At 63.3% G+C, this 54,544-nt stretch carries 58 protein-coding genes (2 of these 58 cut by a window edge); 19 read left to right on the top strand and 39 right to left on the bottom strand.

Translation table 11 applies throughout. The features are described 5' to 3' along the window. The 24 genes from KI611_RS21965 to KI611_RS21850 all read right to left on the bottom strand — a co-directional run. Positions 1-99: the 5' portion of a beta-ketoacyl-[acyl-carrier-protein] synthase family protein gene (locus KI611_RS21965; protein WP_226417780.1), read on the bottom strand. Its footprint begins 1,095 nt before the window's first position; only the first 99 of its 1,194 coding nucleotides appear in the window; it begins with the start codon at positions 97-99; its stop codon lies off the left edge, out of view. A 54-nt stretch (positions 100-153) separates the two neighbouring features. Then, complete coding sequence (locus KI611_RS21960) at positions 154-1,356, bottom strand: DUF1615 domain-containing protein (RefSeq protein ID WP_226417779.1); 1,203 nt, start codon at positions 1,354-1,356, stop codon at positions 154-156. 4 nt (positions 1,357-1,360) lie between these two features. Beyond that, positions 1,361-2,083 (bottom strand): class I SAM-dependent methyltransferase, encoded by a 723-nt coding sequence (locus tag KI611_RS21955; protein WP_226417778.1) that lies wholly within the window; start codon positions 2,081-2,083, stop codon positions 1,361-1,363. Beyond that, positions 2,080-2,880, bottom strand: a complete 801-nt coding sequence (locus KI611_RS21950; protein WP_226417777.1) for a polysaccharide deacetylase family protein — start codon at positions 2,878-2,880, stop codon at positions 2,080-2,082. Before KI611_RS21950 ends, KI611_RS21955 begins: the two co-directional genes overlap by 4 nt. A gap of 4 nt (positions 2,881-2,884) precedes the next feature. Next, complete coding sequence (locus KI611_RS21945) at positions 2,885-3,532, bottom strand: hypothetical protein (RefSeq protein ID WP_226417776.1); 648 nt, start codon at positions 3,530-3,532, stop codon at positions 2,885-2,887. Continuing rightward, complete coding sequence (locus KI611_RS21940) at positions 3,529-5,853, bottom strand: MMPL family transporter (RefSeq protein ID WP_226417775.1); 2,325 nt, start codon at positions 5,851-5,853, stop codon at positions 3,529-3,531. The genes KI611_RS21945 and KI611_RS21940 overlap by 4 nt, the downstream gene beginning before the upstream one ends. Next, positions 5,850-6,419 (bottom strand): outer membrane lipoprotein carrier protein LolA, encoded by a 570-nt coding sequence (locus tag KI611_RS21935; protein ID WP_226417774.1) that lies wholly within the window; start codon positions 6,417-6,419, stop codon positions 5,850-5,852. The genes KI611_RS21940 and KI611_RS21935 overlap by 4 nt, the downstream gene beginning before the upstream one ends. Then, positions 6,416-7,327, bottom strand: coding sequence for an acyl-CoA synthetase (locus KI611_RS21930; protein ID WP_226417773.1), 912 nt, complete (start codon positions 7,325-7,327; stop codon positions 6,416-6,418). The genes KI611_RS21935 and KI611_RS21930 overlap by 4 nt, the downstream gene beginning before the upstream one ends. Beyond that, a complete protein-coding gene (locus KI611_RS21925) occupies positions 7,324-7,629 on the bottom strand; it encodes a hypothetical protein (RefSeq protein ID WP_226417772.1) in 306 nt (101 codons plus the stop codon). The genes KI611_RS21930 and KI611_RS21925 overlap by 4 nt, the downstream gene beginning before the upstream one ends. Beyond that, complete coding sequence (locus KI611_RS21920) at positions 7,616-8,959, bottom strand: AMP-binding protein (protein ID WP_226417771.1); 1,344 nt, start codon at positions 8,957-8,959, stop codon at positions 7,616-7,618. Before KI611_RS21920 ends, KI611_RS21925 begins: the two co-directional genes overlap by 14 nt. After that, positions 8,956-9,627, bottom strand: a complete 672-nt coding sequence (locus KI611_RS21915) for a hypothetical protein (protein ID WP_226417770.1) — start codon at positions 9,625-9,627, stop codon at positions 8,956-8,958. The genes KI611_RS21920 and KI611_RS21915 overlap by 4 nt, the downstream gene beginning before the upstream one ends. Continuing rightward, on the bottom strand, positions 9,624-9,908 hold the full coding sequence (locus KI611_RS21910; protein WP_226417769.1) for a phosphopantetheine-binding protein: 285 nt from the start codon (positions 9,906-9,908) through the stop codon (positions 9,624-9,626). Before KI611_RS21910 ends, KI611_RS21915 begins: the two co-directional genes overlap by 4 nt. An 18-nt stretch (positions 9,909-9,926) precedes the next feature. Next, on the bottom strand, positions 9,927-11,174 hold the full coding sequence (locus KI611_RS21905) for a beta-ketoacyl-[acyl-carrier-protein] synthase family protein (RefSeq protein ID WP_226417768.1): 1,248 nt from the start codon (positions 11,172-11,174) through the stop codon (positions 9,927-9,929). A 3-nt stretch (positions 11,175-11,177) separates the two neighbouring features. Then, positions 11,178-11,414: an acyl carrier protein gene (locus KI611_RS21900; protein WP_226417767.1), complete on the bottom strand. Its 237-nt coding sequence runs from the start codon at positions 11,412-11,414 to the stop codon at positions 11,178-11,180. Positions 11,415-11,521: 107 nt separating this feature from the next. Continuing rightward, positions 11,522-13,276, bottom strand: a complete 1,755-nt coding sequence (gene dsbD / locus KI611_RS21895; protein WP_413463993.1) for a protein-disulfide reductase DsbD — start codon at positions 13,274-13,276, stop codon at positions 11,522-11,524. Further along, positions 13,273-13,590, bottom strand: a complete 318-nt coding sequence (gene cutA, locus KI611_RS21890) for a divalent-cation tolerance protein CutA (protein ID WP_226417766.1) — start codon at positions 13,588-13,590, stop codon at positions 13,273-13,275. The genes dsbD and cutA overlap by 4 nt, the downstream gene beginning before the upstream one ends. A 9-nt stretch (positions 13,591-13,599) precedes the next feature. Continuing rightward, positions 13,600-14,358: an ABC transporter permease gene (locus tag KI611_RS21885; protein ID WP_226417765.1), complete on the bottom strand. Its 759-nt coding sequence runs from the start codon at positions 14,356-14,358 to the stop codon at positions 13,600-13,602. Next, positions 14,358-15,275 carry an ATP-binding cassette domain-containing protein gene (locus KI611_RS21880; protein WP_226417764.1) on the bottom strand — a complete coding sequence of 306 codons (918 nt, stop codon included), beginning with the start codon at positions 15,273-15,275 and terminating at the stop codon, positions 14,358-14,360. The genes KI611_RS21885 and KI611_RS21880 overlap by 1 nt, the downstream gene beginning before the upstream one ends. Continuing rightward, a complete protein-coding gene (locus KI611_RS21875) occupies positions 15,263-15,901 on the bottom strand; it encodes an alpha/beta hydrolase (protein ID WP_226417763.1) in 639 nt (212 codons plus the stop codon). Before KI611_RS21875 ends, KI611_RS21880 begins: the two co-directional genes overlap by 13 nt. Beyond that, positions 15,898-16,206 (bottom strand): (2Fe-2S) ferredoxin domain-containing protein, encoded by a 309-nt coding sequence (locus KI611_RS21870; RefSeq protein ID WP_226417762.1) that lies wholly within the window; start codon positions 16,204-16,206, stop codon positions 15,898-15,900. The genes KI611_RS21875 and KI611_RS21870 overlap by 4 nt, the downstream gene beginning before the upstream one ends. A 54-nt stretch (positions 16,207-16,260) precedes the next feature. Continuing rightward, complete coding sequence (locus tag KI611_RS21865) at positions 16,261-17,313, bottom strand: VanZ family protein (RefSeq protein ID WP_226417761.1); 1,053 nt, start codon at positions 17,311-17,313, stop codon at positions 16,261-16,263. Positions 17,314-17,328: 15 nt separating this feature from the next. Beyond that, positions 17,329-18,825, bottom strand: a complete 1,497-nt coding sequence (locus KI611_RS21860) for a sodium:solute symporter family protein (protein WP_226417760.1) — start codon at positions 18,823-18,825, stop codon at positions 17,329-17,331. Positions 18,826-18,885: 60 nt separating this feature from the next. Further along, positions 18,886-19,548: an RluA family pseudouridine synthase gene (locus tag KI611_RS21855; protein WP_226417759.1), complete on the bottom strand. Its 663-nt coding sequence runs from the start codon at positions 19,546-19,548 to the stop codon at positions 18,886-18,888. Beyond that, the gene (locus KI611_RS21850; protein WP_226417758.1) at positions 19,536-19,772 is read right to left on the bottom strand and encodes a hypothetical protein; all 237 of its coding nucleotides are present in this window, start codon (positions 19,770-19,772) and stop codon (positions 19,536-19,538) included. The genes KI611_RS21855 and KI611_RS21850 overlap by 13 nt, the downstream gene beginning before the upstream one ends. A 212-nt stretch (positions 19,773-19,984) precedes the next feature. Here KI611_RS21850 and recA point away from each other — a divergent pair, with 212 nt between their 5' ends. From recA to hprK, 7 genes are read left to right on the top strand one after another with little or no spacing between them, the layout of a single operon-like run. Next, entirely contained in the window at positions 19,985-21,013 is a 1,029-nt protein-coding gene (recA, locus tag KI611_RS21845) for a recombinase RecA (RefSeq protein WP_226417757.1), read from the top strand. Continuing rightward, positions 21,006-21,437: a recombination regulator RecX gene (gene recX / locus KI611_RS21840; RefSeq protein ID WP_226417756.1), complete on the top strand. Its 432-nt coding sequence runs from the start codon at positions 21,006-21,008 to the stop codon at positions 21,435-21,437. Before recA ends, recX begins: the two co-directional genes overlap by 8 nt. Beyond that, complete coding sequence (gene lptB, locus KI611_RS21835; RefSeq protein WP_226417755.1) at positions 21,434-22,168, top strand: LPS export ABC transporter ATP-binding protein; 735 nt, start codon at positions 21,434-21,436, stop codon at positions 22,166-22,168. Before recX ends, lptB begins: the two co-directional genes overlap by 4 nt. Positions 22,169-22,195: 27 nt before the next feature. Continuing rightward, positions 22,196-23,665 (top strand): RNA polymerase factor sigma-54, encoded by a 1,470-nt coding sequence (locus KI611_RS21830; RefSeq protein ID WP_226417754.1) that lies wholly within the window; start codon positions 22,196-22,198, stop codon positions 23,663-23,665. 14 nt (positions 23,666-23,679) lie between these two features. Then, positions 23,680-24,003 (top strand): ribosome hibernation-promoting factor, HPF/YfiA family, encoded by a 324-nt coding sequence (gene hpf, locus KI611_RS21825; RefSeq protein WP_226417753.1) that lies wholly within the window; start codon positions 23,680-23,682, stop codon positions 24,001-24,003. Between the two features lie 54 nt (positions 24,004-24,057). Then, complete coding sequence (gene ptsN / locus KI611_RS21820) at positions 24,058-24,504, top strand: PTS IIA-like nitrogen regulatory protein PtsN (protein ID WP_226417752.1); 447 nt, start codon at positions 24,058-24,060, stop codon at positions 24,502-24,504. A 9-nt stretch (positions 24,505-24,513) separates the two neighbouring features. Then, a complete protein-coding gene (gene hprK / locus KI611_RS21815; RefSeq protein ID WP_226417751.1) occupies positions 24,514-25,449 on the top strand; it encodes an HPr(Ser) kinase/phosphatase in 936 nt (311 codons plus the stop codon). 112 nt (positions 25,450-25,561) lie between these two features. Here hprK and KI611_RS21810 read toward each other — a convergent pair whose 3' ends face one another. The 3 genes from KI611_RS21810 to KI611_RS21800 all read right to left on the bottom strand — a co-directional run bounded on the left by KI611_RS21810 (position 25,562) and on the right by KI611_RS21800 (position 28,757). Beyond that, on the bottom strand, positions 25,562-26,464 hold the full coding sequence (locus tag KI611_RS21810; RefSeq protein WP_226417750.1) for an adenylate/guanylate cyclase domain-containing protein: 903 nt from the start codon (positions 26,462-26,464) through the stop codon (positions 25,562-25,564). A gap of 64 nt (positions 26,465-26,528) precedes the next feature. Beyond that, the gene (gene ttcA / locus KI611_RS21805) at positions 26,529-27,392 is read right to left on the bottom strand and encodes a tRNA 2-thiocytidine(32) synthetase TtcA (RefSeq protein ID WP_226417749.1); all 864 of its coding nucleotides are present in this window, start codon (positions 27,390-27,392) and stop codon (positions 26,529-26,531) included. Between the two features lie 222 nt (positions 27,393-27,614). Continuing rightward, on the bottom strand, positions 27,615-28,757 hold the full coding sequence (locus KI611_RS21800) for an FIST signal transduction protein (RefSeq protein WP_226417748.1): 1,143 nt from the start codon (positions 28,755-28,757) through the stop codon (positions 27,615-27,617). Between the two features lie 96 nt (positions 28,758-28,853). On the opposite strand from KI611_RS21800, the gene KI611_RS21795 reads away from it, so the two are divergent. Next, complete coding sequence (locus KI611_RS21795; protein WP_226417747.1) at positions 28,854-30,014, top strand: class I SAM-dependent methyltransferase; 1,161 nt, start codon at positions 28,854-28,856, stop codon at positions 30,012-30,014. 1 nt (position 30,015) lies between these two features. On the opposite strand, the gene KI611_RS21790 is transcribed toward KI611_RS21795, so the two are convergent. Next, positions 30,016-30,975 (bottom strand): hypothetical protein, encoded by a 960-nt coding sequence (locus KI611_RS21790; protein WP_226417746.1) that lies wholly within the window; start codon positions 30,973-30,975, stop codon positions 30,016-30,018. A 63-nt stretch (positions 30,976-31,038) separates the two neighbouring features. Between KI611_RS21790 and KI611_RS21785 the strand changes: the two genes are divergently transcribed. Then, entirely contained in the window at positions 31,039-31,230 is a 192-nt protein-coding gene (locus KI611_RS21785) for a YjfB family protein (RefSeq protein WP_226417745.1), read from the top strand. On the opposite strand, the gene KI611_RS21780 is transcribed toward KI611_RS21785, so the two are convergent. After that, the gene (locus KI611_RS21780; protein WP_226417744.1) at positions 31,220-32,026 is read right to left on the bottom strand and encodes an alpha/beta hydrolase; all 807 of its coding nucleotides are present in this window, start codon (positions 32,024-32,026) and stop codon (positions 31,220-31,222) included. The genes KI611_RS21785 and KI611_RS21780 overlap by 11 nt on opposite strands. A gap of 58 nt (positions 32,027-32,084) precedes the next feature. Between KI611_RS21780 and KI611_RS21775 the strand changes: the two genes are divergently transcribed. Beyond that, positions 32,085-32,282 carry a DUF2905 domain-containing protein gene (locus KI611_RS21775; RefSeq protein ID WP_226417743.1) on the top strand — a complete coding sequence of 66 codons (198 nt, stop codon included), beginning with the start codon at positions 32,085-32,087 and terminating at the stop codon, positions 32,280-32,282. Here the strand turns inward: KI611_RS21775 and KI611_RS21770 are convergent. The 4 genes from KI611_RS21770 to KI611_RS21755 all read right to left on the bottom strand — a co-directional run bounded on the left by KI611_RS21770 (position 32,262) and on the right by KI611_RS21755 (position 38,556). Then, positions 32,262-33,485, bottom strand: coding sequence for a multifunctional CCA addition/repair protein (locus KI611_RS21770; protein ID WP_226417742.1), 1,224 nt, complete (start codon positions 33,483-33,485; stop codon positions 32,262-32,264). The genes KI611_RS21775 and KI611_RS21770 overlap by 21 nt on opposite strands. Positions 33,486-33,500: 15 nt before the next feature. Beyond that, positions 33,501-34,463 carry a complex I NDUFA9 subunit family protein gene (locus KI611_RS21765; RefSeq protein ID WP_226417741.1) on the bottom strand — a complete coding sequence of 321 codons (963 nt, stop codon included), beginning with the start codon at positions 34,461-34,463 and terminating at the stop codon, positions 33,501-33,503. 76 nt (positions 34,464-34,539) lie between these two features. Further along, entirely contained in the window at positions 34,540-36,612 is a 2,073-nt protein-coding gene (locus KI611_RS21760; RefSeq protein WP_226417740.1) for a DUF1631 family protein, read from the bottom strand. A 12-nt stretch (positions 36,613-36,624) separates the two neighbouring features. Next, positions 36,625-38,556: a lytic transglycosylase domain-containing protein gene (locus tag KI611_RS21755; RefSeq protein WP_226417739.1), complete on the bottom strand. Its 1,932-nt coding sequence runs from the start codon at positions 38,554-38,556 to the stop codon at positions 36,625-36,627. A 14-nt stretch (positions 38,557-38,570) separates the two neighbouring features. Between KI611_RS21755 and KI611_RS21750 the strand changes: the two genes are divergently transcribed. Beyond that, positions 38,571-39,152 (top strand): 5-formyltetrahydrofolate cyclo-ligase, encoded by a 582-nt coding sequence (locus tag KI611_RS21750; RefSeq protein WP_226417738.1) that lies wholly within the window; start codon positions 38,571-38,573, stop codon positions 39,150-39,152. Between the two features lie 20 nt (positions 39,153-39,172). Here the strand turns inward: KI611_RS21750 and KI611_RS21745 are convergent, their stop codons facing one another. From KI611_RS21745 to KI611_RS21725, 5 genes are read right to left on the bottom strand one after another with little or no spacing between them, the layout of a single operon-like run. Beyond that, positions 39,173-39,466, bottom strand: coding sequence for a hypothetical protein (locus KI611_RS21745; protein WP_226417737.1), 294 nt, complete (start codon positions 39,464-39,466; stop codon positions 39,173-39,175). Then, positions 39,463-40,593 (bottom strand): MalY/PatB family protein, encoded by a 1,131-nt coding sequence (locus KI611_RS21740; protein WP_226417736.1) that lies wholly within the window; start codon positions 40,591-40,593, stop codon positions 39,463-39,465. Before KI611_RS21740 ends, KI611_RS21745 begins: the two co-directional genes overlap by 4 nt. Beyond that, complete coding sequence (cysK, locus tag KI611_RS21735) at positions 40,590-41,522, bottom strand: cysteine synthase A (RefSeq protein ID WP_226417735.1); 933 nt, start codon at positions 41,520-41,522, stop codon at positions 40,590-40,592. Before cysK ends, KI611_RS21740 begins: the two co-directional genes overlap by 4 nt. After that, positions 41,519-42,334, bottom strand: coding sequence for an EAL domain-containing protein (locus KI611_RS21730; protein ID WP_226417734.1), 816 nt, complete (start codon positions 42,332-42,334; stop codon positions 41,519-41,521). The genes cysK and KI611_RS21730 overlap by 4 nt, the downstream gene beginning before the upstream one ends. A gap of 9 nt (positions 42,335-42,343) precedes the next feature. Continuing rightward, positions 42,344-43,339 (bottom strand): sulfate ABC transporter substrate-binding protein, encoded by a 996-nt coding sequence (locus tag KI611_RS21725; RefSeq protein ID WP_226417733.1) that lies wholly within the window; start codon positions 43,337-43,339, stop codon positions 42,344-42,346. 327 nt (positions 43,340-43,666) lie between these two features. Here KI611_RS21725 and KI611_RS21720 point away from each other — a divergent pair, with 327 nt between their 5' ends. Both KI611_RS21720 and KI611_RS21715 read left to right on the top strand, forming a co-directional pair. Continuing rightward, the gene (locus KI611_RS21720; RefSeq protein ID WP_226417732.1) at positions 43,667-44,344 is read left to right on the top strand and encodes a tetratricopeptide repeat protein; all 678 of its coding nucleotides are present in this window, start codon (positions 43,667-43,669) and stop codon (positions 44,342-44,344) included. 57 nt (positions 44,345-44,401) lie between these two features. Further along, positions 44,402-45,376 carry a hypothetical protein gene (locus KI611_RS21715; RefSeq protein WP_226417731.1) on the top strand — a complete coding sequence of 325 codons (975 nt, stop codon included), beginning with the start codon at positions 44,402-44,404 and terminating at the stop codon, positions 45,374-45,376. A 92-nt stretch (positions 45,377-45,468) separates the two neighbouring features. Here KI611_RS21715 and ilvA read toward each other — a convergent pair whose 3' ends face one another. Continuing rightward, positions 45,469-47,001 carry a threonine ammonia-lyase, biosynthetic gene (gene ilvA / locus KI611_RS21710; RefSeq protein WP_226417730.1) on the bottom strand — a complete coding sequence of 511 codons (1,533 nt, stop codon included), beginning with the start codon at positions 46,999-47,001 and terminating at the stop codon, positions 45,469-45,471. 259 nt (positions 47,002-47,260) lie between these two features. On the opposite strand from ilvA, the gene KI611_RS21705 reads away from it, so the two are divergent. The 6 genes from KI611_RS21705 to KI611_RS21680 all read left to right on the top strand — a co-directional run. Further along, positions 47,261-51,136, top strand: coding sequence for a DUF3683 domain-containing protein (locus KI611_RS21705; protein ID WP_226417729.1), 3,876 nt, complete (start codon positions 47,261-47,263; stop codon positions 51,134-51,136). A 106-nt stretch (positions 51,137-51,242) separates the two neighbouring features. Beyond that, positions 51,243-51,677 (top strand): HIT family protein, encoded by a 435-nt coding sequence (locus KI611_RS21700; protein WP_226417728.1) that lies wholly within the window; start codon positions 51,243-51,245, stop codon positions 51,675-51,677. Between the two features lie 13 nt (positions 51,678-51,690). Next, positions 51,691-53,295 carry a hypothetical protein gene (locus KI611_RS21695; RefSeq protein ID WP_226417727.1) on the top strand — a complete coding sequence of 535 codons (1,605 nt, stop codon included), beginning with the start codon at positions 51,691-51,693 and terminating at the stop codon, positions 53,293-53,295. Between the two features lie 62 nt (positions 53,296-53,357). After that, positions 53,358-53,777: a gamma-butyrobetaine hydroxylase-like domain-containing protein gene (locus KI611_RS21690; RefSeq protein ID WP_226417726.1), complete on the top strand. Its 420-nt coding sequence runs from the start codon at positions 53,358-53,360 to the stop codon at positions 53,775-53,777. A 4-nt stretch (positions 53,778-53,781) separates the two neighbouring features. Next, positions 53,782-54,519: a bifunctional demethylmenaquinone methyltransferase/2-methoxy-6-polyprenyl-1,4-benzoquinol methylase UbiE gene (gene ubiE / locus KI611_RS21685; protein WP_226417725.1), complete on the top strand. Its 738-nt coding sequence runs from the start codon at positions 53,782-53,784 to the stop codon at positions 54,517-54,519. A gap of 11 nt (positions 54,520-54,530) precedes the next feature. Further along, on the top strand, positions 54,531-54,544 hold the beginning of the coding sequence (locus KI611_RS21680; RefSeq protein ID WP_226417724.1) for an SCP2 domain-containing protein. It continues 559 nt past the right edge of the window; 14 of the gene's 573 nt are visible here — the first part of the coding sequence; it begins with the start codon at positions 54,531-54,533; its stop codon lies beyond the right edge, outside the window.

Below are 54,544 nucleotides of genomic sequence, written 5' to 3'. Positions count from 1 at the left end.
CAGGCCGCTACGGCCTTCGCGCAGGCCGACCAGCGTCGCATCAAGTCCGTGGCCGAGGCAGGTTGTAGCGGTATAAGCGGAAAGGAGCAGCGGGGACACGGTAGGCCTTGAATTCGTCAGGCCGGTATTTTAACCGGACGTCGTGGCCCGGCGTCAGGTGGCGCTGTCGGCCCGCGCCAAACAGGCGCGATAGCGTCCGTCGACGCGGCGGGCGAACCATTCGGTGGTCAGCTTGCGGGTGATTTTCGGGCTTTGCAGGTCGATCTGCGGCATCACCTGACGCGGCGCCGGGCTCGCCATTGCCTGGTCGGCGAGGGAGAAAAGCCGCTTGTACAACGGACTCTGGCCGAATTCCGCCGATTTTTCGAGCAGCAGGTCGCGGCGGATTTCGCCCGGGGTCAGGCGCAGCTTGCCGCTCAGGCTGCGCGCCGCGAGTTCGACGCCGCTCGGCGTGGCGAGGGCTTGTCCCTTGGCGTAGCGCAACAGGTCGCCATCGAGTTCGAGTGGCTTGCCGCTGAGCCGGCCGAGGGCGCTTTGGAAGGCGGCATTGCGGCTGCTGTAGCGGCCGGCGTTGAAATCGGCAAAACGATAGAGCACATTGTTATAGGGCGCCGGGTAGTCGAGCAGGATGGCGCTGCCGAAATACAGGCCGCCGCGCCGGCTGAACACTTCGTCGCGGATGCTGCCGGCCGGTCGGTACGGATAAGGCCTGTCGCGCGCCTGCTGTTCGGCGAATTCGACGCTGACCTGCATCGGGCCGCCGGTGCGCACCGGGTTGTAGCCGGACAGCAGTTGCCGGCCCGCTGGCAGCTCGGTAATCAGGTCCTGGAACAGCGCGTTGAGCTGCTTCTCGGTTTTCAGGGCGTCGATGCGCTGACTGTAGCTGCGGCGGTCCGGCGAGGTTTTCAGCATGGCTGCCGCGATCAGCAGCTTGGGAATGCCGAATTTGCGACCGCGCTGCTCCAGCTCCTTCCAGACGATGGCCGGCAGGCCGGGCACCACGGGGTCGGCCTGGAAGCTCGATTCCTGCTCGATGACGGCGATCGCCGCGCAGTAGATTTCCGGGGCGTGCGGGAAATCGAGCTTGCTGAATACCAAATACAGATCGCCGGCCCAGACCTCGCGGTCCTTGACCGTCGGGCCGATCAGCCGGGCGACCATGGCCCGCACCTCGCGTTCGCCGAGCGGCGGCGGTTTGAGCGGGACGGTGGCGGCCGGCCGGCTCAGGTCGGGTGGCAGGCGGACGGGTTCGTCCGGCACCCCGACCGGCACCGGTAGCGGTCCGCCGGTCGTGCCGCAAGCTCCGAGCAGCAGCACCGGCAGCCAGCGCAGCCATCCGGAAAGGCGGCTCAGCATGCGCTCAGGCAGGTACCCGGCAGATCAACATGACGTTGGCGAAGGGCTTGCCGTCGCTCATCGGCAGCGTTTCGACCTGGAAACCGTGCTGGCTCAGCAGCGCGACCCAGTCGGCCAGCTTGCGCTCGTAGAGCGTCGGTAGCCGATGGCCGCGGACGAAGGTGACGGTGCGATCGACCCAGTTGCAGATGTGGTAGCGCAGGCCGGCGCCGGCATCGCCGACCCGGGTAAGGAACAGGCCGCCGGCCGGCAAGGCGGCGCGGATGCGGCGGATGACGTCCTGCTGTCGGGCATGGTCGATGTAGTGCAAGGCGTCGAGGATGGTGACGACATCGGCCTGGCCGAAATCGACCTCGCACATGTCGCCCAGACGGATATCGACCACCGGGTGCTGCGGGCCGAAGGCGCGCGCGGCGCGATCGACGTCCTTCTGCATCAGTTCGAAACCGCGCAGGCTGAGCGGTTTCGGTGCCGCCGCCCAGTCGCTCGGCCAGTTGCCGTTTTCGTACAGCCGGCGGGCGGCGAGTAGCCAGCCGAACAGGCTGCCCTGGCCGCAGCCGAGGTCGAGAAAATGCCCTTGGCTCGGGAAAATGCCGCGCTTCAGCAGTTCGCGGAAAATGCAGTCGGAGGACAGCTTGCCGCGTGAATAGTGGTAGGCGAAATGGCCGCCGCCGCGGAACGGGCGGCTGGCATCGTCGAGCAGGGTTTTAAGGAAGCGGGAAGTCATGTCAGGGCGGTCGGGAGCGTCACGGGGGTTAAACGGGCCAGGTCGATGGCGGCGAGCAAACGGGGCAGCACGGTGAGGATCACCGCCTGCCCGTCGGCCGTGCGGGCGGCGTTGCCATCGTGCAGCAGCAGGATGTCGCCGGGGCCGAGATTATCGGTCAGGCGGGCGAAAACCTGCTGCGGGTTGCCATTGCGGGTGTCGTAGGAACGCCGCGTCCACGAAGCGAGACGCAGGTCCAGGCCGGCCAGCACCGGCTCGAGAAAGGGATTGCGCAGGCCGGCCGTCGGCCGGAAGAAACGCGGTGCCTGGCCGGTGATGTCGGCCAACGTCGCCTGGCCGGCGCTGATGTCGGCGCGCATGCGGCGGGGGCCGAAGGTGGCGAAAAGCGACGAGTGGGCGTCGCTATGGTTTTCGACACTGTGGCCGCGCGCCACGATTTCCCGGCAGATTGCCGGATATTGCCGGGCCCGCCGGCCGATGCAGAAGAAGCTGGCGGTGGCGCCGGCGGCGTCGAGCTGGTCGAGGACGCGCGGCGTGATCTCGGGGTCAGGGCCGTCGTCGATGGTCAGCGCCATTTCACGGCGTTGCGCCGAGGCGGCCGGCAGACGATTCAGATTCGGGCCGAGCAGGTCGCTCCGCGGCAGCAGGCCGGCCCCGCTGAGGATCAGCTGGTTGAGCGCGACGGCGCCGAGCGCCCACGGCCAGGCGGTCGGCGCGGCGAGCAGGCCGAGCCCGGCCGCGACATGGGTGGCGAGCGAAAGCTTGATGGTCGGTGACGGTTTCCAGGGGCGTGGCATGGGCTCAGGAGGAAAGATGTCCGCTGTCGAGGAAATGTTCCCACAAAAGCTGCCAGACCGGCCACTCATGGCCGCCGGGAATGGCATGGCGGGCGCTCGGCGGAAAACAGTCGGCGATCTGCCGCATGCCGGCGGCGAAACGATCCTCGCTGCCGTAGCCGACAAAAACCGGCAAATCGGCCGGCGGCTTTTGCAGCCAGCGCCAGACGCGGAATTCGGGATCGGCCAGTTGGTCGGGCGTCGCCTGCCAGCTGGCCAGCCCGCCGGCCCGGGCGATGGCGTTGGTGGTCAGCCGGCTGCCCGGATAGGGGGCAAGCAGGCACAAACCGTCGACGCTGCCCGGGGTGTCGGCATTGTGGCCGAGGGCGAGCAGGCCGCCGAGCGAAATGCCGCCCAGCCAGATCTTGGCATAGCCCTGCCGGCGGGCCGGTGCGAGGATTTCCGCCTGCAGCGCCGGCAAGGCCGTGCCGGCCGAAATGGCTTCCAGATCGAGGTCTACCGCCAGCAGGTCATAAGGCAGCTGGCGGGTGCTCAGGGCGGTGAAAAAACCGGCCGCCGCGAAATCTTCCGGCTGCATGTAGGCGCCGGGCAGCAGCACCATCAGGTTGGCTGCCCCGGTGTTTTGGCCGAGAGTGCGCAAGGCTTGGCTCATGCCGCCGTTTCACGTGGAACGAAAATGGCCGAGAACAGCAGCGCCAGGATGGCCCCCGGTCCGACCGTCATCCCGACGGCCTGCAGGATCGGCACCTCGGATAGGGCCAGCGTGCCGAAACCGATCGCCGTGGTCAGGTTGGCGATCAGCATCGAGGCCAGCGTTTCCGGGTCAAGCGGGCGATGTCTTTCGGTCCGGTCGAAGAACAGCGCGTAGTTGGAACCGACGGCAACGATCAGCAGCATGCCGATCAGGTGCAGCAGGTGCAGGCGTTCGCCGAGCAGATGCAGGCCGGCGATGACGATCACCACGGCGAGGACCAGCGGCAGCAGCAGCGCCGCCAGCCGGCGCGGCGAGCGCAGGGTCAGGGCGAGCAGCACGGTGATGGCGAGGACGCCGCCCAGGGCGAGCAGCATGGCTTCGTGCAGGTAATCGTTGTAGAGCTTGTCGAATTCGCCCTTCATGTCGATGAACAGCGCCCCGGAACCGGCCAGCGCCGCCCGCAACTGTGCGCTGTCGATGGCCTGCGGCCCGGTGCGCAGCGGCAGCAGGCCGCTCCAGCCGGCCGGGTGATTGAGCAGCAGCGCATCGACCGCCAAGGCCAGGCTGGTGCCGGCCAGCGCGTCGCGATTGATGGTCGGCGCCTGGCGGGCATTGTCGACATCGGCGATGAAAGCTTCCAGCTTGTTGGCGGCGAGCGGCGAGTCGACCAGTGCTGCCTGCAGCTTGCGGCGTAAATCGTCGGCCGCCGGCAGGCTGGCCCGCCGCTGCTCCTGTGTTGCCTGGCTGGGCAGAAAACGGGCCGGGCTGTCGTAGCCGGCGATCAGGCCCTGGGCAACCAGCCGGTCGAGGTGCGCCCCGGTCTTTTCGGCCGCCTGCAGTGCGGCTTCGCGGGTGGCGCCATGGATAACCACCAGATAGCGCGAATCGGGCGTGCTGATGTCGGCGCGCAGGGCCATGTCGACCGCCTGGTCGGCCGGACTGACCGGGCTGAGGGCCGACAATTCGGGGTTCCACAGTTGGTCGCGCTGGGTGATCAGCACGGCGGTCGCGCCGATGGCCAGTACCAGCACCGGCCAGCGCAGCACATGCAGAGCCTGGCTGGCGGCGGCCAGGCGCCGGCCGAGCGGCGCCAGGTCGCGCATGCCGATCTGCTCGCCGGTCAGCGGCGGCAACACGAACCGGGTGACGGCGGCGGCGGCGATCACTCCGGACAGCGCATACAGGCCGAGTTGGGCGAGGCCGGGAAAACCGGAGAAGAGCAAGGCGCCGAATCCGCACACCGAGGTCAGCACGCCGAGGCGGACGGTCGGCCAGAAACGGGCGCGCCAGGCGGCCAGCCCATTGCGTCCGGACTGGACGAAATAATAGATGCCGTAATCGACCGACTCGCCGATCAGCGCCGCACCGAAACCGACGGTGATGCCATAGACCGTGCCGAACAGCAGGCTGACCGCGACGACGCCGGCCAGCGTGCCGGAAACGACGGGCAGCAGGCCGAGTCCGAGCAGGCGGAAGGAACGATAGGTGAACAGCAGCACGGCGACGATGGCGAAGGTGCTGATCAGCGACAGCCGCGCCACTTCGTCCTTGATCGTCGCCCGCGAATTGACGGCGAACAGCCCGGGGCCGGAAAGCTGCAGTTTGGCCTCGGCCAGGCCGACGGCCTGGGCGCTGGCGGCGAACTGCTGGCGGATGGTGTTGAGCGCCGTCTCCTGGCCGTCGGTATCGGAGCCGAGGGCGGCAGTCTGGACCAGCAACATGGCCCGCTCGCCGTCGCGCGAAGCCCAGACGCCGTCGCGGCTGTTCGGCTGGGCGCCGGCATTGAGGCCGGCCAGCTGTTCGACCAGTTCGCCGGTCGGATCGCGGGTCAGCAGCGGCTTGAGCAGCATGCCGGCCGGCGAGGCGAGAAGGTCGATGCTGTTGCCGACGGCGCGGCGCAGGCCCTCTTCCGTGAAACGCTCCGGGCTGACCGCCGGGCTGAGCAGGTAGCGGTGCCGGAACAGGAAGTCGCGATCGGCCGCTTCGCTGCCGGCCTCGCCGTTCTGCACCGAAACGAAAGCCGGCAGCTTAGCCAGTCGGCCGCGTAGTTCGCGTGACAGCGCGGCGCGTTGCGCCGACTCGCCACCGCCGATCGAGACCATCAGCAGCCGGGCGACGGCGCCCTCCTTCAGTTGGTCGACCAGCACCTGCTGCTCGGCGCTCGGATGGGCCGGCAGGAAGAAGGACATGTCGGCGGAAAAGCGGCTGTTCCAGACGATGGCTGCCCCGGCCAGCATGGCCAGCAGCCAGAGCAGGAAGGTGCGGCCGGCCCGGCTCATTTGACCTCGAGCGGTTCGATGCTCAGCACCGAGCGGTCGCCATCGGCCTGCAGGTATTCGATGCTGCGGATCTGGTTCTTGCTGCCGCTGACGACAATGCGCAGGACTAGCGCGGCGATCTTCTGCTCGCTGGGCAGCATGGTGAGTACCCACTTATCCGGGGTGCCCGCCAGATGCAGCAGGTAGTTCTTTTCCAGCGCGGCGCGGTTGCCGGTCAGCGTGCCGCGGATACTGTCGATGAAAGCCAGCGCTTCGGGCTGGTTGCTCAGGTTGATGGTCAGTTTCTGCTTTTCCCGCTCGATGCTCAGCAGCTCCTTGTCGAGCAGCAGCAGTTCGGGCTTGGGCGTCAGGGTGCGTTTTTCCAGCCGGTCGGGGGCGGTGTAGCTCATTTCGCCGGTGGACACGACCGGCTTGTCGAGCAGCGAGATGTACTTCTTCTCGACGAATTTGGCCTTGCCCCCCTTGTGCCGGGCGAGGTCGGTCATCAGCTGGCCGACATCGAAGGCGGCAGAGGCCGGTAGGGCAAGGGCGGCCAGCAGCAGGCCGGCAAACAGGCGGTTGATCATTTTTTCTGCCAGAAATCGAAGAAGTTGAACCAATTGTAGGGGGCCAGCCGGCAAAAATGACTCAGTCGCTCGGCGTACGCTTGCTGGGCGGCGCGCATCGCCGCCTGGCGGGCTTCGCGCGGCGTGTCCGAGAAATCGGCCAGGGCCTCGAAATGGATCTGGTAGCGGTTGCCGCCGAGGTAGAGGCCGGTCATGAAGAAGACCGGGCGGCGCAGCATCGCCGCGATGCGGAAGGGGCCGACCGGAAACGGCGCCATTTCCCCAAGGAAATCGCAATCGACCGTGCTGTCGTCACCCAGACCGCGGTCGGCCAGCATGCCGACCAGATAGCCTTCGTCGAGCCAGTCGCGGGCCTGCAGCATCGAATCCATGCGGCCGAGCGGAATGATGTCCTCGCTGGCGGCTGGGTTGATCGCGGCCAGCGTGGCGTTGATCTTGCGGGCGTTTTCTTCGTACATCAGCATGGCGACCTTCAGCCCCGCCCTGCCCCGGCCGACGGCGCGCAGCACTTCGAAACTGCCGAGGTGGGCGCCGATCAGCAGGGCGCCGGGCTGCTTTTCCAGCGCGGCATGCAGCGCCTCGGCGCCGATCACCTCGATGTCGAACAGGTCGAAGCGGTCGTTCAGCAGGTAGATGCGGTCATGAACCGTACTGGCGAAGCTGAGGACATGGCGGAAACCGTCCGACCACTCGGCCCAGCGGCCGAGCGCCCGGTGCAGGTAGGCGCGGCTGAAATTCCGGGCCTTGGGCGCGCACAGCACGTAGTAGGCGGCGATGCCGTAGAGGACGAGCCGGCCGATGCGGCGGCCGAAGGTCAGCGAGATCCAGACCATCAGCCGGAGAATGGCCAGATTGCTTTTTTCCTTCTCCTGCCGCCATTCGGCCCCGCCGGGCTGGTCAGCGGTCATGGCGCGGGTGGAGTCAGGCTGCCGGCGGCGACATCGCGTGTTGCCGCCCGCACCGTGAAGGCAATGGCGCCGCTCGCCTTGCGCTCAAGCGTGAAGGTCAGCACCTCACTCGGGCCGACCGGGCTGAAAAATTTGGCGTTGCCGATCTGCCAATTGTCGACCGGCCGGCCGAGCAGTTGCTCGGCAAAGAGGATAGCGCGGTCGACCAGCACGACGCCCGGCACGATCGGCCGGCCGGGAAAATGGCCGGCAAAGGCGGGATGATCGGCCGGCACGCACCAGTCGAAATCAGTGCCGGGCATCGCTGACTTTGGCGGCGTAAAGCGCCTGCAACTGGTTGCGCGGCAGCTTGCCGGTGGTGTTGCGCGGCAGCACATCGACGAAAACCAGCGGCCGGGGCAGAAAGATCGGTTCGACCCGCTCGCGTAGTGCGCTTAGTACCTGCCGGCTGTTCAGTTCCGGCGCGACGACAAAGGCGCACAGGCGGGTGATGCCGTCCGGCGTGGCCTCGTCGGGCAGGAAGAAGGCGCCATCGACGACACCGGGAATCGCCGCGATCTGGTGGTTGAGGTAAGCCAGCGAGGTCCGTTTGCCGGCAATGTTGACGACATCAGCATGCCGGCCGTGGAGCAGGAAATGCTCGGGGTCGATCAGCTCGATGATGTCCGACAGCGGTACCCTGCCCTCGACGTGGCCGCCGAAGGCGGTGGTCAGGTCGTTTTCCTGAGCCAGCCGGACGTCGGCCAGCAAGGTCCAGGCGGGGCCGTCGGTGGTTTGCCGGCTGGCGATCTGGCCGCTCTCCGTCGAGCCGTAGATCTCGAACAGCGGTGCCGCGAAGCGACGCTCGGCCGCCTCGGCCAGTTCCGGCGAAAGCGGCGCGGTGGCCGAGAGCAGCAGATCGACCGCCGGGAGTTCCAGCCCGGCGTTGAGCAGCGCCGCCAGATGAAACGGGGTGGTGACCAGCAGGCGCGGCGCCGGCACGGCTTCGAGGGCGGCCACGATGTCCTGCGGGTAGAACGGCTTGCCCGACCAGAACGGCGCGTTGCCATGCAGGGCGATCAGCGCGGTCGATTCGAAGCCGTAGCTGTGCTGGGCCGGTACGGTGCCGACCACCGAATGCCGTTGGTCAAGCAGGCCGAGGCGCTCGGCGCCGGCCCGGCCGTTTTTGACCAGCCGGCCCCAGTGCTTGTAATGCGACATCGGCCGGCCGGTCGACCCGGAGGTGAACAGGCAGGCGGCGATGCGCTCGGTCGGGATGGCCGGGATTTCCGTCACGCTGGCCGGGTCGGCGCCGGTCAGCGCGGGGAAATCGAGGCGCGGCAGGTCGAGACTGTCGAACTCGCTGTCGCACAGGCAGAATACGTCGGGACAGTCGGTCTGGATCTGGCGCAGCGTTTCGGCCGATTGCGACGAAGGCTGCAGGCTGATCTTCTCGCTGATCAGGCCGGCCGCCAGGCCGACGGTGAAGTGGTAGCGGTCCAGGCAGACATTGAGCAGGTGCCGGCCGGCCGGCAGTTGCCTGGCCAGCGCGTAGACGTCGGCCAGGAAGTCGCGGACCCTGAGCGGCCCGCTCGGGCGCCAGGCAAAAATGTCGTCGAGGCTGGTGTGCCCGAGCAGCGGCACCGAGCTCATGGGTGGTTGGCCAGCGTGTCGGTGCGATGCTGCATCGCGGCGCGGTAGCCGCGAATGGTATCGGCGATGGTGGAGCGGTCGTCCGGCGGCAGGATGCGCTGGCGACAGAGGTGTTCGACGATGAACATCAAGGCGACCATCGGCACGGTCAGCAGATTGGCGAAAATCGACCAGGCAGCCATCTGGCCGAGCCAGAACAGGCCGCTTGAGACGAGCGCGGTGCTCAGGAAGAAGATCGTCCAGGCGATGGTGACTTGCCGGGTGTAGCGGGCCTGGGCGCCGGAAATGGCGCCGCAATGGGCCATCCGGGCGAACTGCGTGACGAGGGATTCGCCGCCGCCGAACAGGCTGCGCCCGAACAGCGTGGCGAGCGCCAGATTGGTCCCGAGATGCTGGATGTAGTAGAGCAGCGGGACGTTCTGGCGGAGCGCCGGCCAGGCCCAGGCGAGCAGCGCGAGGACGGCAAAGCAGCCGAGGGCGATCCACAGCGGGTTGCTGGCCCGCCACAGGAGCATGACGCCGATCGCGACGATCGGCGCGGTGGCTAGGGCGGCGGAGAAATCGCGATTGGCATCGCCGGCGCTGCCGAGGTGGGCGAGCACCGCCCAGGTGATGACGAGGATGATCAGGGCAAGACCGCGCAGGATGATGGCCGGGGTCAGTTTCATTTCGTCCGCTGGCTGGCGATGTGGCTGGCCAGCGTGCGCAGCGAGGTGAAGATGCGCACGTTATCCTGGTTGTCGGAACGCAGCTGGAAGCCGTAACGCTTGGAAATGACCAGGGCAATTTCCAGCACGTCGATCGAGTCGAGGCCCAGGCCTTCGCCGAACAGTGGCGCATCGGCTTCGATTTCGCCGGCTGCCACCTCGAGATTGAGCGCCGTAACGATCAGCTCGGCAACTTCCGGCAGTAGCGCTTCGACGGTTTCCGGGGAGATTTCTTGGGGCATGGCAGGACTTCCGTGGGATTAGGCTGGGGCGCGGAACGCGAGTACCGCGTTGCTGCCGCCAAAGGCAAAGGAGTTCGACAAGGCGGCCCGCAACGGCTGGTCGCGTCGGACGCTGCGCACGTGGTCGACACCGACGCAGGCCGGGTCGAGCGTGGCGAGATGGGCGGTCGGCGGAATGGCCTGGTCGCGCAGGGCGAGTACCGTGACGATGGCCTCGATGGCGCCGGCCGCACCGAGCTGGTGGCCGTGCATCGATTTGGTGGCGCTGATCGGCAGGCGGCTGGCCCGCTCGCCGAATACCGCCCGGAGCGCCGCCACTTCGACCGGATCGCCCTCGGCGGTGGCCGTGCCGTGGGCGTTGACGTAATCGATGTCGGCGGGCGTCAGGCCGCCGTCGGCCAGCGCGGCGTTGAGCGCCCGGACCTGGCCGGCCGCTTCCGGACGGACCAGGTGGCTGTGGTCGCAACTCGTGCCGTAGCCGACCAGTTCGCCGTGGATGCGGGCGCCGCGAGCGACGGCATGGGCCCAGTCTTCAAGGACCAGGGCCGCCCCGCCCTCGGCCAGGACCAGGCCGGTGCGGTCGGCGCTGAACGGCCGACAGGCTTGCGGCGAGGTCTGTTCATCACCGCTGGCCATGACGCGCAACGCTTCCCAGGCCCGGGCGACGCCGTAGGCCTGCGGCGCATCGGAACCACCGGTCAGCATCACCGGCGCTTCGCCGCTGCGCACGCGGCGGAAGGCTTCGCCGATGGCGATGGCCGACGAGGCACAGGCCACGGTGTGGCTCATGCTGACGCCGCCAAGGCCGAGCTGGATTGAAATGTGGGCGTTGGCCGCGTTGTTCATGCCGAGAATGACGGAAAGCGGCGAAACCCGCTCGCGGCCGTTTTGCCACAACTCGCGGTAGCCTTTTTCGTAGGCCAGCGTGCCGCCCAGTGCCGTACCCCAGGCAACGCCCCAGTTGTCGCGGTTTTCCGGAAACTGGCCGCGCGTCAGGCCGGCATCTTCCCAGGCGCTGAAGGCGGCGGCGGTACCGAGCTGGGCGAAGCGGTCCATCGTCCCGGCCAGTGCCCGACCGAGCGTCGTCTCGGCACTGAAGCCGGGACAGCTGACGAAGGGAATGCGCAACGGCCGGGGAACGTCGTCGGTGTGGAGAAAACGGACCGCCGACTCACCGGCCAGCAGGCGCGCGAAAAAATCCGGCAGATCGCCGCCGTAGGGGCTGACGAGCCCCAGCCCGGTAATGGCCACCCGACGCTGGTTCATGCTTCAGCTTTGTTCGCTGCGCAGCCGGTCCATCAGCGCAGCCATTTCGCCGACAGTCTCGGGGCTTTTCAGGTCTTTGGAGAGGGTGATGCCGAAACGGTCTTCAAATTCGAACATCAATTCGAGCATCATCAGCGAATCGACGCCGAGTGTAGCGAGCGGGGCTTCGGGAGTGACCTTGTCGGGCGTCGTGCCGAGCCGGTCCTGGAGAAAATCGCGTATCAGGCTAAGGGATTCCATGGTCGGCGCATTTTAGCGCAAGGCCTTCTTTTTACAAAAGTTAGCGGCGCTTTTCGTGATTCGCCAAAGATCGGCGCGGCCGGCCGGCCGGGTTGGCTAGCGAACGGTTACAGCCGCTCCAGCGACTGCAGGAACGCCGCGGCGTTCTGGAAGCCGACGACCCGGACTGCCTTGATTTCCTTGCCCTGTTTGTCGAAAAACAGGATACCCGGCGGGCCGTAGAGATTGAACCGGGCGAGCAGCGCCTTGTCCTCGGCGGTGTTGCCGGTGACGTCGGCCTTGAGCAGCTTGAAGCCAGCCAGCTTGGCTTGCACCGCTGCCTCGGAGAAGGTGAACCGCTCCATTTCCTTGCACGACACGCACCAGTCGGCATAGAAATCGAGCATTACCGGTTGCCCGGCGGCCATGACTTTGCTTTCCAGTTCGGCCAGCGAGGCGACTGGTTCGAACGGCAGTTTCTTGATCTCCGCCGCCTGGGCCTGGCCGCGCAGTCCGGCCAGCGGCTGCAGCGGGTCGCGGCTGCCGGCCAGGGCGCCGAGCAGCAAGGCGGCGCCGGTCAGCAGCATGACGATGCCGATGCCTTTCCAGAAGCGATGCCAGCCCTTGGCGTGCGGCGGCAGCGGGTCGAGCGCATGCAGGTAGATGGCCGGGATGATCAGCAGCGCCGCCCAGGCCAGCATTTCGACAACGGCCGGGATGACCGGCGCGATCAGCCAGATGGCGGTGGCCAGCAGCAGCACGCCGAAGGCTTTCTTGACGGCCTCCATCCACGGCCCGGTTTTCGGCAGCAGCGAACCGCCGGCGACGCCGACCGCGATCAGCGGCGCGCCCATGCCCAGGGCCATGACGAACAGCGCGGTGCCGCCGAGTACGGCATCGCCGGTCTGGCCGATGTAGAGCAAGGCGCCGGCGAGCGGTGCGGCGACGCAGGGACCGACGATCAAGGCCGACAGGGCGCCCATCAGGAAGACGCCGATACCGCGCCCGCCCTGCAGGTGGCCCGCTTCGTCCGACAATTTGCTTTGCAGCGAACTGGGCAGTTGCAATTCGTAGAAGCCGAACATCGAGAACGACAAGACCACGAAAACCAGCGCAAAGCTGCTCAGTACCCAGGCATTCTGCAGCGCGGCGGAAAGCAGCGTGCCGGTCAGGCCGGCAGCGACGCCGGCTGCGGCGTAGGTCACCGCCATCCCGAGGACGTAGGTGAGCGACAGGGCCAAGCCCCGGCCGTGCGATATCTTGTGCCCTTGTCCGGCGATGATGCCCGAGAGGATGGGGATCATCGGGAAGACACAGGGGGTCAGCGACAAGCCGAGGCCGGCCAGGAAAAAGAAGGCGAGAATGGCCCAGAAGCCGGCATTCTTCAGCGTATTGGCGATCGTGCCGCTTTCGTTGCCGTCGGTTGCCGCGGCGCCGCCAGCTGCCGACGGTGTGCTGGCCGGATCGGGCAGTTCGAGGCTGACCGCCTGGGTTTTCGGCGGATAGCAGACGCCGGCATCGGCACAGCCTTGCGAGGTGACGTTCAGCTTGAGCGCCAAGGCGCCCGAGGCATTGCGTGCGACTGGTACGCGAATGGCTACCGTCTTGTAATAGACCTCGACCTTGCCGAAGTTCTCGTCGTCCTTTTCCTTGCCCTTGGGAATCTGCAGTTCGCCCAGTGTCGCGGCTTCGCCTTCGACGGCGACCCGGAAGGCATGCCGGTACAGGTAATAGCCTTTGGCGATCGCGTAGGTGACTTCGACGGTTTGCCCATCGAGGGCGCGCGCCGACGGCTTGAAGGCGACAGCCGGATCGAGAAATTCGTCGGCATGGGCTAGCGAGAACAGCAAGGAAAAGAGGAGGAATAGGCTGCGCATGGTCATTGGACGGTTTCTGCCGCCACCCAGTTCAAGTACGCCGGCAAGCCGTGGCTGACCGGTAGCGCGATGATTTCCGGAATGGCGTGCGGGTGCAGTTCGCGGATGGCTGTTTCCAGCGCGGCATAGCGCTCGGCGCTGGTCTTGATGAACAGCGGAATTTCGGTGGCCGATTCGACGACGCCCTGCCAGCGGTAAAGCGACTGAACGCGTGGCAGGATATTGACGCAGGCGGCCAGTTTGGCCTCGACCAGGGCCAGCGCGATGGCGTTGGCGGTTTCTTCGTCGGGACAATTGGTAATGACGAGCAGGGTTTCCATCAGCGAACTCTATTTGAGGAGCCGGCGGCGGGTCAGCCGTAGCGCAATGGTGAAGGCTACGACGGTGGTGCCGAGCAAGGCCATGATATGGATCAGGGCGTCGGTCGGGATCTGGCCGGCGAGCAGTGGACGGACCAGGGCAACGCCCTGGGCGAGCGGCAGCCAGGCGCCGATCATGGCCAGCCAGCCGGGCAGTTGATCGGTCGGGAAAAAGACGCCGGAAATCAGCGTCATCGGCGTGATGAACAGCGTGAAGTAATACATGAAGAAATCGTAGGACGGGGCCAGCGCATTCCAGATCAGGCCGAGCGCGGCAAAGGCCAGGCCGGTCAGGACGATGGCCGGCAGCGCCCAGAGCAGCATCGGGCCGTGGGTCAGGCCGAGGGCGGTGATGACGACGAGAATGGCGGCGCCGGAAAACAGCGACTTGGTCGCCGCCCAGAACAGTTCGCCAGCGACCACATCGGTCAGACCGAGCGGTGTGTTGAGGATGGCGTCCCAGGTTTTCTGGACGTGCATCCGGGAAAAGGACGAATACAGGGCCTCGAAGGTCGCGGCATTCATCGTCGAGGCACAAACGGTGCCGCCGGCCAGGAAGGCGACATAGGACTGGCCGTCGATGTTCGGCAGCATGGCGCCCAGACCATAACCGAGGCCGAGCATGTAGATCAGCGGATCGGCCAGATTGCCGAGGATGGAGGGGATGGCCAGCTTTTTCCAGACCAGGAAATTGCGCCGCCAGATGGGGAGCCAGTTGAACAGTTGCATCAGTCCCGGAGCTCCCGGCCGGTCAGTTTGATAAATACGTCTTCGAGATTGGAGGCGCGATGGACGTAACGCAAACCGCTGGCCAGGGCCAGCCGGGCGAGCAGCTCGTGCGGCGCACGGCAGTAGAAGAAGGCCGTTTCGCCGCTGCTCTCGACCCGCTCGGCCAGTTGGCGGTGGGCTTCGACAAAGCCCGGCAGGTCGCCGCCGGCCTCGTCGTAGACCTCGATGACCTGCGGTTCGATCTGCTCGGCAATCAGCTGGCGCGGGCTGCCTTCGGCGATCTTGCGACCGTGGTCGATGACGATCAGCGAGTCGCACAGGCGTTCCGCCTCGTCCATGAAATGGGTGGTCAGGATCAGCGTCTTGCCGGCCGACTTCAGTTGTTTCAAGCGATCCCAGATCAGGTGACGGGCCTGTGGATCGAGGCCGGTCGTCGGTTCGTCGAGGAAAATGATGTCGGGGTTGTTGACCAGGGCGCGGGCCAGGGTCAGCCGGCGCTTCATGCCGCCGGACAGCGTCGAGATGCGGGCGTCGGCCTTGCTGCCGAGGCTGGCGAAGTCGAGCAGTTGCGGGATGCGGGCCTTGATCTCGGGTTCGGGAATGCCAAAGTAGCGGCCGAAGACGAGCAGGTTTTCGCTCGCCGAGAAGTCCGGGTCGAGGTTGTCGAACTGCGGCACGACGCCAACCCGTGCCCTCGCCCGCTGGGCATCCTGGGGAATGGCGCAGTTGTTGAGGGTGATTTCGCCGCTGTCCGGAGCGGTCAAGCCGAGGCAGAGGCGCAAGGTTGTCGTCTTGCCGGCGCCGTTCGGGCCGAGCAGGCCGAAGCAGGTACCCGGTTCGACGGCGAAGGACAGCCCGTCGACCACCGCGGTGCCGGCATAGGTCTTGCGAAGGTTGACGACGCCTAGTGTCGCCATGCGCGGGTGATGATGTCGCGGATCAGGTGCAGGCGACGATGGAAAAAGTGGTCGGCGCCGGGCACGATGACGACGGGCAGGTCGAGCGGTTGCGCCCAGTCAAAGACATTGGCCGGCGGTACGGTTTCGTCGGCCGAGCCGTGAATGACAATGGTGTCGTGCGGCACGGCTTCGGTGTCGTACTGACGGGTGCCTTCGACGAAGCCGGCGGCGGTGCCGACCAGCACCAGGCGCTGGGCCGGGTGCCCGGCTTCGGCCAGCCGTTTGGCCACGCGCGTCTGGCAGTAGGCGCCGAAGGAAAAGCCGGCCAGCGCCACCGGCAGGTCGCCGCAGCGGCACTTGGCATCCTGCAGAACGGCCAGTAGGTCGTCGGTCTCGCCGCGGCCTTCGTCATGGACGCCTTCAGTGCCGCCGACGCCGCGGAAATTCGGCCGAAAAGCGGCATAGCCGAGACTGACGAAAGTGCGGGCCAGCGTGTAGGCCACCTTGTTGGTATTGGCGCCGCCACCGATCGGGTGCGGATGGGCGATCAGCGCGATGCCGCGCGGCGCATCCGGCCGTTCCATGATGACGTCGATCTTGCCGGCCGGGCCATCGATCAGGATCTTTTCTTCCAGCGCTCTCATATTTTCAGGCGTTCGACGATGCGATCGTTAAGCAGGTGTTCGTTGATGATTTCCTCGACATCTTCCTTGTCGAAGTAGGAATACCAGACTTCTTCGGGGTACACGACCATCACCGGCCCTTGATCGCAACGGCCGAGGCAGCCGGCCTTGTTGATGCGAATCTGGCCGGCACCATTCTTTTTCAGGGCGCCAATGCGGTCCTTGGCAAAGGCGAACATTTCGGTTCCGCCGACGGCATTGCAGCATTGCTCGTTGGCTTCGCGCTGGTTACAGCAGAAAAAGACGTGGTGTTTGAAATAGCTCATCCGGTTTCTCCATGGGGGAAGAACATTATAGGCGGTCCCGTTTCACGTGGAACGCTACGGTTTACGGCTGGTCAGCAGCAAGAATGGCAAGGTCAGGAAAGGCCATAGCGTGGCGACCAGTCGGGTCAGACCGTTGAAATTGAGAAAGTGTCCCTGCCGCCAGGTGGCCAGCGCCGCCGTCGAATACGGGTTGGGCGGCGCCAGGTTGACCAGCACGGCGCCGGCCATCAGCGCCAGCGCCGCCAGCATCAGGCGCGGAGTAGCCGGCAGGGCCAGGGCGACGGCCAAACCGAGTCCGCCGATCAGCAAGCCGTTCTGGGCGCCCGGCGTCAGCCAGGCCAGCGCCTCGCCCGGACTGATCAGAACGGCGGCGGCCAGCGTGCGTACGATCAGCCCGAGGAGCAGGAAGAGCGGCACGATCAGGTAGGCAACCGTCCACCGGATGCAGAGCAGGCGCAGGATCAGGCCGACGGCAAGGGCGTTGAGGGCGGTGATGCTGGTTTCGATGACGACGAAACTGTCGGCTGCAAACGGCATGGCGCCGGTAAAGCCGAGCCACTGGCGCAGATCGCCGGCGCCGAAGAGCAAGGTTTCCGGCGACAGCGGGACGAGCAGCCAGAGGCCGAGCAGGGTCAGGCCGAGTTCGGCGTGCCGCACCGGTGCGATCAGTTGCTGTTCAAGCGCGGCGATGCGGGCAAAAATTCGCGGCCCGACCCATTGCACCCAGATCGCGCCGAGTAGGCCGCCCAGAGTGTTGCAAACCAGATCGACATTGGACGGCACGCGCGAGGGGAGCCAGGTTTGTACCGTTTCCAGCCCGAAGCTGACGCCGCCGGCCAGCAGCACGGCGAGGATCGGTGCCGTAAAGCGACCCGGCAGACCGCGCAGCGCCAGGGTCAGGAAGAAGCCGAGCGGCAGGTATACGGCGACGTTGGCCGCCAGATCGAAGCCGGTCCAGTAGCGCGGCCAGCCGCCGTCGAGGAAGGCGATCGGCGAAACCCCGGTATCGCGCCAGCCGCTGAACGGGTGGAGGCTGCCGTAGACGACCAGCCCGCACCAGGCGAGGGCCAGGTAACGGGCAAGAAGAATGGGGCCGCGCGTGTTCATGAGCCCGATTGTATGTCAGTGCAAATGCGCGTGATCGGCCGCGTGGTGGGTTTCTGCCGCTGCCCGGTGATGCAGCGCCTGATGGAAATCGGCATGCGGCGTCGGGCTGCCGACCCATTGCGGCAGCAGCGAGCCGCCGATCATGCCGATGACGCTGACGCCCAGTCCGATCAATTGCGGCGGCACCAGACTGGCGTCGCCGACCAGCAACTCGATCACCAGCCACGCGCTGACGCCGCCGATGATCGCCGCCAGGGCGCCCTGGGTGGTGCCGCGCGACCAATAGGCACCGAAGAAGAGTGGCACGAAAGCGCCGGCCAGCGTGATCTTGTAGGCGCTTTCCACCATCTTGAAGATCGAGGCCTGGCTGGACAGCGCAAAGCCGAGCACCAGGCAGGCGAAACAGACCATGGTGATGCGCATCATGCGGAGCAGGCCACGATCGTTGATCGCCGGGTAGATGTTGCGCAGGATGTTTTCTGAAAACGATACTGACGGGGCGAGCAGCGTTGCCGACGAACAGGCCATGATCGCCGCCAGCACGGCGCCAAAGAAGATGGCCTGGGCAAAGATCGGGGTGTGCTGCAGGACCAGCGTCGGCAGGACGAGCTGGGAATCGTTCTGGATCAGCCCGGTGAATTGGACCGGGTTGATCAGGGTCGCCGAATAGGCGATGAACATCGGCACGAAGGTGAAGCAGAAATACAGGACGCCGCCGAGCATCGAGGCGTAGATGGCAACGCGTGCGCTCTTCGCCGAGGTGACGCGCTGGAAGACGTCCTGCTGCGGAATCGAGCCGAGCATCATGGTCAGCCAGGCGCCCACGAAGGCCAGCCATTCGACCCAGTTGCCGCTAGGGAAAAAGTCGAGCTTGCCGGCCGCCGAGGCGTGGTTGATGACGGCCTGGACGCCGCCGGTCATGCCCGAGACGAGATAGCCGATGAACAGCATGCCGCCCATGACGACGCCCATCTGGACGAAATCGAGAATGGCCACCGAGAACATGCCGCCAAAGGTGGTGTAGGTGAGCACGATGGCGGTGCCCAGCACCATGCCAAGTTGCGGGCTGATCGCCCCTTCGGTAACGACGTTGAAGACCAGGCCGAGGGCCTTGATCTGGGCCGATACCCAGCCGAGATAGGAGATCACGATGCACAGCGTGGCAAGGATTTCGACCTTGCGGTTGTAACGCATGCGGAAAAAGTCGCCGAGCGTCAGGACATTGAGCTTGTAGATCTTGGTGCCGTAAAAGATGCCGGCAATGACCAGGCACAGGCTGGCGCCGAAAGGATCGGCGACGACGCCGCGCAGGCCGTCCTTGACGAAGGTGGCGGACACCCCGAATACCGCCTCGGCGCCGAACCAGGTGGCAAACACTGTCGCGGTGACGACCGGCAGCGGCAGGCTGCGCCCGGCAACGGCGAAATCCTTGGCGTTATGGACGCGGGTGGCGGCGAAAAGGCCGATGCCGATCGAGGCGAGCAGATAGAGAACGACGAACCAGATCAGCATGACTCTGCAGGCAACCGGGGCAAGGGATTGAAAACGCAGGAATTATAAGGTTTTCAGACCCTAGAACGGCGGGCGGCGGTGAAAACGCATCGGCACTGCGGTCAACGGGTGGATAAAGGCCAGATCCATGGCGTGCAGCAGCAGGCGCTCCGCTGCCGCGGTGGCCGAGCCGCCATACAGGTCATCGCCGAGAATCGGGTGGCCGAGCGCTGCCATATGGACGCGTAGCTGGTGCGTGCGGCCGGTGATCGGCTCCAGTTCTACGCGCGTGGTTCCGGCTTGTGGATCCTGGCTCTGCCGGCGAAATTTCGTCTGTGAACTTTTGCCCTGGTCGAAATCCACTATTTGCCGGGGGCGATTTGGCCAGTCGCAGATCAGCGGCAGGTCGATCTCGCCGGTTTCCTCGGCGAGCAGGCCGGCAACCACGGCAATGTAGCGCTTGTCGACCTGGCGTTCGCGAAACAGCCGGGAAAGCTGGCTCTGCATCAGTTCGCCGCGCGCCAGCAAGAGCAGGCCGGAAGTCGACATGTCCAGCCGATGGACGATCAGCGCGTCGGGGTATTCCCTTTGCACCCGGAGTGCCAGGCAATCCTGCTTGTCGGCGCCGCGCCCGGGAACGGAAAGCAGGCCGGCCGGCTTGTCCACGACGATCAGGCTGGCGTCGGCGAAAACGATCTGCAAGCCGGTGTCGGGCGGCGGGCTATAGATGCTCAGCGTAGCCATGATTCAAGCCGGACGCTGCACTGGGCGTCGCGAAAAGCCTGCGGTTCGCGGAGCCAGGCCTTGCCGGGCGAGGTCTGCGCGCAGACCCGCGCCTCGCTGACGCTACTGGCCCACCAGTACCACGGGGCCGGTCGGGCCTGGGCCATGGTCGAGAGCGCGGCAATGAAAATGAATAGCAGCAGCTTGGTACGCATGTCGGGGAGAGAGAAGAATCTTCTTGCCAAGTGATTGCAGTATCGATACTGTATTTATAACCAGTATTCTGGTGGCCCGTTTTCAGGGTGAGCGAAATATACCCCGTGTCACCGCAATTTCCCGGAAAATCGATGTTGCCATTGGCATATTGGATTTCGGGTGCTGTTTCTGACTGTCACGCAATTTCTATTCCATCTTTGGCCCCTGTGCCATAATCCGCTCAAATTTTCGAGGTACCACCATGGACGACAACAAGGCAAAGGCGCTCAGCGCAGCGCTGCAACAGATTGAAAAGCAGTTCGGCAAAGGCTCCATCATGAAGATGGGCGATGCCGAGATCGATGAAGGCATCCAGGTGGTATCCACCGGTTCGCTCGGCTTGGATATCGCGTTGGGCGTCGGCGGTCTGCCGCGCGGCCGGGTGGTCGAAATCTACGGTCCGGAATCCTCGGGCAAGACCACGCTCTGTCTGCAGGTCATTGCCGAAATGCAGAAACTGGGCGGCGTCGCTGCCTTCATCGACGCCGAACACGCGCTCGATCCGCAATACGCCCAGAAGCTCGGCGTCAATGTCGGTGACCTGTTGATCTCGCAGCCGGATACCGGCGAGCAGGCTCTCGAAATCTCCGACATGCTGGTGCGTTCCGGTTCGGTCGACATCATCGTCATCGACTCGGTCGCCGCCCTCACCCCGCGCGCTGAAATCGAAGGCGAAATGGGCGACCAGATGGTCGGCCTGCACGCCCGCCTGATGAGCCAGGCGCTGCGCAAGCTAACCGCCAACATCAAGAAGACCAACACGCTGGTCATCTTCATCAACCAGATCCGGATGAAGATCGGCGTCATGTTCGGCTCGCCGGAAACGACGACCGGCGGCAATGCGCTGAAGTTCTACGCGTCCGTTCGCCTCGACATCCGCCGTATCGGCTCGATCAAGAAGGGTGACGAGGTGATCGGCAGCGAAACCAAGGTCAAGGTCGTCAAGAACAAGGTGTCGCCACCCTTCCGCGAAGCCATTTTTGACATCCTGTACGGCGAAGGCATTTCCCGCCATGGCGAAATCGTCGAACTCGGGGTAGCCCACAAACTGGTCGAGAAATCCGGCGCCTGGTATTCCTACAAGGGCGAAAAAATCGGCCAGGGCAAGGACAATTCCCGCGAATTCCTCAAGGCACATCCGGAAATCGCCCAGGAAATCGAGGCCGGTATCCGCGAAGCTGCCAGCACCAACGTCATCAAGCCGGTCAAAGCGGCCAAGACTGATGCCTGATCTGCGCGTGCGCGCCCTGCAACTGCTGACCCGGCGCGATCATAGCCGGGCAGAGTTGAAGGCCAAGCTCGCCAGCGAAGCTGGATCGGCGGAAGAGCTCGACGGCGTACTCGATACGCTGCAAGAGCAGCAGTTGCTGTGCGATCAGCGCTACGCCAGCCAGCGCGTCGTATCGCGCGCCAGGCGGTACGGCGACGCCCGCTTGAAACAGGAATTGCGCCAACGCGGGGTCAACGATGACGACATCGCGGCCGCCCTGCCCGAAGCCGGGGACGAGACCGAACGTTGCCGCGTGGTCTGGTCGAGGAAATTCGGCCAGTTGCCGCAATCGGCCGCAGAACGCGGCAAACAGATGCGGTTTTTGCAATATCGCGGCTTTTCCGGCGATGCCATTCGCCGGGTCATGCGCGGAGCGGACGAATGACCAACCCAGCTGCCAGACTCTCGGCCCACAACCTCAAGAAACGCTACAAGGCGCGGACTGTCGTCGAGGATGTTTCCTTCGAGGTCAAATCCGGTGAAGTCGTCGGTCTGCTCGGCCCGAACGGCGCCGGCAAGACGACCTGCTTCTACATGATTGTCGGATTGGTGCCGGCCGATGGCGGCGAGGTCTATATCGACGACACCAAGCTGACGCATCTGGCGATGCACAGCCGGGCTCGCCAGGGGCTTTCCTATTTGCCGCAGGAGGCTTCGGTTTTCCGCAAGCTCAATGTCGAGGAAAACATCCGGGCGATTCTCGAACTGCTCGATCTGCCGGAAAGTGAACTGAACGATCGTCTCGAAGGCCTGCTCAGCGAATTGCACATCGGCCATGTCCGTCATGTGAATGCCTCGGCGCTGTCCGGCGGCGAGCGCCGACGGGTGGAAATCGCCCGGGCGCTGGCTACCAACCCCCGCTTCATCCTGCTCGACGAGCCGTTTGCCGGGGTCGACCCGATCGCCGTGCTGGAAATCCAGAAAATCATCCGCTTCCTCAAAGAGCGCGGTATCGGCGTGCTGATTACCGATCACAACGTTCGCGAGACGCTTGGCATTTGCGACCACGCCTACATTATTAACGCCGGACGTGTCCTGGCTGCTGGACGGCCAGAGGAAATCGTTGATAATGAAAGCGTACGCAAAGTGTACCTCGGCGAGCACTTCAGGCTCTGACCGACCCGCAGCACGCGACCCCAACCGATGAAGCCGGCACTCCAACTCAAACTCTCGCAGCACCTGGCCCTGACGCCGCAGTTGCAGCAGTCGATCAAGCTGCTGCAGTTGTCGACTATCGAAATGCAGCAGGAACTCGAGCGCTATCTGCTTGAGAATCCGATGCTTGAGCGTGACGATGATCAAGGCAGCGAGTCCTTCGTCGGCGCCCAGCAATTCGACGCCCCGCAAACCAGTGAAGGTGAGCGCGAGCAGCGCGTCGAACGCGAGGAGCGGGATGCCCGCGAGGAGCGTGAAAAGGACGTTCCGGCCGCGCCTTCCGATGTCGACGATGATCGTTGGGCGTCCGATGCCGGCACGTTTACCGGGGCCGGCCGCGATGATGACGATGACAGCGATGCCCAGGACATTCATGGCGGGACCATCAGCCTGCGTGATCATTTGGGCTGGCAACTGGGCATGACCCAGCTCTCCGAGCGCGACCGCGGCCTGGTCCGTTTCCTGATCGAGGCGCTCGACGACGATGGTTACCTCTCCTCGCCGCTGCAGGAACTGCTGGAAACGCTGCCGGCGGAATACGAAATCGAGCTCGACGACCTCGAAATCGCGCTGAACTATATTCAGAGCTTCGACCCGACCGGTATCGGCGCCCGTAGCCCGCAGGAATGTCTCGCTTTGCAGCTGAAGGTCCTGCCGCCCAGCGCCGAGCGGACCCTGGCGCTGACCATCGTCGAAAAGCATCTCGAATTGCTGGCCGCCCGCGATTTTGCCAAGATTCGCCGGTCCACCGGCTGCGACGACGAGGCCCTGAAAGCGGCGCACGCTTTGATTACCAGCCTGAATCCGAGGCCGGGAGCGGATTTTGCCCAGGTCGAGGCGCGCTATATCACGCCGGATGTGATCGTCAAAAAGCTCAAGGGCAAATGGACGGCTTATATCAATCCGGACGCCTATCCGCGTTTGCGCATCAACCGTCTGTATGCCGAAATTCTTGCCCGGCAGCGCCGCGGTAACGGCAATCTGACCGGACAATTGCAGGAGGCGCGCTGGCTGATCAAGAACGTCCAGCAGCGTTTCGAGACCATTCACCGCGTCACCCAGGCGATTGTCGATCGTCAGCGACAGTTCTTCGAGCATGGCGAAGTTGCTATGCGTCCGCTGGTGTTGCGCGAAATTGCCGATATACTCGGGTTGCACGAGTCGACGGTATCCCGCGTTACCAGCCAGAAATACATGGCAACGCCACGCGGCATTTTTGAATTGAAATACTTCTTCGGTAGCCATGTTGCTACCGATACTGGCGGAGCCTGTTCCGCCACCGCCATTCGCGCACTGATCAAGCAGTTGGTCGGAGCCGAGGATGGCAAGAAGCCCTTGTCGGATAGTCAATTATCCGAAATACTAGGCCAGCAGGGAATCGTTGTAGCAAGACGTACGGTTGCAAAATACCGTGAGTCGCTCAGCATCCCGCCGGTCAATTTACGCAAGACCCTGTAGAGAGAGGAGAAAAAATGAATCTGCAGATCGCTGGTCAACACATCGAGGTTACCCCTGCGTTGCGCGAGTACGTGGAAAACAAGCTGGATCCCGTGGTTCGCCATTTTGACAAGGTTACTGGTGTGAGCGTTGTCCTGTCTGTCGAGAAACTCAAGCAGAAGGCAGAAGTCACGGTCCACGTGCCGGGTAAGGATATGCATGTCGAGGAGTCCGGTGACGATCTCTACGCTGCCATTGATGCAATGTTCGACAAGTTGGATCGTCAGATCCTGAAGTACAAGCAGAAGGTGCAGGATCACCATCGCGGTGACAAGCCTGCGCTTCACGCCGCTGAATAAGCGCCGATCGGCCGCAGCCCCGTTGCTGCGGCCTTTGTTTCTTCCCCTTCCCCTATGAACCCCTTAAGCAATATTCTGTCTGCCTCGCAGGTGCTACTCGACCTCGAAGCCAGCAGCAAGAAACGGGTATTCGAACAAGCTGGCCTGCTCTTTGAGGCGCATCTCGGGCTTGCCCGATCGGTCATTTTCGACAGCCTGTTCGCCCGTGAAAAATTAGGCTCGACCGGTCTGGGCCAAGGCATTGCCATTCCTCATGGCCGGATCAAGGGTCTGAAACAGGCAGCCGGTGCATTCCTGCGGCTAGCCACCCCGGTGCCCTTCGATTCACCCGACGGTCGTCCGGTCAATCTGCTCTTTGTGTTGCTGGTGCCGGAACAGGCCACCGAGCAGCATCTCCAGGTTCTTTCGGAACTCGCTCAACGCTTTTCTGACCGCGCCTTCCGCGACGCCTTGCTGGTGGCGCCCGATCCGGCGACTGTCGTTGCCCTCTTTCAAGGCTGATCAGCGGCCGTGCACCACATCAGTCTGGTTCAGCTTTACGAGGATAATCGCGAAAAGCTGCTATTAAGCTGGATGATTGGCCACCAGGCCGATACTCGTATCGAGATCAAGCTGTCGAACAACTATGGGGCCGATGTTGTTGGTCATATCAACATCATTCATCCCGAACGCCTGCAAGTCATGGGCCAGGCGGAATACGAATGGGCCATCCGGATCGGTGAGCGCCGGTTCGGTCAGATGTTCAACGATCTGCTCGGCGCCGGCCCACCGGCGGTTATTGTCGCCGATGGCCTGGTGCCGCCCGACCTGCTGGTCGAGACCTGCAGGCAGACCAATACGCCGCTGATTCTCTCGCCGAAGCCCTGCTCGGCCGTCATCGACCTGCTCCGCATCTACCTTTCGGCCCGTCTGGCGGATACCCTCAATCTGCATGGGGTGTTCATGGACGTGCTAGGTATGGGAGTCCTGATTACCGGTGACTCCGGCGTCGGCAAGTCGGAGCTGGCGCTCGAGCTGATTTCCCGTGGCCACGGTTTGGTCGCTGACGACGTTGTGGAAATGGCCCGCATTGCGCCCACCACCATCGAAGGCCGCTGTCCGGGCATGCTGCGCGATTTTCTTGAGGTGCGCGGCCTCGGATTGCTCAATATCCGAACGATCTTCGGCGAAACGGCTTCGCGCCGCAAAATGAAACTGAAGCTGATCGTCCATCTGCAGAAAACGCTGGCGGCTGGCGATGCGCCGCGTTTGCCCCTCGATGCCCAGACGCAGGAGGTCCTCGGCGTGCCGGTGCGCAAGGTGGTGATTCCGGTAGCAGCCGGGCGTAACCTCGCCGTATTGCTGGAGGCGGCGGTGCGCAACACCATCTTGCAGTTCCGCGGCATCGACAGCATGCAGGATTTCATCGATCGACAGCAGCGGATGATGCTCGACGACGAAGGCTGAGTCGTCGATTGTTGTTGGCTGGCCGTAAAGGATCGTCGGATAGATGCTCGGGGCCGAGTGGACCGGTATTCCAGCGTTTTATCGTCGCAACTATCCTGCGGCGGCGGTTTTCTTACAGATGTTCGAAATCGGCGCCGTCGGCGCTCGGATCGTTGCCGGAGGTGCCGAAACAGATCCTGCCGCTGCCTTCCAGCAACAGTTCGTGACGCCGCACCATCCGTTCCTGCTGGCTGGCGAGGCTGACGAAACAACCGTTTGTGCTGGTATCGACCAGATAGAAGCCATCGCCCCGTTTTTCAATGCGGGCGTGCTGACGCGAAGCCTTGCGGTCTTCGATGATCAGTTTGTTGCCGAGATCGCGGCCGAGGCTGAGGACCGGTGTCTTGCTGTCGAGCAAAAAGGCCTTGCCGTGATAACGGACGCACAGGCGGTCGGCGACCGGGGGAATTGATGACGGACCAAAGGATGACGGAACGTCGTTGCTGGTCGCTTCATGCGCGATCCAGTGAATCTGGAACAACTCCAGCACCGCACCGTTTTCGGGCAGGCTGCCCAGTTCGGGCATGGGCCGGACGCTAATCACTCCATGCTGGGGTAGCGCGGCGACCAGCGCGGAGCTGCCAAGAATCTGGTCGCGCCGGGCGATGCCGGCGATACGGGCGGCATTGTTGACCACTTCGCCGGTCGGCTTGCCGCCATCATCATTGACCTGGCCGGCATGCAGGCCAATACGGATGGTCAGTTTGAGGCCGGAGACCGGCGGCAAATCGGCGATCCGCTGTTGCATGTCGATCGCTGCCTGGCAGCCGTCTTCGGCCGAATCGAAGGTGGCCAGCAGTTCGTCACCGACGGTCTGGATGGTGCGCCCGCGATAGCCGTCGATCGAACGCTTCATGCGCTTCAGGCAACGTTCGACGGCATGCATCGCCTCGGTGTCGCCAAGCCGTTCAAATAGCCCGGCGCTTCCGGAAACATCGGCAAACATCACGATCAATTTCTGTTGCGGGGAGCTCATCGAGGGCGGCGGATTCGTCAAGTGTTGTGCTCGCGATTATATGATGAATTGAGCATTTTTCGCATTATGCCGACAGGCTTAACGGAATCATTCCGGTCATCGCGATTTCCGGTTCGTCAAAGGCAATATCACCCTCCTCCACCGGTGTGTCGAGGGTCAGCCCGCGAAAATCGAAGAGTGCGTTGTCGGCCAGGTGCGATGGAACGATGTTTTGCATGGCGGTAAAAACGGCTTCGGTACGGCCGGGAAAGCGTTTGTCCCAGCCCTGCATCATTTCCTTGATTTTCTGCCGTTGCAGATTCTCTTGCGAGCCGCAGAGGTTGCAGGGAATGATCGGGAATTCCATGCCACGGGCAAATCTGGCGATTTCATTCTCGGGGCAATAGGCGAGCGGCCGGATAACGACGTGCGCCTTGTCATCGGTGACCAGCTTGGGCGGCATGGCTTTCAGCTTGCCGCCAAACAGCATGTTGAGGAACAGGGTATGCACCATGTCGTCGCGATGGTGGCCGAGGGCAATCTTGTTGGCGCCCAGTTCCTTGGCGGTCCGGTAGATGATGCCGCGACGCAGTCGCGAGCACAGCGAGCAGGTCGTCTTGCCTTCAGGGATCTTGTCCTTGACCACCGAATAGGTATCGGCCTCGACAATCCGGTATTCGACGCCGATCGATTCGAAATAGCCTGGCAGTACGTCGGCCGGGAAGCCCGGTTGCTTCTGGTCGAGGTTCATCGCGATCAAGCGGAATTTGACCGGCGCGCGTTGCTGCAGAGCCATCAACATGGCCAGCAGGGTGTAGGAGTCCTTGCCGCCGGAGCAGCAGACGAGAACCGTGTCGCCGTTCTCGATCATGTTGTAGTCGCCGATGGCCTTGCCGGTGCGGCCCTCAAGGAATTTGCGGAGTTTTTGCAGGGTATTCGAGCTTGTCATGGGAGCAGGCAGTGCTGTAGGGGCGGGACGAACGCCTGAAGGAAGGCGGCGGCCGATCGCGAAAGGGCGAGTTTACCTTGAGATGTTGGCGGCAACGAGCTTTAGATGCGGCGAAATGACGGGTATTTCACGTTCGAATAAATCGCTTGCGACAGGTTCCCTCGCCATGCCCGAGAACCGGCTGTGCAGCATCACCGGGCGGGCCTTCCGTCGGCGGGTTGGTCAGTCTTCGCCGAGATAGGTGATGGTCATGGTCTGGTTGTGCAGCTTGCATGAGGCGCCGGGCGCGAAGGGACTGATCTCGCCGTAGGAATAGAAGCCGGTGAGGACCGCCCTGTTGCCGAAAACCGCGCCCACGGCCTCGACCTCTTCGTCTACCCGGTTTCCCATTACCAGTTTTCGGCCGACGCAACTGACCAGAATGGCGACCCCCGGGTTTGCCATCTCGAGCATCGTGGCGGCGGCTTCGGCTGCCTGTTCGGCGCCGTTGACCAGTTTGTCGGTGCTGGCATGCATCAGCTTCAGGTAGCCATCGGCATCGATTTCACCAGCCAGGGTCAGGCTACCCGTCGTTTCGTCAATGCCGAGGATGGTGCGAATCAGGCCCGTGGCATTGTGGTCTTCGCCGAGCATGGCAAACGGGAAAAGCAGGCCGGAGGCCGGCAGTCCCCGGGCATGTTCGCCGAGATAACGCTTGTAGATGTCGAGCGCCGGCTCACCATCCAGTTCGTAGAGGATATTGCCGGCGCACCGGGTCACCTTGCGGGCCGGACCGAAAGCTTCCCAGCCGCCAAATGAGCCGTGGGCGAAGCGCAATTGCTCGCCGCTCAGTCCGACGGCCACCACGTTGTCGTCGGCGACGCCTGCCTTGCCGAGGGTGAACGTCCGTTTGAAGGCGGCAGCATCGCCGGCCAGACCGCCGGTGATCGGAATCTCGGGACCGATGATGCTGGTGATGCCATTGACCAGCGCACTGCCGTTGATCTTCACGCCGGGCCCGAAGACCAGCACCGCCTTGAGGCCGGCTGTGGCGATTTCGCGTCCGAGCTGCTGACCGGCAGCAAAGGAATCCTCCATGCCGGCCAGGCGGGTGGCCCCCTGGGTCAGCCGGATATGCTCGAAATGCAGGGCGGTGATCGTGCAACTGCCGTCAGCGACGCCTTCCGGGTTGATTTCGCCGGCGGTCGAACAACCGAGCAGAAGAGCCCGCGGAAAGCTGTTGCGCAGCGCTTCGCTGAAACCCGCTGCGCTCAGGTGCTCGACCGAGCCAAAAACGAGCAGCAGGGCCGGATCCGTGTCGTGCAGGATGGGCAGCTTGTCAGCCAGTTCGGACGGTTGGCGAATAATTATTTGTTTGACGTGCACTTCCCGGTCTCCTCCAGAGGGACAGACGAAAAAATAGCACAGGCAACGGCTGCCGGCCGGCGTTGACCGCTAAAATCCGCGTTTTAGCGAGGCTCCATGAATAATCTGCCGATTCCCGATCCGGATGCCCTGGCCCACAGTCAGGGCTTGCGTCAGGCCATCATCCGCGAAATTGCCGCGGCCGGCGGCTGGATTCCCTTTTCGCGGTGCATGGAACTGCTGCTCTACGCGCCCGGACTCGGTTATTACTCGGCCGGATCGAGAAAATTCGGTACGGCCGGCGATTTCGTCACGGCGCCGGAAATGACCGGGTTGTTCGGGCAGGCGCTGGCCCGGCAGGTGGCTCAGGTGATGGCGCTGTCCGCCCCTGCCATCCTCGAGGTTGGGGCCGGCTCCGGGCGTCTGGCGGCCGATCTGTTGCTCGATCTGGAGCGTCGGCAGGCCCTTCCCGAGCGCTATTCCATCCTCGATCTGTCAGCCGACCTGCGCCAACGTCAGCGCGAAACCATCGCGGCGGCGGCGCCGCATCTGCTGGCCCGGGTCGATTGGCTGGATCAGTTGCCGGAACAGTTTTCCGGTGCCGTGGTGGCCAACGAATTGCTCGATGCGATGCCGGCCGATGTCGTTGCCTGGCGCGACAACGGGATTTTTGCCCGGGGCGTGGCGATCGATACCGAAGAATGTTTCACGTGGAGCGAACGTCCAGCCAGCGGGCCGCTGCTGGCGGCAGCCGAGGAAATCGGTGAGCAATGCACGCTGCCGCCCGGGTTTGAAAGTGAAATCAGCCTGTCCAACCGGGCCTGGGCAGCGGAATGGGGGCATCGCCTGCAGCGCGGCGCCTTGTTGCTGATCGACTACGGCTTTCCGCGGCGCGAGTTTTACCATCAGCAGCGCGGCCGCGGCACGCTGATGTGCCATTACCGTCACCATTCCCATCCGGATCCGTTTTATCTGCCGGGCCTGCAGGACGTCACGGTACACGTCGATTTCACGGCGATCATCGCCGCGGCACATGGCGCCGGCCTGGAACTGCTCGGCTATGCCAGCCAGGGGCAGTTCCTGCTCAATTGCGGCATTCTCGACCGCCTGGCCGAAATCCCCAACGGAACGCCGGACTACATCCGGGCCGGCGGGGCTGTGAACAAGCTGTTGATGCCGCACGAGATGGGCGAACTATTCAAGGTCATCGCCATCGGTCGCGGTATCGACGAAGGCCTGTGCGGTTTTGCCAGCGGCGATCAGAGCCGTCGCCTGTAGCCTAGTGGCGGCTGACCTGCTCGCGGAAGCGGTTGGCCTGGCCGATGACCAGGCGGCCGAACTCCTCGAGTAGCGGCATGTCGACCAGCTGTGGGCGGATGCTGTAGACCGCGCTGCCCAGCCGCTCGAGATTACGCGTTTCGAGGATCAGCAAGCCGTTGGCAAAATCCGCTCGCCAGCGGGCACTGACACTGATTTCACTGCGAATCAGGAACTCGGCGCGTTCGACATAACTGCGCTGGTTCTTGAATTCCTTGCAGTCGAAGGGCAGACCGTAGTCGAAAAGCATGGTCCGGAAGCGCTCGATGGCCGGCCCATGGCGTTCGATGACCGGCAAGCCGATGCCGTTCAGGCGATAGGTGAAGGTGACCAGTTCGACCAGGGCGCCGGCACTCTGGCTCTGTGTTCGATAATCGGCAAAACCTTCCTGCCAGCTCAACTGGTTCAGCAGATAGTGCTCGAGCAAGGGGTAATCGCGCGGGATGGCCGGTTTGACGATATTCAGCTGTTGGACAAAGTCGTGCAGATAGAAGAAAACGCGCTTCAGCGCCTGATCGATCAGCTCATTGACCAATGTCCGTTCGGCGACCGCCGAATGCAGTTCGCGCTGGCGGATTTCGGCTTGCTGGCGCAGCTGGCCGAGCAAGCTGCCGCCTTCGATCTTCAGTTCCGGCTCGCTGGCTGGCGTGACGACCGGCTTTTCCTTCGGCTGGTGCGGCGCGCTGTCCGGAACGATTTCCGGGAAGACCAGCGACGGATCGCTCATCCCCGCCCCGACGCTGGTGCTCTGCTCGCGCCGGGCCTGGCGCTCGGCGGCATCGAGGTCGAAGGCTTCGATATCGGCGAGCAAGGAGGCTTCCAGTGAGGCGATATCGTCGGCAATACCGGTCTTGCGTTCGCGCTTGGCGCGGATCGCATCGCTGATGGCGGAAGCGGTTTCAGACTTGCCCGTATTGCTCATTGCACTTGGAAAATTTATGGCTACACTGAGCTAATAATGTGACCGATCAGGAGCAAACGCAACATGGATATATCGTCAGTCGGCAGTTTGAGCAGCGCCCTGTCTTCATCTGCGACCGGTGACGCGGTCGGGATACAGGTACTCAAGAAGGCGCTGGATATTCAGGAACAAGGGGCCATGCAATTGCTGCAGGCCCTGCCACAGGTGTCCAGCAATCCGCCGAACCTGGGTAACAGCATCGACGTCAAGGCTTGATGTCGTTCAACCAGTCGCGCAGAGTGGCCGCTACCAGCGGCCACTCTTTTTCGTGGGTCACGGCGTGGCCCATGTCCCGGAAGATGTGCGCCGGCAACCCATAAGTGTGCGCCGTGGTCTGGACCAGGAAGGCCGGCACCAGCACATCGTGTTCGGCACCGAGAATAAGCATCGGCGGACGGCGCATGGCGTGCAGGTTGGGCAGGTTGAACATTGACATGTCCCACAGGGCGCGATGCGATTCGGCCTGCATTTGCGTCAGCCAGAGCGTCAGCATGGCTTCGTCCACCTCGCCGGCAAACAGGGCTTCACGGAGCGTGTTGGTGTCCGTGTAATCGCCCTCCATGATCCGGTTGATTTCCGAGAACAGGTGCGGCTTCTGGAACATCAGGTGAAATTGCGAGGCGATCAGGCCTTGTGGCGGCACCGAGCAGACCAGTGCCACGCCCGGCGTTTCGTGGTGTTCGAGAAATTTCTGGGCGAGGAAGCCGCCCATCGAGTGGCCGACCAGCACCGGTGCTTGGCCGAGCCAGTCGACGACGATCTTGACGTCATCGACATAATCGCTGACCGAGTGCCAGTCGATGTGCTCCCGGCCGTGACTGCCGCCATGGCCGCGCAGCGATAGCGCGTAGCAGGGATAGCCGGCCTTGGCCAGGAAGGGCATGAAGGTTTCGGTCCACATCCAGCCTCCGGCAAAGGCGCCATGAATGAACAGCACCGGCGGGCGGGTTGTCTTTTTGGTCGGAAGGCAGAAATGGACTTCGAGACCTTCGACGGTTTGTGTTTTTATCATGGCAACCTAATGGGGTAAGGCGTGATTAAATGCCGGTTTAAACTCGGGCACAAGGTAAATGTTCAAGTGGATATTGACGCTGGTCATCGCGATTTTCCTGCTCGGCATCATCGGCCCGCATCTCGCGCGTTTTGTCCGCTTCGGCAAGTTGCCCGGCGACATCGCTTTCCGCTTTCGCGGTCGGCCTTACGTCTTTCCGTTTGCTTCGGTCATCATCTGCTCGCTACTGATCTGGCTAATCTCGCGAATCATTTAGCGCCTGCTTGACGGCGCTGATCCGGGCGGCATGGATGCGTTCGGGGATTTTTGTCTTGTCGGCACAGTCGGCCGCGATTTTGCCGGCGGCCACGGCAGTGACCGCAGCCAGCGCCGTGAGTAGGCGCTGCGGGCTGTCGTAGGGGTGGCTTTCCCAGCCCAGGCGTCCGGTGTAATCGCAGCGGCAGGCCTCGAGCAGTTGGCGGAAGCGATCGGGACGGCGCAGCGCATCGGTCTTTTCCAGCAGTCCGACGATAGTGCTCGCTTTCAACTCGACGGCCCGATGGATGTTGCCGTGGTAGCGCGCCATCAGCAGCGCCAGATCGCGGCAGTCGTTGGGCACACGCAGGCGCTGGCACAATTGCTCAGTCAGGCGGTAGCTGCGTTCTTCATGCCCGATGTGCCGTGGCAGCACATCGGCCGGCGTCAGGGCCTTGCCGAGATCGTGGGTCAGCGCAGCGAAGCGCCCGGCCAGCGTCAGGCCGTAGCGGGCTGACTGGTCGATGACCATCATGGTGTGAATGCCGGTATCGATTTCCGGGTGATAGTCCGGCCTTTGCGGTACCCCGAATAGCGCATCGACCTCGGGCAGCAAGCGGGCTAGCGCACCACAGTCGCGCAGTACCGCGAACATCCGGGATGGACGGTCTTCCATCAGGCCCTTGGCCAGCTCCTGCCAGACGCGCTCGGCGACCAGATGATCGACCTCGCCGCTGGTAACCATGTCGCGTATCAGCGCCATGGTTTCCGGCGCCACTGAAAATTCGTTGAAGCGTGCGGCGAAGCGGGCAATGCGCAGGATGCGTACCGGGTCTTCGGCAAAAGCCGGACCGACGTGGCGCAGGATTCTCGCCTGCAGATCGCGTTGGCCGTTGTAGGGATCGATCAGCGTGCCGTCTGCCGCCCGGGCCATCGCATTGATGGTCAGGTCGCGCCGGGCGAGATCCTCTTCGAGCGTGACGTCGGGTGCGGCATGAAAAGTGAAGCCGTGGTAACCGTGACCACTCTTGCGCTCGGTGCGGGCCAGCGCATATTCCTCGTGGCTTTGCGGGTGCAGGAACACCGGGAAGTCTTTGCCGACCGGGCGAAAGCCCTGGGCCAGCATGGTTTTCGGCGTGGCGCCGACCACGACATAGTCGCGGTCGGCATTCGGCCGGCCAAGCAGTTCGTCGCGGACGGCGCCGCCGACGACGTAGATTTCCATCGGCGGCTTCCTGGCCTAGCGGCCGGCGCGGAAGCGGAAGCGCTCGAGCTTGCCTTTCGGCGTGTTGAGGGCGATGTAGCTCGGGGCAATGGCTTCCAGCGCGGTCGGTTGCCAGTTGGCCGGCGGCTTGCAACTGCCTTCGCAGACGCTGTCGACCTGCATCGAACGCAGGTTGTCCGGCGACATCAGCGGTTGCGGGGCCAGCCACATCAGGCCGGCCTGCAGATAGGCCCAGCCTTCCGACAAGGGAATGATGCGGCTGCTGCTGCCGGTCAGCTCGGCGGCGTAATCAACCAGTTCGCGCAGTGTGTAAACCTTGGGGCCGACGAGGTCGTAGGCCTGGCCGAAGGTCGAGGCATCGCCCAGGCTATCGACGAAGGCATCGGCCACATCGGCTGCCCAGACCGGCTGGAAGCGAGCCTGGCCAAAGCCGAGCGGGAAGAACGGGGCTTTTTTCAGGACCTTGGCAAACATCGTCAGGAAGGAGTCGCCGAGGCCGAAAATGACCGAAGGACGGAAGACCGTGACATCCAGGTCGGCCTTGGCGCCGAGCACGATCGCTTCGCCGTCACCCTTCGAGGCGAGGTATTCGGACGGCCCCTTGGGATCGGCCTTCAGGGCGCTCATATGGACCAGGCGGCGGACGCCGGCAGCCTTGCAGGCGGCGACGATCTTCTTCGGCAGTTCGACATGGGCTTCGGCGAAATCGCGGCTGTACGGAAACTGCACGTCGCGGCTGTGCAGTACGCCGACCAGGTTAATCACCGCATCGTGGCCGCGCATCAGTTCGGTCAGGGTCTGTTCGCAGTTGATATTGGTTTCCGGCATGTCGACGCCGGGCTGCATGATCAGCGCCTTGGTCCGTTCGCGGCGACGGGTCGGAACGGTGACTTCGATGCCGCGTTGCGACAGGCGATTGACGATATAGGTACCGACAAAACCGCTACCCCCCAGCAGCAAGACCTTTTTGATGTCCATGTGGAATCCCGGAAACTTGTTTCGTAAAACACGGATTTTAAGGCAATTTGCCGCCATTCGGGCAGGCTTGTCGCCGTCAGGGGGCAGTTGTCCGGCGCAATGCGCGGTTGGCTGCCGTATCGAACAGCGAGGCGGAACTGCTGATGCGGGCCAGCCCCTGGCGCAACTGTTTGTCGAGAATGGCCGGATGGATGGCTACGGCGAGTTTGCTGTCCGGGTTGTAGAGCAGCGCTCGCTGGCTGCTTGGGCTGATGTGGCAGAGGTGGGCAACGCCGGTTTCATCGCCGTCGAGGCGGATTTCCAGCCAGTCGCCGGGCCGGCAGGGCAAAGGGCGGCTTGGCGCCGGGCGGCTGCTGGAGAAATCAAGGGTGCGCAGCACCAGCGAACCCGACTCGATTTCGCCGGCTACCGGTTCACCGCCCATCGGGCGCGGGACGCTGGCGAGCATTGGCGGCGTTACTGGATTTTCGTCGGCAACGGAAGCTGTCCGCATGGCCCGGGTCTGCAGCGCAAAACAGTCGTCGAGGAAAGCCGCCTGGATTTCGGCGGCGGTGCCCAGGCGTTCCATGCCGGCTTTCAGTCGCTTCAGTATTTCCGGCAGGCGCCTGGCCAGCGCCTTGCGGTCATCGCCGGATTTGGGCTGGAAGGTCCAGAGCAGATCGTCGATAGCCGTCGTCTGCTGCTGCCACTGCGTGCTGTTCGGGCCATGTTCTAGCCAGACCAGTTGCAGCACCCGGCGCCAGATATTGTCGAGAAAATCGCGAATCGGGGCCGGCACGCCGCCCTCGATCCACTGCTCGATCGCCTGTGCGGACTCAATATCGGCCTGATCGCGGCGATCCAACTGGTTGAGCAGCGGGATATAGGCTTGGGCAGCACTGACGATGCCGGCATTGCGCTCGGCGATCAGCGCCTCCACCTGGGCCAAGGCGTTACTGACCGCGGCGATCTGGCCGCTGTATTGGCTGCGCAGTTGCCCGGCGATTTCGAACAGCCGGGCGCATACCGGGTGCCGGGCCGCCACGTCAATCGGCAGACCGAGTACGGCGACTCCCATCCGGTCGAGCAACAGGCGGGCCGGGTGAGCGGTGTCGGTAAACAGGCCGGGATCCTGCATGGCCAGTTTGAGCATGGTGATTTGCAGGCTGGAAATCACCGCTTTCAGGGTGTCGGGGATACTCGGGTTGGCGAATATCGCTTCGAAAATCATCGCCAGCGTATCGATGGCGATCCCTTCTGGGGCGCCGGCCTGAATCCCCAGTTCACCGGAGTTCAGGGATTTCGGTTGTCTCGCCTGGCTGGTCTCGTTGTCCGAGAACAGGCCTGGAATCAGCGCTTCGAGACTGGGAGAACTGCCGGTGCGGAGGGCGGGAGCAAAGCCGCCGCGTTGCTCCAGTTCGTTGAGGCGGAAGGTCAGGCGTTCGATGGCGGCCTGACTGAGCAACGATGCCGCCGAGCCGCTGCCTTGCGGAGCGGCCTGGGGCAGTCCGGGAAGCTGGGAGAGCAATGCCTGCTGCAGGGCGAGCAGCGCATTTGCCGAAACCCCCGGGCTATCTTGCATCGGCCGGCGGGGCGGCTCCTGGGAGGTGACGATGGTCGGCTGGGCCGTCTCGATGCCGGCCTGATCGAGAATGGTGTTGAGTTCGGCGTAGAGCGCCGGCAGGTTTTCCTGAAGCGTGGTCTCGATCCGATCGAGTTGTTGCAATTTTTTGTCGATGCCGATGGCGCCTGCGGCGACGAACATTTCGTCGAGCCCCTGGCAGATTCCTTTCGGGCCGACCGGAATGCTGGTTCTCGCCAAATCCGGGCGTTTGAGCAGCGTGACGAAACGCAACTGGATTTTCCACAGATCGCTGCCTGTCGTCTCGAACAGCTTGGCGCTCAGGTTGTCGAGGCGGATGCCCAGTTCCAGGTCATCTTCGCCAACCAGCGTGATGCGCGAAGAGGTCAACCCATGGGCTTCTTCTTTGAAGCTGCCGCGTCCCTTGCTTTCGACCATTTCATCAAAATAGGCCGCCGCGCCATGCTGGATCGAGTGGATGGCCGCGGTTGATAGCTGGCCGCCGCTGCGCAGCAGGGCGCCGAGGAGCTTCAGGTACTGCGTGCGGCAGTCGCGGATGGTTTCGTAGCGGTCAGGCAGGTGCGGCATGGCGGATGGGCATCAGGGCAGGTCGGCGTCTTTCATCGCATCGGCGGTTCGTCCGCCGACCGTGCCAAGACGGGTTTTCAGTGAATCGGGTTTGCCGTTGAACAAGGCCGAATAATAAACCGCGTTGCTCATTACTTTCTTGACGTAGTCGCGGGTTTCGCTGAATGGGATGGTTTCGGCGTAAATCGCCCCTTCCAGCGGCCGGGCGGCACGCCATTTTTTGGCCCGGCCGGGGCCGGCGTTATAGGCCGCCGAGGCGAGTACCGGATGATTGTCGAGATTTTCCATGACCAGTCGCATGTAACTGGTGCCGAGCAGGACGTTGATCTCGGTGTCGTTGACCCGGCCATGGTTGTAGTCGCGCAAGCCGATCTTCTTGGCCACCCATTTGGCGGTGGCCGGCATCAACTGCATCAGGCCGGAGGCGCCGACATTCGATTTGGCGCCGGTGATGAAGCGGCTTTCCTGGCGCATCAGGCCATATACCCAGGCATCGTCGAGCGACTGGTTCTGGGCGGCCGGGCGGACTTGTTCGCCATACGGGGCGAGGAAGCGCAGCGTGTAGTCATGCTCGGTCTTGGTCCGGTCGGCGGTATTGATGGCCCGGTCCCAGATCTGGTTGCGTTTGGCGATGTCGGCAACGGCAAGCAATTCGCGGTCTTCCATGCCGCGCAGCGACCAGTTCCATTCCTTGACCGCCTCGGTGCGCATATCGAGCCGGAAGAAAGCCAAGGCCCGGCGTATCCCCGGATTGTCGCGCGCGGCCTTCTGCTCGGCGGCCGTTGGCGGCAGGGCGCGGGGCGGCGGCATCACGGTACGGCCCAGCTCCTCGTCGGCGAGGTTGCCGTAGAAGTTGGCCTGGCCGGCGATTTTCTCGAACAGGGTGTCGGCCTCGCTGGTCCGGCCGCCGGCCTTGTGAGCGCGACCCAGCCAGTAAATCCATTCCGGCAGCGCGGCCAGCGTCGGCGGCATGGCCAGGATGGCATCGCGGACGCCGCCCCACTCCAGGGCGCGCAATGCGGCGCGAACCTTCCACTGGTGGCCCTCGTCGGACAGCGCGGTCTTGCCGGCGTTGGCGTACCAGGTGATCGCCTCCTCGCTATGGCGCTTGGCGCCCTGCAGCGCAATCTGGCTCCAGGCCCATTGCCGTTCCGGTTCGTTGAGTCGGGCCTTGATTTTTTCCAGCTGGTCGGCGGCGGCCTGCGGGTCGTTGCTGGCAATGCGCTGGATGGCGATGACGGCAAGTTCGCGGCCGGCCCGGCTGGCATACCAGTTGGCCGGCTGGCGGACGAGATAGCTCATCGCGTTGTTCAGCGCATTGTCGAGCGATTTGCTGTCGGGCGCCTCGTTGTCCGGCAGATAGGCCAGTGTGGTCTTGGCCTGGGCCGGACGATTGGCTTCGAGCTGGCGATGGACGCGCGCCCAGACGTCTTCACCGGACAGGCGCTGGCCGATGATCAGCGCATCAAAGACCGTGCGGCAGGCTTCCGGGGCTTCGAGCATGGTCAGCCAGAGCTTCTCGGCTTCATCGAAAACGCTGCGGTCGCCGCGGAAAAGGCGGGCCTGCTGGCTATAGCAGATGATATCCGGCTCGGGAGCGAGCATCTTGGCGTATTCGCGTTCCACCTCGTTCCACGTGGAACGCTTGCCCAGCCAGCGGATCCAGTCGGCGCGCAGCTTCTCGACGACGTAGCTTTTTTCGTAGCGCTCGAAAAAGCCGCGCAGGGCGGCGGAGTCGCCTTGATCCATATACATCCGCAGCCGATAATTTTCGACGTAGGGCAGCAGTTCGTGATTGCCGAGCTGGCTGGAAGCGCGTTCAAGTTTGTTGCGGTCACCGGCGCGGAAAGCATCGCGGGCGATCAGGAAATTGCTGTCCTGGCTGTCCTGCGCCAACAGCGGAAAGGCGAGGCAGAGGCCAAGAAGAAGAACGCTAAACTTCATGCTAGATTAGGCTGATGACTGAATCGGACGAGGATAGCACGGCCTGGCGACGGGCGTTGCGGCGGGATATGGTGGCGCGTCGATCGGCGCTTGGCGAGGCGGCCCATGCTGCCCTGTCGGCGCGGATCGTCGGGCATCTGCAGGCGGCTTTGCCGAGGCCGGCGATTGTCGCCTTTTGCTGGCCGGTCAAGGACGAGCCGGATGTCCGGGCCATCGTTGAGTATTGGGTGGCGGCCGGCGGGCGGGCCGTCCTGCCGGTGGTGGTGGCCGCGGCGGCGCCGCTGGCTTTTCGCGAATGGACGGCGGCGACGCCGATGCAGCCGGACCGCTACGGCATTCCGACGCCGACGGCCGGCGACTGGCTGCAGCCCGATTTGATCCTGCTGCCCTTGAACGGTTTCGATGCGGCGGGCTACCGCCTCGGTTACGGCGGCGGCTATTTCGACCGCACGCTGGCGGCGCTCTCCCCTCGCCCGCTGGCCGTTGGTGTCGGCTTTGAAATCAACCGCCTGGCCAGCATCCGGCCGGAAAGCCATGATCAACGATTGGACTGGATCGTTACCGAAACCGGCGCCTTCCGGCCGCTGACTGCCTGAGCGCCGTTCCCGAAAGGCTTTCAGATCCGCGCGTTACGCCACAGGCCAAAGACGCCGAGCGCAAAGAAGATGGCGATCAGGCCGGCGAGCACCGCCTGGCGCATGTCGTAAAGACCGGTGCGCAAGGCCAGCTCCAGCGTGTAGCCATGGTGCAGGGCAAGCAGCAGCGAACCGATGGCGATGGCCAGCCACGAGCGGCGCAGGCCGGAGTTGAGATCCTTGCGCAGATAGAGTTCGATGCCCAGGCCGGTGGCCAGCGACTGGGCAATCAGCCCGACAACAAGCGAGGACAGGGTCAGATCGTAAGGATTCATGCGGCGTGACAGGCGGCGCTGAAGCGCCGCAAGGCTTCGTCCAGGGTTGCCCGGGGGCAGCCGAAATTCAGGCGCAGCCAGCCGGGGGCGCCGAAATCGCCGCCGTCCGACAGGCCCAGTCCGTGTGCTTCGAAGTGGGCGGCCGGCTGGGCGAGGCCGAGTTCACGGACATCGATCCAGGCCAGATAGGTCGCTTCGACATGGCTCATTTTTACCCGCTTTTCGCTATTCACCGCCGCGCTTACCCGGTCGCGGTTGCCCGCCAGGTAGGCGATCAGTTCGCGGTACCAGTCGGTGCAATCGCGGTAGGCGGCTTCGCAGGCGGCCAGGCCGAGGACATTGACGTGCGGCACGATGCCGTCCATCGCGCGGTGAAAGCGGTGGCGCAGTGCCGCATCGGGAATGACCGCGAAAGCGCAGCCGAGGCCGGGAATGTTGTAGGTTTTCGACGGTGCCATCAGCGTGATGCTGCGTTTCGCCGCTTCCGGTGACAGGCTGGCGAACGGGATGTGGCGCTTGTCGGCATCGAGGACCAGGCCGCAGTGGATTTCGTCCGAGCAGACGATCAGATCGTTGGTTTCGGCGAAGGCGGCGAGATCGAGCAGCTCTTGCCGGTTCCAGCAGCGGCCGACCGGGTTGTGCGGGTGGCAGAGCAGGAACAATCGGGTCGCCGCGGTCGTCGCCTGCTGCAGTGCGGCCTTGTCCCACTGCCAGTGACCTTCGCGACAGGCCAGTTCGGCGCGGTGCAGCGTCTTGCCGGAAAAGCGCGGGGCGGACAGGAACGGCGGGTAGATCGGCGTCGCCGTCAGAACCTCGCCATCCACCGCCCGGCAGGCGACGTTGAGGCCGGTGACCAGACCCGGTAGCCAGACGATCCACTCCGGTTCGATCTGCCAGTCGTACTCGGCGGCCAAGTGGCTGAGCACGGATTCGGTGAGCGACGGCCAGGGGCCGCCATAACCGAAGACGCCGTGCCCAATGCGCTGCTGCAAGGCGTCGATGACGGCCGGCGGAGCGGCGAAATCCATATCCGCGACCCACAGCGGCAGGATGTCGCGACCGGCGTACTTGCCCCATTTGATGGAGTCGGAGTGGCGCCGGTCGAGCGGCTGGTCGAAGGTACTCAAACTTCGAGGTGCTGATACAGGGCGGTAGACAGGTAGCGTTCGCCGAAGGAAGGGATGATGACGACGATCAGTTTGCCGGCGTTTTCCGGCCGTTTGGCCAGTTCGAGGGCGGCCCAGGTGGCGGCGCCGGAAGAAATGCCGACGAGCAGCCCTTCTTCCGTGGCCATCCGGCGGGCGATGGCGAAGGCGTCGTCATTCTTGACGCGGATCACCTCGTCGTAAATGGCGGTATTCAGCACGCCTGGCACAAAGCCGGCGCCGATGCCCTGGATCGGGTGCGGGCCCTTGGCGCCGCCGGAGAGGACCGGCGAAGCATCCGGTTCGACGGCGACGATTCGGACGCCCGGCTTCTTTGCCTTCAGCGCTTCGCCGACCCCGGTCACGGTGCCGCCGGTGCCGACGCCGGCAACGAAGATGTCGACCTGGCCGTCGGTATCGCGCCAGATTTCTTCGGCTGTCGTGCTGCGGTGGATGGCCGGATTGGCCGGATTCTCAAATTGCTGCGGAATGAAATAGCGGGCATCGGCGGCGGCCAGTTCTTCGGCCTTCTTGATTGCGCCGCCCATGCCTTCCGGCCCCGGGGTCAGGATCAGTTCGGCGCCGTAGGCTTTGAGCAGCAGCTTGCGTTCGCGGCTCATCGTTTCCGGCATCACGAAGGCTGCCTTGATGCCGCGCGCCGCGCAGACCATCGCCAGGCCGATACCGGTATTGCCGGAAGTCGGTTCGAGCACGACGGTATCGGGGCCGATCTTGCCGGCCGCGACGGCGGCGTCGAGCATGGCAACCGCGATGCGGTCCTTGACGCTGTGACCGGGGTTGAAGAATTCCAGCTTGGCGGCAATCGTCGCGCCGCAGCCAGCGGTAACGCGGTTCAGTTTGACCAGCGGCGTGTTGCCGACCAGTTCGGTGACATTGTTGGCAATCTTCATGATGGGTCTCCGGAGGGCGATGGCGAATTGTAGGCGAGTCCGCCCTTGCTGTGGGTCGGCCGACAGTCGCTTTGTGCCGCACCGAACAGGCCGCCCTGTCCGAGTTTTGCGCCAGCCGCGCCGGCTCGGGCCAGGTCGCTGCCGCTTTCGATGCCGGTCAGTTGCACGCTAATGGCCCGATGGCGGGCGGCGTCGAGCAGCGCCGCATCGGCATCGAGCGGCAATTGCAGGATGTCCGGCTGCAGTGCCAGCAGGTCGTCGGTGGCGGTTTCCGTCGCGACGACATTGAGCGCCAGCCGGTAACCGCGCTGGCGATAGTTGATCAGGGCCTCGGCGAGCTGTCGATTGGGCCTGACGTCACCGGCATCGATGATCAGTACGATGTCCTCCGGCCCCAGGCCGCAGCGTTTGAGAATCGCTTCATAGACCAGCCCGTGCTGGCTCTGCACGGCTTTCAGGTGGCGCGGGTGTACGGCCAGTTGCAGGTAGCCGCCAACGTGGCGGCGCTGGGCGAGAAAATTGAGGGCGTGCAGCGTCCGGTTCAGGCGGTCGAAATGGACGACCTCTTCCGCCGTCTGTTGCCGGGCATAGGCCTGCTCGACACTGAGCGACTCGCCCCCCTCCAGCCGAGCGCTCAGCCCGGCCTGATGGCCGACGATGCGTTCCCGCTCGAGATCGACGATCGGCTGGAACAGCGAGCCGAGGTGCAGCCCGCCATGCCAGGCCGCAACCCGTTCGTCGGTCAGATAAAGGGTGCTCTCGCCGGCGTTGTCGGCGACATTGAAATAACGGATCAGATCGGTCAGCGGCATGTCTCTGCCCTACTTGCTGGAATAGATCTGATCGAAGGTGCCGCCGTCGGCGAAGTGCCGTTTCTGCGCCTTCGGCCAGCCGCCGAACGTGTCGTCGATGGTGACCAGCTTGATCTTCGGGAACTGCGCGGCGTATTGCGCGGCGACCTTGGCATCGCGCGGCCGGTAGTAATGCCGGGCGGCGATGTGCTGCCCTTCCTCGGAATACAGATAATCCAGGTAAGCCTGCGCGGTCAGCCGCGTGCCGCGTTTCTCGACCACCTTGTCGACCACGGCGACCGGCGGCTCGGCGAGGATCGAGAGGCTGGGGGCGACGATCTCGAACTTGCCCTTGCCGATCTCGTTCACCGCCAGTTGTGCCTCGTTTTCCCAGGCAATCAACACGTCGCCGAGGCCGCGTTCGACGAAAGTCGTGGTCGAGCCGCGGGCGCCGGAATCGAGCACCGGGACATTGCGGAAAATCGCGGCGACCAGTTCCTTCGCCTTCTGCTCGTTGCCACCCGGCTGCTTCAGCGCCCAGGCCCAGGCCGCCAGGTAATTCCAGCGCGCTCCGCCGGAGGTCTTCGGGTTGGGCGTGATGACGCCGATGCCGGGCTTGGCCAGATCGCCCCAATCCTTGATGTCCTTGGGGTTGCCCTTGCGGACCAGGAAAACGATGGTCGAAGTGTACGGTGCCGAATTGTGCGGGAAGCGTTTCTGCCAGTCGGCCGGAATCAGCTTGCGCTCGGCCAGCGCATCGAGATCGGAAGCCAGGGCCAGTGTGACGACATCGGCCTCCAGGCCATCGGCCACCGAGCGCGCCTGCTTGCCCGAGCCGCCGTGCGACTGGCGAACATTCACCGTCTGCCCGGTCTTGCCCTGCCAGTGCTTGTTGAAGGCGGCGTTGAAATCCTTGTACAGCTCTCGCGTCGGATCGTAGGAGACATTGAGCAAGGTCGTCTGGGCGACGGCGCTGCTCAGGGTGAATACCACGGCCAGTGCCGCGAAAATGGCCAATTTGCGCATCAAGAACTCCGGTCAGTCGAGTAATTACTCAGAATGGCTGGAGTCTAGAGCGCGACGGTTATTCTGTGAAAGAATCAATTATCACAATAATATAACCAAAAGAGTTAATGGCGGCTTGGCGGTCAATTACAGGCAGGGACGCGAACATTTTTTGTCCTGACCAACTTCGCCGCTTGCAGGTGAAATGTCAAAAAGCTAGTCTCTTGTCATTCTTTCTGCCCGGTTACCTGCCATGGCCGTCGTCCGCCTTTCTGCGCCAATAGCCTGGCATTCCGGCAACGGCCAAAGCCTATCTCTCACTTCTACCTTGTCGGGAGTTTACTGATCATGCGCATCGTTCTTCTCGCCCTATTGATGATCGTTACTTGTTCGCAGGCCCATGCCAAGGAGTATGGCAACTACGATCCGAAACGGATGCTGACTGTTGCGGAGACGCCATCCGGGAAAAAGTACGGCATTGACGGGAAATACCTGGACCTGATGCTGAATGATCTGGCGCTGCATGCCAAAAACTACCCAGCCCGGTTCGATACCCCGCAAGATCAACAGCGTGCCGTTCAAGACGTAAAGACGTTGTCGGGAATGCTCGATATCCTCGTCAATGGGCCAAGCCCGAATGCGGAGCTGCTGGTGCGCGCCGGGTTCCTGAACAGTATTGGCCACAACCTCGATATTCCCGGCTCGGCTGAAAAAACCGCCGCAATCTTCCTGCGCTTGCTCGCCACCGCTCCGGCCGATCCGCGCGGCAATTATATGTATGGCAGTTTCCTGGCCGGGGCGGGAAAATCGAAAGAGGCTCTTCCGTACCTCGAAAAGGCCCTTGCAGTCGGCGTAGTGGATGCCGCCTACGCCCTTGGCATGGCTCATCTGACGCTCGGCGACAAACAGAAGGCAATCGAAAACCTCGAAGCCTACAAGCAACAGCGGCCCGGCGATGGCAACGTAGCCAAGCTCATCGATGGCATTCGCAGCGGCCAAGTGGAAATCAAGAGAACTCGGAATTGACCTCTGTCCATCGAGTCTGTCGCCCCTTGCTGACTTTCCTTCCCGGCCATAGATCATATGCGTAACCCCGTGCTGGTCATTCTGGCGTTTGGCCTGGCAATTGTTTCTTTGCCTGCCAACGCCAACCCGTCGTCATCCGCTTCAATCACCGCCCGCCTTGCTTCGTGCGATCCGGCCGTTGTCCATCTGGCAGCAGCGGAACTGCTGCGTGACCCGAATACGCTTCGCGAGCCGCTGATGCTCTTTCATGCCGCCATGGGGGAGCGGACGGCCGGACGCAAGGAGGAGGCTGCTTTTCTTTACCTTGCCGCACGTCTGCGAACGGCCCGGCAAATTCTTTTCGAGAAGGGCGATCGACCGCAGTTGATCGCCATCATGAGCATGACGGTCGGACCGCTGGTCGTGCCAGTTCTCGAAGCCGACCCCGCCTTGGCGCGGACAGTGGTCAAGCGGGTTATCGATTGGGATCGTTCGACACCGGATCCGTTCCGCGACCGGGAGGCTGCTAAAGCCGGCGATATTCCGGAAAAACTCGCCAAGATCGACGCAGTGCTTACGGGTTTTCCCGAGCAGATTGGCGGCGATCCGGCACGCCTTGCCAGTGCACGTGATGCGGATCAGCGCGCCGAGCAACAGATCAAATCTACCGAAGCCCAACGCTGCGGCCCGGGAACGCTGGATGCGGTCGATGCCGAGGTGGCAACCACTCGCATCCGAAGCGAGGCAGAGCGCCTCGCCAAGACGCATCCCTTCGTGCTTCGCCAAGCGGGTGGGACGGTCAAGTCGGTCAGTGTCGGGGCGTGGCAGAAGGGAACCTCCGGCGTGCCGAGCCGGCTGACCGTTTCGGTCAGTCCGGCAAGCGGCGCGACCTTCTATGCCGAGATCGACGCCGAAATCTCGATTACCGCCGACCGCAAACTTGGGGCCATCAAAACCTCGCTGGCCTGCATCACCTATCTTTGGCTTGGCCAACGTGACGGATCGTGGAAAAACGTCTGTCTCGATGACCCGAAAGCGATCAAGCCGAACTGATCAGGAAGCTCCGGAATGATCGCCGTGCGCTGCGGAGGTCATCCCGGTCTTCCGGGGTTTCGTTCGCCCTGGGCCGCCCCGAATCCGGGAAGTCAGCCGAGAAAGAGCTTGTAGGCCGGGTTTTCGCTCTCATCCCAGTGGGCGTAGCCGAGGTTTTTCAGGAAATCCTTGAACTGCCCCATGTCGTTCGGCGGCACCTGCATGCCGACCAGCACGCGGCCGTAGTCGGCGCCGTGGTTGCGGTAGTGGAACAGGCTGATGTTCCAGCCGGCGCTCATCTGGGTCAGGAAGTTCATCAGGGCACCCGGTTTTTCGGGGAATTCGAAGCGGTAGAGCAGTTCGCGCATGCCCTTTTCGCAGACTTGCGCCGCGTGGCCGCCGACCATATGGCGGATATGGTTCTTCGCCATCTCGTCATCGGTCAGATCGAGTGCCGGGTAGCCGTGCTTGACCAGTTGCTCGACCAGCTTGCCGGATTCGTGGCGGTCGCCGACCTGGATGCCGACGAAAACATGGGCTTCGCTGGCCGTGTGGTAGCGATAGTTGAATTCGGTGATGTTGCGCTTGCCGATCAGCCCGAGGAACTTCTTGTAGGCCCCAGGCTTTTCCGGCAGCGTCACCGCCAGCACGGCTTCGCGCCGCTCGCCGACCTCGGCCCGCTCGGCGACAAAGCGCAGGCGGTCGAAATTCATGTTGGCGCCGGAGGTCACGGCGATCAGGTTCTTGTCCTTCAGCTTGTGCAGGCGGGCGTACTCCTTGGCCCCGGCAACGGCCAGCCCGCCGGCTGGCTCGACGATCGAACGGGTGTCCTCGAAAACGTCCTTGATCGCCGCGCAGATGGCGTCGGTGTCGACCAGCACGATGTCGTCGAGATATTCCTTGCACAAGCGGAAGGTTTCCTCGCCGACATACTTGACCGCGGTGCCGTCGGAAAAGAGACCGACCTGGTCGAGACGGACCCGCTTACCGGCGGCAATCGACTGCTTCATCGCATCGGCGTCGAAAGTCTCGACGCCGATGACCTTGATGTGCGGTTGCAGGCGCTTGATGTAGGCGGCCACCCCGGCGGCCAGGCCGCCGCCGCCGATGGCGCAGAACACGGCGTGGATCGGCCCGCTGTGGCGCGAGTGCTGACGGAGAATTTCCATGGCGACGGTGCCCTGCCCGGCGATCACTTCGGGATCGTCGAAGGGATGGACGAAGGTCAGTTTCTCGGCCTTTTCCAGTTCCAGCGCATGGGCGTAGGAGTCATCGAAGGAGTCACCGTGCAGCACGACTTCGCCGCCGCGGGCGCGGACGGCATCGACCTTGATGGCCGGCGTCGAGGTCGGCATGACGATGACCGCCCGGCAACCCAGCTTGGCGGCCGACAGGGCTACGCCCTGGGCGTGATTGCCGGCCGAGGCGCAGATCACGCCGCGTTTCATTTTTTCGGCCGACAGGCTGGCGATCTTGTTGTAGGCGCCGCGCAGCTTGAAGGAAAACACCGGCTGCATGTCTTCGCGCTTCAGAATAATCTTGTTGCCGCTCCGGGCGGAAAGGTTGTTGGCCAGTTCGAGCGGCGTTTCGATCGCCACATCGTAAACCTGGGCGTTGAGAACTTTTTCAAGATAGTCCGGATGCATGGCGCGATTCTTCAGGGCAAAGAGAGGATTCTACGGCTGGCGCGGCCAAACGTCACGGCGGAAAGCGCTTGTCCGTGATCGTTGCCCGGCCCGACCGGCGCTGACCAGAACGGTCTGTGGTTTTGGCGCTGTCTGGCGATCAGTGCAAAATAAGCGCGAACACTGGCTGTGTATTTGTGTCGAAAGGCCTCCGAACACGTTGGCGGCCTCTCCGGTACGCTAAAATCCGTCCTTTAACGCTTCTGATTCTGGTCGCCTTATGACTGCTCGCTTGCGCGAAATTCCGTACAACTACACCTCGTTTTCCGATCGCGAGATCGTCATCCGCCTGCTTGGGCCCGATAACTGGGCCGTTCTCGACGAACTGCGCAGCGAGCGCGTCACCGGTCGTTCGGCGCGCATGCTCTACGAGGTGCTCGGCGACATCTGGGTCGTGCAGCGCAACCCGTACCTGGAAGACGACCTGCTCGACAATCGCGAGCGCCGCGACGCGCTGGTCAATGCCCTGCGCCACCGTCTGAGCGAGGTCGAAAAGCGCCGGCATTCGAGCGAAAGCGAAGATGCGGAGCGTTCGGAGAAGGTCAAGCATCTGGTCGAAGCGGCACAGCGGGCGGTCGATCGTTTCGCCGAACATTTCGGCCAGACCATCGATCTGCGGCGCAAGGTATTGAAGGTTCTCGGCAAGCACACGCGCAAGGACAATATCGCCTTCGATGGTCTGGCCCGCGTCTCGCACGTCACCGATGCGACCGACTGGCGTGTCGAATACCCCTTCGTCGTCCTTTATCCGGACACCGAAGAGGAAATCGGCCATCTCGTGCGCGGCTGCATCGAAGCCGGCCTGACCATCATTCCGCGCGGGGGCGGCACCGGTTATACCGGCGGCGCCATTCCGCTGACCCCTTACGCGGCGGTGATCAATACCGAGAAGCTGATCGATATCGGTCCGGTCGAGGAATTGGTGCTGGCCGGCCATGAAACCCCGTACGCGACGATTCGCACCGGCGCCGGTGTGGTCACCGACCGGGTCGCCGAAGCCGCCTCGCTGGCCGGCCGCGTCTTCGCGGTCGACCCGACCTCGGCTTCCGCTTCCTGCATCGGCGGCAACATCGCGATGAATGCCGGCGGCAAGAAGGCCGTGCTGTGGGGTACCGCGCTTGACAACCTGGCCTGGTGGAAGATGGTCGATCCGGACGGCAACTGGCTGGAAGTCGAACGGGTCAATCACAACTACGGCAAGATCCACGAGCAGGAAAACGTCGAGTTCCGCCTGAAACGCTTCGATCCGAGCGGCAAGAAGTTCCTCGGCGAAGAGATTCTGACCATGCCCGGCGCGGCCTGCCGCAAAGTCGGGCTGGGCAAGGACGTCACCGACAAATTCCTCGGCGGCGTGCCCGGGGTACAGAAGGAAGGCACTGACGGCATCATCGTCGCGGCGCGCTGGGTGCTGCACAAGATGCCGCCGGTGACGCGCACCGTCTGCCTCGAATTCTTCGGCCAGGTGCGCGAAGCCGTGCCCGCCATTGTCGAGATCACCGATTACTTCAAACCGGGTGGTGCCGGGCATAGCGCAGGGGTGCTGCTGGCCGGCCTCGAACACCTCGACGAGCGCTACGTCAAGGCGGTCGGTTACGCGACCAAGGCCAAGCGCCACGGTCGGCCGAAAATGGTGCTGTTCGGCGACCTCGTCGGCCATGACGAGAATGCCGTGATGGCCGCCGCTTCCGCTGTCGTGCGCATGTGCAATCGGCGCGCGGCAGAAGGTTTCATCGCGGTGGATGCCGAAACGCGCAAGAAATTCTGGCTCGACCGTTCGCGCACCGCCGCCATTTCGCGCCATACCAATGCTTTCAAGGTCAATGAGGATGTGGTCATCCCATTGCCGCGCATGGGCGACTATTGCGATGGTATCGAGCGCATCAACATCGAGCTGTCCACGCAGAACAAGCTGGCCTTGTGCGCTGCGCTGAGCCAGTTCCTCAAGGGCGAACTGCCGCTGCACGCCGGCGATGCCAATCTCGACAGCGCGGTGCTGATTGGCGACCGCCGCCAGGCGGCGCTCGATTACGTCGAAGCCGTTCGCCTGCGCTGGGAATGGCTGCTCGACAATCTCGACCTGCCGCTGGCCGAAGCCGAATCGCGCTTCCAATCCTACGGCGTGCAGGCCGGCGAGCTGACCAACCGGGCCGAGAATCCCCGCCTCTTCCACCGGCTGCAGGATTATTCGGTGCGGGTGTCGTGGAAACAGGAGCTGCAAGCGCGGCTGACCAAGATCTTCGATGGCAGCGTTTATCGGCCGATCCTCGAGCGGATCGAAGCCATCCACAAGGAAGTGCTGCGCGGCCGCGTCTTCGTCGCGCTGCACATGCACGCCGGCGACGGCAATGTGCATACCAACATCCCGGTCAACTCGGACAATTACGAGATGCTGCAAACGGCCAACAAGGCCGTCGAGCGCATCATGCATCTGGCCCGCGGTCTGGACGGCGTGATTTCCGGCGAACACGGCATCGGCATCACCAAGCTGGAGTTCCTGACCGACGAGGAAATCGGCCCCTTCCGCGCCTACAAGCAGAAAGTTGACCCGCAGGGCCATTTCAACAAGGGCAAACTGATGGCCGGTGGCGACATGGGCAATGCCTACACGCCGTCGTTCAGCCTGCTGGGCACCGAATCGCTGATCATGGAGCAGTCGGAGATCGGCAAGATCTCCGACATGGTCAAGGACTGCCTGCGCTGCGGCAAGTGCAAGCCGGTCTGCTCGACCCATGTGCCGCGCGCCAACCTGTTGTACAGCCCGCGCAACAAGATCCTGGCGACTTCGCTGCTGGTCGAGGCCTTTCTTTATGAGGAGCAGACCCGGCGCGGTATTTCGCTGAAGCATTTCGACGAATTCAACGATGTCGCCGACCACTGCACGGTCTGCCACCGCTGCCTGAAGCCCTGCCCGGTCGATATCGACTTCGGCGATGTGTCGGTGGCGATGCGCAATTTCCTCCGCAAGCAGGAGAAGAAACGCTTCAGCCCCGGCACGTTCGCGGCGATGACCTACCTCAACCTGAAGGACCCGGCGACCATCAAGCTGATGCGCTTCGGCATGATGGACTTCGGCTTCAAGGCCCAGCGTCTGGCCCACAAAGCGGCCAAGGCCCTCGGCCTGACCCAGGACAGTCGCAAGCATCCGCCGGCGACGCTCGGTGCGCCATCGGTGAAGACGCAGATCATCCACTTCATGAACCGACCGATGCCGGGCAACTTGCCGAAGCGCACTTCGCGCGCTCTGCTCGATATCGAGGACGACAAGGTCATCCCGGTGATTCGCAATCCGCAGAAGACCAGCGAAGAGTCGGATGCGGTCTTCTATTTCCCGGGTTGCGGCTCGGAGCGCCTGTTCTCGCAAGTCGGTCTGGCGACCCAGGCAATGCTTTACGAAATCGGCGTAACCACCGTACTGCCGCCGGGTTACCTGTGCTGCGGCTATCCGCAGAACGCCTCCGGCGATGCCGATAAAGGCCAGAAGATCACCACCGAGAACCGCGTACTGTTCCACCGGGTCGCCAATACGCTGAATTATCTCGACATCAAGACGGTGATCGTCTCCTGCGGCACCTGCATGGATCAACTGCAGAAGTACCAGTTCGAGAAGATCTTCCCCGGCTGCCGCCTGCTCGACATCCATGAGTACCTGATGGAAAAGGGCATCAAGCTGGAAGGCGTTCAGGGTACGCGCTACATGTACCATGACCCCTGCCATACCCCGATGAAGTCCTATGCCCCGCTCCTCGTCACCAAGACGCTGATGGGCCAGGAAGTGCCGCTGACCGACCGCTGCTGCGGCGACGCTGGCTCTTTCGCTTATTCCCGTCCGGATATCGCGACCCAGGTCAAATTCCGCAAGCAGGAAGAGATCGAAAAAGGCGCGGCCAAGCTGCGAGCTGACGGTTTCAGCGGCGATGTGAAGATCCTCACGTCCTGCCCGGCTTGTCTGCAGGGTCTGTCCCGTTACGATGACGATGCCGATACCAAGGCGGACTATATCGTCGTCGAAATGGCCAAGCACCTGCTCGGCGAAAACTGGATGGCGGATTACGTCGGTCAGGCAAACAGCGGCGGTATCGAGCGCGTTCTGCTCTGAGCGGGCGGTTCAAGGCGTTATCGTGAAATAGTTCCTTAACATGCGGTAGCGCCTTGCGGTATTCGTAGGCTGGTGTAATGCTTGCAATGTCCCCGGAGTGTTAACCATGAATAGTGCCGCCCCGCCTTGTGAGTTATGCACCAACCCCGGTGGGCTGGTTGTCTGGGACTCGCCGGCCTGTCGGGTGGTGCGGGTCGACGATCCGTATTACCCAGGCTTTTGTCGGGTGATCTGGAACGCCCATGCCCGCGAAATGACCGACCTGGATCGCGGCCAGCAGCAATTCCTGATGGTGGTGGTCTTCGCCGTGGAAGCGGTGGTGCGCAGGCTATTCGCGCCGGACAAAATCAACCTTGCCAGCTTCGGCAACATGGTTCCGCATGTGCACTGGCATGTCATTCCCCGCTGGCTCGATGACCGGCATTTTCCCGAGCCGATCTGGGGCGCCGTGCATCGCGACGGCCTGGCGCACCGCCACAGCGTAAGCGACGACGACCTGGCGCAAGCCTTGTCGCATGAACTGGCAACTGTCGAACATTAAGGCTGGAGTCATCATGAATACGACCGCCAATACCACGCCACTGACGATTTCCGATTTGCAGTCCGGCGAGAGTTACCTCGCACAACTCTCATTGGCCAATCCGGCGGTTGCCGAACAACAGTTGATGGCATTTCTCGACGCGCTGCTGACCGCCCCGCCCGACCCGGGGATTTTGCTCAGCCTGCTCGAACGGGCCCGCGTTCCGATGTGCTTCGTCGAGGAGGAAATGGCCCGGCGCTATCACAACAAGCCACTGATTCTGTCCGACGAGGAGGAACTCAACTTCCAGATGGTGGTGTCGGCCTGGCGCAAGATGAGCAAGGCCTACTCGTTGTGCGCCCGCCTTGAGGAGCCGGATGCCGAAAATCCCCAGTATGCGGCGTTGATGGCCACTTTGCTGCATCGCTGCCTCTATTACACCGGGATGGTCATCCTCGAACACTTTCGCGCCCGCCGGGAGTTGCCGGAAGGCATCTGGCTGGAATTGCATGGCTATTACGAAACGGCCGAGGAATGGGGCGTTGCCTACACGCCGGTCGAGGACTTGCTGGAAAATACGCTGCAGGCGACCCACTGTGCCGCCGCCTACGCCACCCTGCTGCTGATCGATATTGCCAGCCCCTACAGCAACAGTGTCCGCAATCTGAATTTGATCAGGCGCTGGGCCGGGATGTGGGCCCCGTTGATCTCGATCCATCGGCTCGAAGACGATCTCGAGGAGCCGCCCTATGTCGTCGCCTTGATGAAGGACATGCCGCTGCATCCGAGCGCCATCGCCGATGGTCCGAGCAACGATCTGCGCCGGCTCGACACGACACGCATCGGCTTGCAGATCGGCTACCTGCTGAGCCAGCTCAGGCAGCGTGTAACGCCTTCGCAGCTGGGTCTGGGCGAGGAAACCAGCAGCCATGTCATTCAGTTGCTCGAACATCTGTCGCGGCCGTGGACGCAGTCGGCATCGCCGCGCAAATTCCGGCGCTTCGCCACGGAAGGAATTGCCCAGGTTGCCGCCGGCTTCGAGGCCATGCATTTCTTTATCAGCGGGCGGGAGTTCGTCCAGCCGGATTCGGCCAGTGCCTATTCCCGCGGCGAATTCGACCAACTGTTCACTTTCCGCGACCGGGCCGATCCGGGACAGTCGCTGAATATCACGCCGCATATCAGTTTCCCGCTCGACGAGTGGTCGGTGATCAACCATTCCGCCAACGGTTTCCGGCTCGGGCGGAGCAACGCCGGCCAGAAGGTGACGCATGGCGAGCTGCTGGCGGTTCGCCCGCATGATGGCGAGCATTTCCTGCTGGTCCATGCCACCTGGCTGATGCAGGAACAGTCTGGCGGCCTGATTGTTGGCGTGGCCATCCTGCCGGGTATGCCTAGTGCCATCGGCGTGCGTTTGGTGGCAACCGGCGGCGGCGTCAGCGACCGTTACGTGCCGGCCTTCCAATTGCCGCCGGTGCCGGCGATCAAGGAAGAGGGATCGCTGGTCTTGCCGGCCGGGATGTACCAGGCCAGTCGGATTCTTGAAGCCTACTGCGGCGAGGAGACCTGGCAACTGCGGATGCTCCACGTCCTCCAGCGCGGCACCGATTTCGATCGCATCAGCTATCAGGTGCTTTGACGTATCTTGCGGCGGCGGTTGGGTGAGTGCGCTAAACTAGCGCCCTCACCATGGAGGACGATATGGCTGGCATTGATCGGGATACGCCGATACCGAGTGAAATAAAGTTGCACCAGAAATCCCGGTTGCTCCAACTCGGTTACGAAAATGGCGAGCGCTACACGCTGGATTTCGAGTTTCTCCGGGTCTTTACGCCCTCAGCCGAGGCTCGCGGGCATGGCCCCGGCCAGGAAACGCTGCAGACCGGCAAACGCAATGTCGATATCGAACGCATCGAACCGGTCGGTACCTATGCCGTGCGTTTGGTCTTTTCCGATGGCCACGACAGCGGCCTTTATTCCTGGGATCTGCTGTACAACCTCGGCAAGCATCACGACGAACTGTGGCAGGACTACCTGAACCAGATCGAAGCCCAGGGTTTGTCGCGCGACATCGATACCTCTTCCCGCCCGGCCGCCGGCAGCTGCGGTCACCATCACTAAAAACATGAAAAACGATACTACCCATTTTGGCTACGAAACCGTGGCCGAGCAGGAAAAGTCCCGGCGAGTTGCCGATGTTTTCGACTCCGTCGCCAGCCGTTATGACCTGATGAACGATCTGATGTCGGGCGGCATGCACCGGCTATGGAAAGCTTTCACCATTCAGCGCAGCGGTGTTCGCGAAGGCTCTCGCGTCCTCGATGTCGCCGGCGGCACCGGTGATCTGTCGTTGGCCTTTGCCAAAAAGGTCGGAAAAAGCGGTCAGGTCTGGCTCACCGATATCAACAATGCGATGTTGGCCCGTGGCCGGGATCGTCTGCTCGACAAAGGCTATATGCTGCCGGTGGCGCAGTGTGATGCCGAAAAGCTGCCCTTTCCCGATGACTGGTTCGATTGCGTGACCGTCGCTTTCGGCCTGCGCAACATGACCCACAAGGATGCGGCGATTGCCGAAATGCGCCGTGTTTTGCGTCCCGGCGGGCGTTTGCTGGTGCTCGAGTTTTCGCAGGTATGGAAGCCTTTGGCTCCCCTCTACGATTTCTACTCCTTCCAGGTGATTCCACGCGTAGGCAAGCTGGTTACCAACGACTCGGAAAGTTATCGTTATCTGTCCGAATCGATCCGGGTTCATCCCGGACAGGAAGAGTTGAAGGCGATGATGGAACAGGCTGGGCTTGAAAAAGTGGAGTATTTCAATTTGGCGCTGGGTGTCGTTGCACTGCACCGGGGCTACAAGTTCTAGGTTTCGTAACGATGGCTGGCATCGA

Source organism: Dechloromonas denitrificans, from assembly GCF_020510685.1.
Classification (GTDB): Bacteria; Pseudomonadota; Gammaproteobacteria; order Burkholderiales; family Rhodocyclaceae; genus Azonexus; species Azonexus denitrificans_A.
This window is presented reverse-complemented; position numbering and strand designations above follow the sequence as displayed.

What these genes read in the sequence shown, in the direction of transcription:
- KI611_RS21810 (WP_226417750.1), bottom strand. Translation starts at nt 26,464, where the DNA reads ATGAGCTCCCCGCAACAGAAATTGATCGTGATGTTTGCCGATGTTTCC.
- cysK (WP_226417735.1), bottom strand. Translation starts at nt 41,522, where the DNA reads ATGAAGATTGCCAACAATGTCACCGAACTGGTCGGCAACACGCCGCTG.
- hpf (WP_226417753.1), top strand. Translation starts at nt 23,680, where the DNA reads ATGAATCTGCAGATCGCTGGTCAACACATCGAGGTTACCCCTGCGTTG.
- KI611_RS21930 (WP_226417773.1), bottom strand. Translation starts at nt 7,327, where the DNA reads ATGACCGCTGACCAGCCCGGCGGGGCCGAATGGCGGCAGGAGAAGGAA.
- KI611_RS21870 (WP_226417762.1), bottom strand. Translation starts at nt 16,206, where the DNA reads ATGAGCTATTTCAAACACCACGTCTTTTTCTGCTGTAACCAGCGCGAA.
- KI611_RS21795 (WP_226417747.1), top strand. Translation starts at nt 28,854, where the DNA reads ATGAATAATCTGCCGATTCCCGATCCGGATGCCCTGGCCCACAGTCAG.
- KI611_RS21865 (WP_226417761.1), bottom strand. Translation starts at nt 17,313, where the DNA reads ATGAACACGCGCGGCCCCATTCTTCTTGCCCGTTACCTGGCCCTCGCC.
- KI611_RS21915 (WP_226417770.1), bottom strand. Translation starts at nt 9,627, where the DNA reads ATGAAACTGACCCCGGCCATCATCCTGCGCGGTCTTGCCCTGATCATC.
- ttcA (WP_226417749.1), bottom strand. Translation starts at nt 27,392, where the DNA reads ATGACAAGCTCGAATACCCTGCAAAAACTCCGCAAATTCCTTGAGGGC.
- KI611_RS21770 (WP_226417742.1), bottom strand. Translation starts at nt 33,485, where the DNA reads ATGGAAATCTACGTCGTCGGCGGCGCCGTCCGCGACGAACTGCTTGGC.
- cutA (WP_226417766.1), bottom strand. Translation starts at nt 13,590, where the DNA reads ATGGAAACCCTGCTCGTCATTACCAATTGTCCCGACGAAGAAACCGCC.
- ubiE (WP_226417725.1), top strand. Translation starts at nt 53,782, where the DNA reads ATGAAAAACGATACTACCCATTTTGGCTACGAAACCGTGGCCGAGCAG.
- lptB (WP_226417755.1), top strand. Translation starts at nt 21,434, where the DNA reads ATGACCAACCCAGCTGCCAGACTCTCGGCCCACAACCTCAAGAAACGC.
- KI611_RS21960 (WP_226417779.1), bottom strand. Translation starts at nt 1,356, where the DNA reads ATGCTGAGCCGCCTTTCCGGATGGCTGCGCTGGCTGCCGGTGCTGCTG.
- KI611_RS21830 (WP_226417754.1), top strand. Translation starts at nt 22,196, where the DNA reads ATGAAGCCGGCACTCCAACTCAAACTCTCGCAGCACCTGGCCCTGACG.
- KI611_RS21855 (WP_226417759.1), bottom strand. Translation starts at nt 19,548, where the DNA reads ATGGCTACGCTGAGCATCTATAGCCCGCCGCCCGACACCGGCTTGCAG.
- KI611_RS21775 (WP_226417743.1), top strand. Translation starts at nt 32,085, where the DNA reads ATGTTCAAGTGGATATTGACGCTGGTCATCGCGATTTTCCTGCTCGGC.
- KI611_RS21705 (WP_226417729.1), top strand. Translation starts at nt 47,261, where the DNA reads ATGACTGCTCGCTTGCGCGAAATTCCGTACAACTACACCTCGTTTTCC.
- recX (WP_226417756.1), top strand. Translation starts at nt 21,006, where the DNA reads ATGCCTGATCTGCGCGTGCGCGCCCTGCAACTGCTGACCCGGCGCGAT.
- KI611_RS21720 (WP_226417732.1), top strand. Translation starts at nt 43,667, where the DNA reads ATGCGCATCGTTCTTCTCGCCCTATTGATGATCGTTACTTGTTCGCAG.
- KI611_RS21875 (WP_226417763.1), bottom strand. Translation starts at nt 15,901, where the DNA reads ATGAGAGCGCTGGAAGAAAAGATCCTGATCGATGGCCCGGCCGGCAAG.
- KI611_RS21940 (WP_226417775.1), bottom strand. Translation starts at nt 5,853, where the DNA reads ATGAGCCGGGCCGGCCGCACCTTCCTGCTCTGGCTGCTGGCCATGCTG.
- KI611_RS21910 (WP_226417769.1), bottom strand. Translation starts at nt 9,908, where the DNA reads ATGCCCCAAGAAATCTCCCCGGAAACCGTCGAAGCGCTACTGCCGGAA.
- KI611_RS21700 (WP_226417728.1), top strand. Translation starts at nt 51,243, where the DNA reads ATGAATAGTGCCGCCCCGCCTTGTGAGTTATGCACCAACCCCGGTGGG.
- KI611_RS21955 (WP_226417778.1), bottom strand. Translation starts at nt 2,083, where the DNA reads ATGACTTCCCGCTTCCTTAAAACCCTGCTCGACGATGCCAGCCGCCCG.
- KI611_RS21945 (WP_226417776.1), bottom strand. Translation starts at nt 3,532, where the DNA reads ATGAGCCAAGCCTTGCGCACTCTCGGCCAAAACACCGGGGCAGCCAAC.
- KI611_RS21765 (WP_226417741.1), bottom strand. Translation starts at nt 34,463, where the DNA reads ATGGACATCAAAAAGGTCTTGCTGCTGGGGGGTAGCGGTTTTGTCGGT.
- KI611_RS21695 (WP_226417727.1), top strand. Translation starts at nt 51,691, where the DNA reads ATGAATACGACCGCCAATACCACGCCACTGACGATTTCCGATTTGCAG.
- KI611_RS21790 (WP_226417746.1), bottom strand. Translation starts at nt 30,975, where the DNA reads ATGAGCAATACGGGCAAGTCTGAAACCGCTTCCGCCATCAGCGATGCG.
- KI611_RS21750 (WP_226417738.1), top strand. Translation starts at nt 38,571, where the DNA reads ATGACTGAATCGGACGAGGATAGCACGGCCTGGCGACGGGCGTTGCGG.
- KI611_RS21730 (WP_226417734.1), bottom strand. Translation starts at nt 42,334, where the DNA reads ATGCCGCTGACCGATCTGATCCGTTATTTCAATGTCGCCGACAACGCC.
- KI611_RS21885 (WP_226417765.1), bottom strand. Translation starts at nt 14,358, where the DNA reads ATGCAACTGTTCAACTGGCTCCCCATCTGGCGGCGCAATTTCCTGGTC.
- KI611_RS21925 (WP_226417772.1), bottom strand. Translation starts at nt 7,629, where the DNA reads ATGCCCGGCACTGATTTCGACTGGTGCGTGCCGGCCGATCATCCCGCC.
- KI611_RS21860 (WP_226417760.1), bottom strand. Translation starts at nt 18,825, where the DNA reads ATGCTGATCTGGTTCGTCGTTCTCTATCTGCTCGCCTCGATCGGCATC.
- KI611_RS21935 (WP_226417774.1), bottom strand. Translation starts at nt 6,419, where the DNA reads ATGATCAACCGCCTGTTTGCCGGCCTGCTGCTGGCCGCCCTTGCCCTA.
- ilvA (WP_226417730.1), bottom strand. Translation starts at nt 47,001, where the DNA reads ATGCATCCGGACTATCTTGAAAAAGTTCTCAACGCCCAGGTTTACGAT.
- KI611_RS21725 (WP_226417733.1), bottom strand. Translation starts at nt 43,339, where the DNA reads ATGCGCAAATTGGCCATTTTCGCGGCACTGGCCGTGGTATTCACCCTG.
- KI611_RS21950 (WP_226417777.1), bottom strand. Translation starts at nt 2,880, where the DNA reads ATGCCACGCCCCTGGAAACCGTCACCGACCATCAAGCTTTCGCTCGCC.
- recA (WP_226417757.1), top strand. Translation starts at nt 19,985, where the DNA reads ATGGACGACAACAAGGCAAAGGCGCTCAGCGCAGCGCTGCAACAGATT.
- KI611_RS21920 (WP_226417771.1), bottom strand. Translation starts at nt 8,959, where the DNA reads ATGAGCTCGGTGCCGCTGCTCGGGCACACCAGCCTCGACGACATTTTT.
- KI611_RS21905 (WP_226417768.1), bottom strand. Translation starts at nt 11,174, where the DNA reads ATGAACCAGCGTCGGGTGGCCATTACCGGGCTGGGGCTCGTCAGCCCC.
- KI611_RS21690 (WP_226417726.1), top strand. Translation starts at nt 53,358, where the DNA reads ATGGCTGGCATTGATCGGGATACGCCGATACCGAGTGAAATAAAGTTG.
- KI611_RS21900 (WP_226417767.1), bottom strand. Translation starts at nt 11,414, where the DNA reads ATGGAATCCCTTAGCCTGATACGCGATTTTCTCCAGGACCGGCTCGGC.
- KI611_RS21755 (WP_226417739.1), bottom strand. Translation starts at nt 38,556, where the DNA reads ATGAAGTTTAGCGTTCTTCTTCTTGGCCTCTGCCTCGCCTTTCCGCTG.
- KI611_RS21715 (WP_226417731.1), top strand. Translation starts at nt 44,402, where the DNA reads ATGCGTAACCCCGTGCTGGTCATTCTGGCGTTTGGCCTGGCAATTGTT.
- KI611_RS21785 (WP_226417745.1), top strand. Translation starts at nt 31,039, where the DNA reads ATGGATATATCGTCAGTCGGCAGTTTGAGCAGCGCCCTGTCTTCATCT.
- KI611_RS21760 (WP_226417740.1), bottom strand. Translation starts at nt 36,612, where the DNA reads ATGCCGCACCTGCCTGACCGCTACGAAACCATCCGCGACTGCCGCACG.
- KI611_RS21780 (WP_226417744.1), bottom strand. Translation starts at nt 32,026, where the DNA reads ATGATAAAAACACAAACCGTCGAAGGTCTCGAAGTCCATTTCTGCCTT.
- KI611_RS21745 (WP_226417737.1), bottom strand. Translation starts at nt 39,466, where the DNA reads ATGAATCCTTACGATCTGACCCTGTCCTCGCTTGTTGTCGGGCTGATT.
- dsbD (WP_413463993.1), bottom strand. Translation starts at nt 13,276, where the DNA reads ATGACCATGCGCAGCCTATTCCTCCTCTTTTCCTTGCTGTTCTCGCTA.
- KI611_RS21880 (WP_226417764.1), bottom strand. Translation starts at nt 15,275, where the DNA reads ATGGCGACACTAGGCGTCGTCAACCTTCGCAAGACCTATGCCGGCACC.
- ptsN (WP_226417752.1), top strand. Translation starts at nt 24,058, where the DNA reads ATGAACCCCTTAAGCAATATTCTGTCTGCCTCGCAGGTGCTACTCGAC.